This window comes from Geodermatophilus aquaeductus (genome assembly GCF_900182545.1).
In the GTDB taxonomy this organism is placed as follows: Bacteria; Actinomycetota; Actinomycetes; order Mycobacteriales; family Geodermatophilaceae; genus Geodermatophilus; species Geodermatophilus aquaeductus.
The window spans coordinates 1-57,208 of the sequence record NZ_FXTJ01000009.1; the positions used below are offsets into that span (position 1 = coordinate 1).

The 57,208-nt window shown below is 74.3% G+C and carries 51 protein-coding genes and 1 tRNA gene (1 of these 52 cut by a window edge); 26 read left to right on the forward strand and 26 right to left on the reverse strand.

From position 1 onward, the window contains the following. Together FN207_RS19345 and FN207_RS19350 are read right to left on the reverse strand one after the other, a co-directional pair. Positions 1 to 361: helix-turn-helix domain-containing protein (locus FN207_RS19345; RefSeq protein WP_185938432.1), on the reverse strand; the 361-nt coding region annotated here is incomplete at its 3' end. 176 nt (positions 362 to 537) lie between these two features. Further along, positions 538 to 1,758 carry a M23 family metallopeptidase gene (locus tag FN207_RS19350; protein ID WP_246066192.1) on the reverse strand — a complete coding sequence of 407 codons (1,221 nt, stop codon included), beginning with the start codon at positions 1,756 to 1,758 and terminating at the stop codon, positions 538 to 540. Positions 1,759 to 2,207: 449 nt separating this feature from the next. Between FN207_RS19350 and FN207_RS19355 the strand changes: the two genes are divergently transcribed. Then, positions 2,208 to 2,726: a DUF1707 SHOCT-like domain-containing protein gene (locus FN207_RS19355; protein WP_246066213.1), complete on the forward strand. Its 519-nt coding sequence runs from the start codon at positions 2,208 to 2,210 to the stop codon at positions 2,724 to 2,726. A gap of 116 nt (positions 2,727 to 2,842) precedes the next feature. Here the strand turns inward: FN207_RS19355 and FN207_RS19360 are convergent, their stop codons facing one another. Next, a complete protein-coding gene (locus FN207_RS19360) occupies positions 2,843 to 4,480 on the reverse strand; it encodes a hypothetical protein (RefSeq protein WP_142460098.1) in 1,638 nt (545 codons plus the stop codon). Positions 4,481 to 5,234: 754 nt separating this feature from the next. Here FN207_RS19360 and FN207_RS19365 point away from each other — a divergent pair. Beyond that, a tRNA-Ile gene (locus FN207_RS19365) sits at positions 5,235 to 5,308 on the forward strand. Between the two features lie 16 nt (positions 5,309 to 5,324). Here the strand turns inward: FN207_RS19365 and FN207_RS19370 are convergent. Continuing rightward, entirely contained in the window at positions 5,325 to 6,476 is a 1,152-nt protein-coding gene (locus FN207_RS19370; protein ID WP_142460099.1) for a tyrosine-type recombinase/integrase, read from the reverse strand. 270 nt (positions 6,477 to 6,746) lie between these two features. Here FN207_RS19370 and FN207_RS19375 point away from each other — a divergent pair, with 270 nt between their 5' ends. The 4 genes from FN207_RS19375 to FN207_RS19395 all read left to right on the forward strand — a co-directional run bounded on the left by FN207_RS19375 (position 6,747) and on the right by FN207_RS19395 (position 12,280). Next, positions 6,747 to 7,580 carry a hypothetical protein gene (locus FN207_RS19375; RefSeq protein ID WP_142460100.1) on the forward strand — a complete coding sequence of 278 codons (834 nt, stop codon included), beginning with the start codon at positions 6,747 to 6,749 and terminating at the stop codon, positions 7,578 to 7,580. A 176-nt stretch (positions 7,581 to 7,756) separates the two neighbouring features. Further along, positions 7,757 to 8,965, forward strand: a complete 1,209-nt coding sequence (locus FN207_RS19380) for a hypothetical protein (RefSeq protein WP_142460101.1) — start codon at positions 7,757 to 7,759, stop codon at positions 8,963 to 8,965. Positions 8,966 to 9,156: 191 nt separating this feature from the next. Then, positions 9,157 to 10,416, forward strand: a complete 1,260-nt coding sequence (locus FN207_RS19385) for a hypothetical protein (RefSeq protein ID WP_142460102.1) — start codon at positions 9,157 to 9,159, stop codon at positions 10,414 to 10,416. Positions 10,417 to 11,827: 1,411 nt separating this feature from the next. Then, positions 11,828 to 12,280, forward strand: a complete 453-nt coding sequence (locus tag FN207_RS19395) for a DMP19 family protein (protein ID WP_185938433.1) — start codon at positions 11,828 to 11,830, stop codon at positions 12,278 to 12,280. 366 nt (positions 12,281 to 12,646) lie between these two features. Here FN207_RS19395 and FN207_RS19405 read toward each other — a convergent pair whose 3' ends face one another. The 4 genes from FN207_RS19405 to FN207_RS19425 all read right to left on the reverse strand — a co-directional run bounded on the left by FN207_RS19405 (position 12,647) and on the right by FN207_RS19425 (position 19,312). Further along, a complete protein-coding gene (locus FN207_RS19405; RefSeq protein ID WP_142460104.1) occupies positions 12,647 to 14,887 on the reverse strand; it encodes a hypothetical protein in 2,241 nt (746 codons plus the stop codon). A gap of 727 nt (positions 14,888 to 15,614) precedes the next feature. Beyond that, positions 15,615 to 16,367, reverse strand: a complete 753-nt coding sequence (locus FN207_RS19415; protein ID WP_142460105.1) for a ParA family protein — start codon at positions 16,365 to 16,367, stop codon at positions 15,615 to 15,617. Next, positions 16,364 to 17,845: a CHAD domain-containing protein gene (locus tag FN207_RS19420; RefSeq protein ID WP_142460106.1), complete on the reverse strand. Its 1,482-nt coding sequence runs from the start codon at positions 17,843 to 17,845 to the stop codon at positions 16,364 to 16,366. Before FN207_RS19420 ends, FN207_RS19415 begins: the two co-directional genes overlap by 4 nt. A gap of 288 nt (positions 17,846 to 18,133) precedes the next feature. Continuing rightward, positions 18,134 to 19,312 (reverse strand): MBL fold metallo-hydrolase, encoded by a 1,179-nt coding sequence (locus FN207_RS19425; protein ID WP_142460107.1) that lies wholly within the window; start codon positions 19,310 to 19,312, stop codon positions 18,134 to 18,136. A gap of 202 nt (positions 19,313 to 19,514) precedes the next feature. Between FN207_RS19425 and FN207_RS19430 the strand changes: the two genes are divergently transcribed. Next, complete coding sequence (locus tag FN207_RS19430; protein ID WP_142460108.1) at positions 19,515 to 20,417, forward strand: LysR family transcriptional regulator; 903 nt, start codon at positions 19,515 to 19,517, stop codon at positions 20,415 to 20,417. Here the strand turns inward: FN207_RS19430 and helR are convergent. Continuing rightward, on the reverse strand, positions 20,404 to 22,548 hold the full coding sequence (helR, locus tag FN207_RS19435; protein ID WP_142460109.1) for an RNA polymerase recycling motor ATPase HelR: 2,145 nt from the start codon (positions 22,546 to 22,548) through the stop codon (positions 20,404 to 20,406). The two genes, FN207_RS19430 and helR, sit on opposite strands and share 14 nt — an antisense overlap. Positions 22,549 to 22,684: 136 nt before the next feature. Here helR and FN207_RS19440 point away from each other — a divergent pair, with 136 nt between their 5' ends. Further along, positions 22,685 to 23,539, forward strand: coding sequence for an SDR family NAD(P)-dependent oxidoreductase (locus FN207_RS19440; protein ID WP_185938434.1), 855 nt, complete (start codon positions 22,685 to 22,687; stop codon positions 23,537 to 23,539). Positions 23,540 to 23,545: 6 nt separating this feature from the next. Here FN207_RS19440 and FN207_RS19445 read toward each other — a convergent pair whose 3' ends face one another. Continuing rightward, positions 23,546 to 24,451 (reverse strand): LysR family transcriptional regulator, encoded by a 906-nt coding sequence (locus FN207_RS19445; protein WP_142460111.1) that lies wholly within the window; start codon positions 24,449 to 24,451, stop codon positions 23,546 to 23,548. A gap of 72 nt (positions 24,452 to 24,523) precedes the next feature. Between FN207_RS19445 and FN207_RS19450 the strand changes: the two genes are divergently transcribed. Further along, the gene (locus FN207_RS19450) at positions 24,524 to 25,468 is read left to right on the forward strand and encodes an EamA family transporter (protein WP_142460112.1); all 945 of its coding nucleotides are present in this window, start codon (positions 24,524 to 24,526) and stop codon (positions 25,466 to 25,468) included. Here FN207_RS19450 and FN207_RS19455 read toward each other — a convergent pair. Then, on the reverse strand, positions 25,399 to 26,028 hold the full coding sequence (locus FN207_RS19455; RefSeq protein ID WP_185938435.1) for a TetR/AcrR family transcriptional regulator: 630 nt from the start codon (positions 26,026 to 26,028) through the stop codon (positions 25,399 to 25,401). The two genes, FN207_RS19450 and FN207_RS19455, sit on opposite strands and share 70 nt — an antisense overlap. A 103-nt stretch (positions 26,029 to 26,131) precedes the next feature. Between FN207_RS19455 and FN207_RS19460 the strand changes: the two genes are divergently transcribed. The 3 genes from FN207_RS19460 to FN207_RS26425 all read left to right on the forward strand — a co-directional run bounded on the left by FN207_RS19460 (position 26,132) and on the right by FN207_RS26425 (position 29,189). Then, positions 26,132 to 27,145, forward strand: a complete 1,014-nt coding sequence (locus FN207_RS19460) for a hypothetical protein (protein WP_142460114.1) — start codon at positions 26,132 to 26,134, stop codon at positions 27,143 to 27,145. Positions 27,146 to 27,163: 18 nt separating this feature from the next. Further along, the gene (locus tag FN207_RS19465) at positions 27,164 to 27,631 is read left to right on the forward strand and encodes a TspO/MBR family protein (RefSeq protein WP_142460115.1); all 468 of its coding nucleotides are present in this window, start codon (positions 27,164 to 27,166) and stop codon (positions 27,629 to 27,631) included. Positions 27,632 to 27,848: 217 nt separating this feature from the next. Then, positions 27,849 to 29,189 (forward strand): hypothetical protein, encoded by a 1,341-nt coding sequence (locus FN207_RS26425; protein ID WP_185938436.1) that lies wholly within the window; start codon positions 27,849 to 27,851, stop codon positions 29,187 to 29,189. A gap of 209 nt (positions 29,190 to 29,398) precedes the next feature. Here the strand turns inward: FN207_RS26425 and FN207_RS26430 are convergent, their stop codons facing one another. Then, a complete protein-coding gene (locus tag FN207_RS26430) occupies positions 29,399 to 30,121 on the reverse strand; it encodes a hypothetical protein (RefSeq protein ID WP_185938437.1) in 723 nt (240 codons plus the stop codon). 183 nt (positions 30,122 to 30,304) lie between these two features. Between FN207_RS26430 and FN207_RS26435 the strand changes: the two genes are divergently transcribed. Continuing rightward, positions 30,305 to 30,808, forward strand: a complete 504-nt coding sequence (locus FN207_RS26435) for a DUF2505 domain-containing protein (RefSeq protein ID WP_185938438.1) — start codon at positions 30,305 to 30,307, stop codon at positions 30,806 to 30,808. A 2-nt stretch (positions 30,809 to 30,810) separates the two neighbouring features. Here the strand turns inward: FN207_RS26435 and FN207_RS19480 are convergent, their stop codons facing one another. After that, on the reverse strand, positions 30,811 to 31,008 hold the full coding sequence (locus tag FN207_RS19480) for a hypothetical protein (RefSeq protein ID WP_142460117.1): 198 nt from the start codon (positions 31,006 to 31,008) through the stop codon (positions 30,811 to 30,813). A gap of 9 nt (positions 31,009 to 31,017) precedes the next feature. After that, positions 31,018 to 34,173, reverse strand: a complete 3,156-nt coding sequence (locus FN207_RS19485) for an acetyl-CoA carboxylase family protein (RefSeq protein WP_142460118.1) — start codon at positions 34,171 to 34,173, stop codon at positions 31,018 to 31,020. A gap of 167 nt (positions 34,174 to 34,340) precedes the next feature. Here FN207_RS19485 and FN207_RS27355 point away from each other — a divergent pair, with 167 nt between their 5' ends. Next, on the forward strand, positions 34,341 to 34,466 hold the full coding sequence (locus tag FN207_RS27355; RefSeq protein WP_281282150.1) for a hypothetical protein: 126 nt from the start codon (positions 34,341 to 34,343) through the stop codon (positions 34,464 to 34,466). 40 nt (positions 34,467 to 34,506) lie between these two features. Beyond that, complete coding sequence (locus FN207_RS19490; protein ID WP_142460119.1) at positions 34,507 to 35,796, forward strand: serine/threonine-protein kinase; 1,290 nt, start codon at positions 34,507 to 34,509, stop codon at positions 35,794 to 35,796. Here the strand turns inward: FN207_RS19490 and FN207_RS19495 are convergent. Further along, positions 35,767 to 36,816 carry an ion channel gene (locus FN207_RS19495; protein WP_142460120.1) on the reverse strand — a complete coding sequence of 350 codons (1,050 nt, stop codon included), beginning with the start codon at positions 36,814 to 36,816 and terminating at the stop codon, positions 35,767 to 35,769. The two genes, FN207_RS19490 and FN207_RS19495, sit on opposite strands and share 30 nt — an antisense overlap. 95 nt (positions 36,817 to 36,911) lie before the next feature. Here FN207_RS19495 and FN207_RS19500 point away from each other — a divergent pair, with 95 nt between their 5' ends. Next, positions 36,912 to 37,418, forward strand: coding sequence for a mycothiol transferase (locus tag FN207_RS19500; protein ID WP_142460121.1), 507 nt, complete (start codon positions 36,912 to 36,914; stop codon positions 37,416 to 37,418). On the opposite strand, the gene FN207_RS19505 is transcribed toward FN207_RS19500, so the two are convergent. Further along, positions 37,391 to 38,527, reverse strand: coding sequence for a glycerate kinase (locus FN207_RS19505; protein ID WP_142460122.1), 1,137 nt, complete (start codon positions 38,525 to 38,527; stop codon positions 37,391 to 37,393). The genes FN207_RS19500 and FN207_RS19505 overlap by 28 nt on opposite strands. Before the next feature lie 26 nt (positions 38,528 to 38,553). On the opposite strand from FN207_RS19505, the gene FN207_RS19510 reads away from it, so the two are divergent. After that, positions 38,554 to 39,735, forward strand: a complete 1,182-nt coding sequence (locus FN207_RS19510) for an acyl-CoA dehydrogenase family protein (protein ID WP_142460123.1) — start codon at positions 38,554 to 38,556, stop codon at positions 39,733 to 39,735. A 22-nt stretch (positions 39,736 to 39,757) separates the two neighbouring features. Here FN207_RS19510 and FN207_RS19515 read toward each other — a convergent pair whose 3' ends face one another. Next, positions 39,758 to 40,027 (reverse strand): hypothetical protein, encoded by a 270-nt coding sequence (locus FN207_RS19515; RefSeq protein WP_142460124.1) that lies wholly within the window; start codon positions 40,025 to 40,027, stop codon positions 39,758 to 39,760. Between the two features lie 135 nt (positions 40,028 to 40,162). On the opposite strand from FN207_RS19515, the gene FN207_RS19520 reads away from it, so the two are divergent. Continuing rightward, positions 40,163 to 40,468 (forward strand): hypothetical protein, encoded by a 306-nt coding sequence (locus FN207_RS19520; RefSeq protein WP_185938439.1) that lies wholly within the window; start codon positions 40,163 to 40,165, stop codon positions 40,466 to 40,468. A gap of 110 nt (positions 40,469 to 40,578) precedes the next feature. Here FN207_RS19520 and FN207_RS19525 read toward each other — a convergent pair whose 3' ends face one another. Continuing rightward, positions 40,579 to 41,031 carry a MarR family winged helix-turn-helix transcriptional regulator gene (locus tag FN207_RS19525; RefSeq protein WP_185938440.1) on the reverse strand — a complete coding sequence of 151 codons (453 nt, stop codon included), beginning with the start codon at positions 41,029 to 41,031 and terminating at the stop codon, positions 40,579 to 40,581. Between the two features lie 21 nt (positions 41,032 to 41,052). On the opposite strand from FN207_RS19525, the gene FN207_RS19530 reads away from it, so the two are divergent. The 4 genes from FN207_RS19530 (at position 41,053) to FN207_RS19545 (ending at position 45,586) form a co-directional block, all read left to right on the forward strand. Continuing rightward, positions 41,053 to 42,093 carry an ABC transporter substrate-binding protein gene (locus FN207_RS19530; RefSeq protein ID WP_221888291.1) on the forward strand — a complete coding sequence of 347 codons (1,041 nt, stop codon included), beginning with the start codon at positions 41,053 to 41,055 and terminating at the stop codon, positions 42,091 to 42,093. Between the two features lie 78 nt (positions 42,094 to 42,171). After that, positions 42,172 to 43,623, forward strand: a complete 1,452-nt coding sequence (locus FN207_RS19535) for an APC family permease (RefSeq protein WP_142460126.1) — start codon at positions 42,172 to 42,174, stop codon at positions 43,621 to 43,623. After that, the gene (locus FN207_RS19540) at positions 43,620 to 44,645 is read left to right on the forward strand and encodes an acetamidase/formamidase family protein (RefSeq protein WP_142460127.1); all 1,026 of its coding nucleotides are present in this window, start codon (positions 43,620 to 43,622) and stop codon (positions 44,643 to 44,645) included. The genes FN207_RS19535 and FN207_RS19540 overlap by 4 nt, the downstream gene beginning before the upstream one ends. A 104-nt stretch (positions 44,646 to 44,749) precedes the next feature. Beyond that, a complete protein-coding gene (locus tag FN207_RS19545; RefSeq protein ID WP_142460128.1) occupies positions 44,750 to 45,586 on the forward strand; it encodes an esterase/lipase family protein in 837 nt (278 codons plus the stop codon). On the opposite strand, the gene FN207_RS27075 is transcribed toward FN207_RS19545, so the two are convergent. Further along, positions 45,556 to 47,151: a bifunctional NAD(P)/FAD-dependent oxidoreductase/class I SAM-dependent methyltransferase gene (locus FN207_RS27075; RefSeq protein ID WP_142460129.1), complete on the reverse strand. Its 1,596-nt coding sequence runs from the start codon at positions 47,149 to 47,151 to the stop codon at positions 45,556 to 45,558. The two genes, FN207_RS19545 and FN207_RS27075, sit on opposite strands and share 31 nt — an antisense overlap. A gap of 68 nt (positions 47,152 to 47,219) precedes the next feature. Between FN207_RS27075 and FN207_RS19555 the strand changes: the two genes are divergently transcribed. Then, positions 47,220 to 47,804: a helix-turn-helix domain-containing protein gene (locus tag FN207_RS19555; protein WP_142460130.1), complete on the forward strand. Its 585-nt coding sequence runs from the start codon at positions 47,220 to 47,222 to the stop codon at positions 47,802 to 47,804. 144 nt (positions 47,805 to 47,948) lie between these two features. Then, a complete protein-coding gene (locus FN207_RS19560; protein ID WP_221888292.1) occupies positions 47,949 to 48,464 on the forward strand; it encodes a GNAT family N-acetyltransferase in 516 nt (171 codons plus the stop codon). Between the two features lie 66 nt (positions 48,465 to 48,530). Here FN207_RS19560 and FN207_RS19565 read toward each other — a convergent pair whose 3' ends face one another. The 7 genes from FN207_RS19565 to FN207_RS19595 all read right to left on the reverse strand — a co-directional run bounded on the left by FN207_RS19565 (position 48,531) and on the right by FN207_RS19595 (position 55,310). Next, positions 48,531 to 49,511 carry an alpha/beta hydrolase gene (locus FN207_RS19565; protein ID WP_221888293.1) on the reverse strand — a complete coding sequence of 327 codons (981 nt, stop codon included), beginning with the start codon at positions 49,509 to 49,511 and terminating at the stop codon, positions 48,531 to 48,533. 352 nt (positions 49,512 to 49,863) lie between these two features. After that, positions 49,864 to 50,385 carry a hypothetical protein gene (locus tag FN207_RS19570; protein ID WP_142460132.1) on the reverse strand — a complete coding sequence of 174 codons (522 nt, stop codon included), beginning with the start codon at positions 50,383 to 50,385 and terminating at the stop codon, positions 49,864 to 49,866. Between the two features lie 719 nt (positions 50,386 to 51,104). Then, positions 51,105 to 52,079, reverse strand: coding sequence for a quinone oxidoreductase family protein (locus tag FN207_RS19575; RefSeq protein WP_142460133.1), 975 nt, complete (start codon positions 52,077 to 52,079; stop codon positions 51,105 to 51,107). Position 52,080: 1 nt separating this feature from the next. After that, positions 52,081 to 52,440 carry a hypothetical protein gene (locus FN207_RS19580; protein ID WP_142460134.1) on the reverse strand — a complete coding sequence of 120 codons (360 nt, stop codon included), beginning with the start codon at positions 52,438 to 52,440 and terminating at the stop codon, positions 52,081 to 52,083. After that, a complete protein-coding gene (locus tag FN207_RS19585) occupies positions 52,437 to 53,300 on the reverse strand; it encodes a DODA-type extradiol aromatic ring-opening family dioxygenase (protein WP_110908047.1) in 864 nt (287 codons plus the stop codon). The genes FN207_RS19580 and FN207_RS19585 overlap by 4 nt, the downstream gene beginning before the upstream one ends. Then, complete coding sequence (locus tag FN207_RS19590; RefSeq protein ID WP_142460135.1) at positions 53,293 to 54,123, reverse strand: citryl-CoA lyase; 831 nt, start codon at positions 54,121 to 54,123, stop codon at positions 53,293 to 53,295. Before FN207_RS19590 ends, FN207_RS19585 begins: the two co-directional genes overlap by 8 nt. Then, positions 54,120 to 55,310 carry a CaiB/BaiF CoA transferase family protein gene (locus tag FN207_RS19595; protein ID WP_142460136.1) on the reverse strand — a complete coding sequence of 397 codons (1,191 nt, stop codon included), beginning with the start codon at positions 55,308 to 55,310 and terminating at the stop codon, positions 54,120 to 54,122. The genes FN207_RS19590 and FN207_RS19595 overlap by 4 nt, the downstream gene beginning before the upstream one ends. 214 nt (positions 55,311 to 55,524) lie before the next feature. Between FN207_RS19595 and FN207_RS19600 the strand changes: the two genes are divergently transcribed. Both FN207_RS19600 and FN207_RS19605 read left to right on the forward strand, forming a co-directional pair. Then, entirely contained in the window at positions 55,525 to 57,018 is a 1,494-nt protein-coding gene (locus FN207_RS19600; protein WP_142460137.1) for an amidohydrolase family protein, read from the forward strand. A gap of 45 nt (positions 57,019 to 57,063) precedes the next feature. Next, positions 57,064 to 57,208, forward strand: the beginning of a protein-coding gene (locus FN207_RS19605; protein ID WP_142460138.1) for an IclR family transcriptional regulator domain-containing protein. The gene runs 674 nt beyond the window's last position; the window shows 145 of its 819 coding nt (coding positions 1-145); the start codon lies at positions 57,064 to 57,066; the stop codon falls past the right edge of the window.

A 57,208-nucleotide genomic window follows, 5' to 3' on the forward strand; every position in this document is an offset into this window, starting at 1 on the left:
ACTCACCGGGCGCGGCGTGCTCGTAGCGCACCACCCGGTGGTCGCGGCGCTCGAGCTGGGACAGCCGGCTGATCCCGCAGCGGCGCAGCACCGCTCCGGCGGTCGAGGGCGCCACCCCGGTCTCGGCGGCCAGCCGGACCGCGCCCCACCGCTTGCGCAGCCGCAGCGACACGATCCTCTTCGTCGTCGCCGGACCCGTCTTGGCCGGGCTGGAGTGCGGGCGGCTGGAGCGGTCGGCCATACCGGCGCGACCCGCGACCCGGTAGCGCTCGGCCCACCGGTCGGCGGTCTTCCAGCTCACCCCGAAGAACTCCGCGGCCCGGCTCTTGGGCCACCGCTCTTCGACGACCAGACGGCCCAAGCGCAGACGCTGGCGCGGGGTCAAGACGGCATTAGCGTGGAGCACGAGGACCTCCGGGTGCGTGTCGTGGTCGCCTTCAGCAGCTCCACTCCACGCCCGGAGGTCCTCCCGTCACAAGATCGGTCAGTCAGATCCTGTGGTCACACGTCCTCGACCAACGTCTCCGGTCAGTACAGCTAGCAGCCGCCGCCGAGGGAGACGCCGTGCGCCTCGAGCCACGGCATCGGGTTGACGCGGCTGGCGTAGAGGCCGCCCTCGTGCACCTCGAAGTGCAGGTGCGGACCGGTGGACTGGCCCTTGTTGCCGACCTCGGCGATCTGCTGGCCGGCGCTGACCACCTGGCCGGCCGAGACGAAGAACTGGTTCACGTGGCCGTAGAGGGTGATCGAGCCGTCGTCGTGCTGCACGTAGACGGCCTGACCGAAGCCGCTGGCCGGGCCGGCCTGCAGGACGACGCCGCCGGAGGGGGCGAAGATCGGGGTGCCGATCGGCGCGGCGATGTCGACGCCGTAGTGCATCGTGCCCCAGCGGGCGCCGTAGCAGCTGGTCACCCGACCGCTGGTCGGGGCGATGCCCCCGCCGCCGGACGACACGACGTTGACGGCGGCGGCCCGCTCGGCCTCCTGCTGGGCCTGCCAGGCGGCCTCGGCGTCGGCGATGCCGCGCAGGCGCAGCAGCTCGACCTCCGCGGCGCGCAGCTGCTCGTCGAGGCGGGCCTTGTCGGCGGCGAGGGCGTCGTAGTCGGCCTGCGCGTCGGCGAGGCGGGCGTCGGCGGCGGCCTGGGCCTCCGCGGCGGCGGCAGCGGCGGCGTCGCGCTCGGCGACGGCGGCCCGCGCGGCGGCGTCGGCCTCCGCCTCCTGCGTCTCGAGCAGCTCGTACTGCTGGAGGGTCTCGGCGCGCTGGGTGCCGAGCAGGTCGAGGGTGGCGGCGCGCTCGAGCACCTCGCGCGGGCCCTCGCTGTCGAGGAGCACGGCGGCGGTGGTGCCCACGTCCACGCTGGCGCCCATGTAGGCCTCGCGGCCGAGCTCGACGACCTCGTCCTGGGCCGCGGCGACGGCGTCGCGCGCGGCCTGCAGCTCGGCGGCGGCCACGGCGGCGGCCGCCTGCGCGGAGGCCAGCTCGGCCTGGGCGACGAGCGCGGCGTCCGCGGCGGCCTCGGCCTCGACGGTCATGCGCTGCAGCTGCTCCTCGGCGGCGGTGACCTCGCCCTGGATGCGGCCCACCTCGGCCATCAGCTCCTGCTCGGCGGCCTGGGCCGCGGCGACGTCGTCGGCGGGAGTGGCCAGCGCCGGCGCCGGAGCGGCCAGCAGGAGGGCGGCGGCACCCGCGGCGAGCACGGTGCGGCGGAGCCGACGGGAGGAGGCGGGACGGGCGGTCCGGTGGTGCAGGGTCGCCAAGACGGCGGATCTCCGTTTCCTCGCGTCCGCCTGCCGGGTCAGCGCCCGTCCGTCGGGACGGGCACCGTGCCCGCGACGGGACTCCGCGGGCGCGACCGTGCCGGGGACCCCCACGTGCGGTCCCCGTCGCCGGCGCGAGGCCGGTGCGGTCAGGCGGGATCTCGCCGGGGCCCTCGGCGGATCGAGGGGCTGAGGCCCGGCAGGACCGCGGGCGAAACTACTACGGATGTGACGGGTGAGGTCACGGCGAGGTCACGGGAACGGCGCGCCTGCTTGCGCGTTCAACCTCCCGACCTGCGGTCCTCACGGTCCGTAGAAGAAACAGCACTGTCTGCCACTCCCTCGCACGTGGCACGTCGCGTGCGTGTCCGCGCTCACAGGTCCGTCACAGGTAGGGCGGGCACCCTGGCGCGCCGGACCAGTTCGGAGGGAGGGACGACGTGGACGGGATGCCGATGGCAGGACGGACGACGGCGTGGCAGACGAGGGCACCGCAGACGACGGCGCGGCCGGCGGCACCCGCGGTCGCTCCCCCACTCCGCGCCTCCGACGACGACCGGCTGGCCGCCGTGCACCGGCTGCAGGATGCCGTCGGCCGCGGGCTGCTCACGCCCGACGAGTGCAGCGACCGGATGGCGGCCGCGTTCGCCGCGGTGCACGTGCGCGACCTGCCGCCGTTGACCGCCGACCTGCCGCCGGCCGTCGTCGTCGCCGCCGCTCCGGCCCCGCCCGGCTGGCGGCCGCTGGGCACCCTGGCCTGGCAGCAGCTGCGCGCGAGCGTGGCCGCGGCCCGGCACGGCGGTCCGGCGACCTGGCGTCTCGCGCTCGCCGTCCTCATCGCGATGGTCCTGCTGCTCACGGTGCTCTCGCTGGTCGCGCAGGGGCTGTACGACGCCGGCCCCGGCGACTTCGGCGGTCCCGGCTTCGGCGGCCCGGACGGTTTCGACGGGGTCCGCGGCCCAGGCTGAGGTCGGGCGGCCGACGCGACCCACTCCGCGGCGCCGTCGGCCCACGCGACCGGCCCGGCGGACACGCCGGAGGCCCGGCCGCCCCGATGGGGGACGGCCGGGCCTCCGGACCCGGGTCAGCCGACCCGGGTGGGCAGCCCCGTGGCGTGGAACGTCCCCCACGGCGGGGCGTAGCCGTAGCTCGACGCCGACTGCTCGTTGACGTAGGCGTAGCAACCGGAGTTGGCGTACTCGTCCCTGCCGGCACGGCTCGTGGTGACCGCGTACATGAAGGCGGTACCGCGGGTGACGGCCGACTGGTCCGCCCACTGGGCCGCGCAGCCGTAGGGCCCGAAGAAGGCGATCTGCCCGTCGTGGTGCTCGACGAAGCCGCCGTCGGCCAGCGCGTTGCCGTGCTGGCTCGCGTTGGGGTAGCCGCCGCCGTCGTTGGCCGACCAGGTGCCGTTGACGATGACGATCAGCCCGTGCCGGTCGGCCACCCGGCGGAACGTCTGGCTCAGGGCGATCGCCCCGTCCCGGTAGGCCTGCTTGTCCGGGAAGGCACCCCAGTTCAGGTCCGGGAACCACGACCGCGAGCCCAGGTCGTCGGCGAAGAACCCGGCCATGTGCGGGTTCTCCCTGACCATCGTCTCCAGGACGCACTCCAGCTTGCTCTGCAGCACCGAGCCGACCCGGAAGTCGTTGAGGTAGCCCCACTGGTTGGCCTGGTGGTTGCCCGGCCAGCGGGACGTCGCCGCGCCGCACGCCGAGCTGCTGTTGAGCAGCTGGTGGTAGCGGCCCTGCGGGTTGTCGATCACCGCGTCCATGTAGACCAGCACGTGGCCGCCGGCGGCCGACACGTTCTTGAACACCTGGTCCTGGTAGTTGTCCCGGCCCGCGACGACCAGGCCGCCGGGGTGGGCGTACGCGCTGGTCCGGGAGTCAGCGGGGTTGCCGTAGACGATGCTGGCCGGCTGCGCGCCCCGGTTGGTGAGCGCGCCGGAGGTCGCCGGGGCAGTCGTCCCGGCGCTCGCCGTCGTGGTGGCACTCGCCGTGGGAGCCGGCGTCGCGGTCTGGCTCGTCGTCGTGCTCGGCGTCGCGCTGGGGCTCGGCGTCCGGGTCGGGCTGGACGTCGTGCTCGGGCTGGACGTCGCACCCGAGCTCGACGTCGGGGCCGGCGTCGGACTCTGGGTGGACGAGGGGGCCGGCGTCGAGGTCGGGCTGGGTGAGGCGCTCGGGCTCGTCGTCCCGACCGGGGCGCCGGCCGCTGGTGGGCGGACGTCGTGCTGGGTCACGTGGACGGTCGCGTTCGTGGCGGTGGACAGGACGTTGACCACCGTCTGCCCGCGGGCCGCCCCGGCGGGCACGGGCAGCGTCGCCTGGACGCGGGTCCAGTTCGTCGAGCCGACGGGGACCGCGGTGCCGCCGGTCCAGCCCGTGAAGGCGCCCGCGGCGTCGTACCAGGACACCGTCACGTGCGCCCGGGCGCCCGGGGCCGAGGCCTTGACGTCGGCCGCGAAGGTCCAGGCCTGGCCGGGGGTCACGGGCTCGATCGGGGCGCGGACGCGGGTGGTCGACGCGGTGGAGGTGACGCGCAGCGCGTAGCGGGCGGCGACGTGGTCCGTGACGGCGACCCGGGTCATCCCGGTGCCACCCTCCTGGACGGAGTAGCCGGCCGCTCCGGTCGCCAGGACCGGGTTGTCCGAGCGGTTGAGCGTGCTCGACGCCGTGCCCGAGGTGGGCAGCGCCGAGGCGATCGCCGTCGTCCCGAGCACGACCGCGGCGAGTGCGAGGAGTGCGGCGATGCCGGCCCTTCCTCGTGTCGTCGTCCTCAGGACGGCGCGACGACCTCGAGGACGGAGGTGGCGCGCTGCCGACCGGCCGCGGAGCCGGGGGCGCCTACCGCCGTGGCGCCGGCGTTCTGGGCGCCGGGGGTGGTCGGAGGGGATCGCGTGGTCGCGCGTCATCCGTGGTGCTCCTCGTTCGGTGCAGGGCAGAGACCCGGCGGGGGTGTCGCCGGGGACTCGACGGGGAGGTGCGTCCGCGCTGCCGCCAGGGCAGACAGGCCAGACCGGCTGGCCCCGCGATCGGCACCTCGAGGGCCCCGGCGTGAGCGGCCGGGGTGGCTGGGTCCGAGGGTGCGTCCGCACCGCCGTCAGGCAGGCGGGACAGGGTCGGCCTGTCTGGCCGACACCCTGGTTCAGGCGGGCTTCCGCCCGGAGGGCTGGTCGGGGAGGTGCGTCCGCGCTGCCGTCAGGCAGGTGGTCGAGGCCGTGCCCACTGTTCGGCCGGCCGGCACCTCGGGGCGATCAGGTGTGAGGGAACGGTACGTACGCGAGTGTGCACGGACCGCAATGGTCCGTCAAACCGCAGCGTCGACCGTAGGCGACGCGCACGACGCCGTCGTCAGGGGGTGCCCGATCCGATGCGGACGCCGCCGTCGGACCGGGGTGCCGGAGGGCCCGGCCGGATCGGTACGCTCGTTCCCGACCACCCGGACGGCTCGCTGACCAGCGGGTTCGTCCTCGGGGGGCGGTAGCTCAGCCGGTCAGAGCATGGGACTCATAATCCCTGGGTCGTGGGTTCGAGCCCCACCCGCCCCACACACGAAACCGCAGGTCAGCGCGGTGGTCGCGGGTCGTCGAGATCGCGGATCTTGGCCGGCGCCCACACGGCGCCCACAGCACGCTCCGTGACCGCCTGATCGTGGGCGGCGTCCATGCGCTCGGCGAGGGCGCTCAGGTCGTCGTCGAACAGGCCCGAGTAGACGTCGAGCGTCATGGCGGCGGAGGCGTGCCCGAGCATCCGCTGGACCGCCTTCACGTGGGCTCCGGAGGCCACCAGGAGGCTGGCCGCGGTGTGCCGGAGGTCGTGCGGGCTGAGGTTCTCCAGTCCTGCTGCAGTAGCCGCCGGATCGAAGAAGCGGCGCCGGAAGTTGCCCGACCGGAGGACGGCGCCCTCCGGCGACGTGATGACCAGGTCGTCGGGACCCTTGCCCTCGCACCGCCGCGCCAGCGGCTCGGCAAGTGCAACGGGGAACGGGACGGTCCGCTGCTGGTGCGTCTTCGGTGAGCCGAACTCGACGGTCCCGCCAACCTCCGTGGCGCTCTCGGCGATGGTCAGACGGCGGCGGAGGAAGTCGACGCGCCGAACGCGGAGGCCGGCCAGCTCGCCGAAGCGCAGTCCGGTGTAGGCGAGCAGCCGGACGGCGTCGCCGTACTCCCCCGCCGCGTCCGCGAGCCGCTCGACCTGCTCGCGGGTGAGAAATCGCGGCTCGACACGGCGCACCCGAGGGAGCGGTACCCCGACGGCCGGGTTGCGCGGGATGCGGCCGTCGCGGACAGCGAGCGTCAGTACGAGCGCCAGGACGCGGTGAGCCTGGCGGACGGTGGCCGGAGCGAGGCCGCCGGCACTCGTCTTCGCCACCCAGGCGGCCACATCGGCGTGAGTCACGTCAGCCAGCCGGTACCGACCCCAGCGCGGGAGGACCTGCGACCGCAGGAGCGAGCGGTAGCGGTACCGGGTGCTGGGCTTGAGGCCGGTCTGCGCGTCGAGCCACTGCGCCGCCCAGGCCTCGACCGTGACCCGGCCGCGCTCGGGAGCCGTCCAGGTCTGCGTAACGAGCGCCGAGGTCTGCTCGTCGAGCCACCGCTGGGCGTCGACCTTCCGCCGGAAGCGCCGCTCGTGCTGGCGGCCCGCGACGTCTCGGTACCGACCTCGGTAGCGCTTGGTGCCGTCCTCCAGCTCGACCGTGCTGATCGACCCCGCCATGGGCGGACCGTCCCCACGGCGGGTCCCTGCGTCAACGAAACAGGCTGCTCCGCTGTGGACAACGGGCCTTGGGGACAGCTGCTCAGTCGGCGCTCCAGTTTCAGGTCGACCGACATGAGGGGATGGGGCGCCGGCCTGACTCGCTCGAACGCGAGACGCCTGCAGCTGTCCCTGAAGGCGGCTTCAGAGACACACACAAAGCGCCGATGATGCCCATGCCCGTGAAGACCAACGCAACGAAGTAACTGATCGCCGTGGAGGAGACAGCACGTGAGCGTGAGTGGCCCAGCGATCTTTTTGGACGACCTTGCTTGCGATGTTCGAGACAGCTACCGCCATCTGCTGGAGGACCGGGTACCCGACGACGAGGCCACCCGCCGCACGATCGTCGAGTGGCAGGGCCTGGACGCCGAGGAGGAGCCGGTCTTCTGGCTGGCGCTGGCGGCGACCCAGTCCCGCCACGGTCGGCTGACCGACGAGGTTCGCGGGCGAGCACTGGAGGTCATCGATTCCGGCCGGGACCTGATCCGCTGGCAGGCATGGGGCCCAGGACCGGCCGAAGCGCGCAGGGCGGTCCTCGCGTCCCTGCGGACTGAGCTCACGGGGCCCCAGCCGTCCCGCAGGACCGTGCGCCGGCCCTGGCGCTACGTCACGGATCTGCGGCCGGGCGATGTGCTGGCCTGGACGGCGAGCACGGGATTTGTCGTCCTCCTGCGGGTTGTGCAGATCCGGGAGACGCGGGAAGCCGCCACTCCCATTCTTGAGCGGCTGGCCTGGGATGGTCGCCGCGTGCCGCCGGCTGACGTCGTGGCGCAGCTGCCGGGGGCACCGGCGCCTGCACCCGATCCGGGAGGCCTGCATCACCCGGGACCGATCTTCGGCCTGTTCAAGCTCAAACGGCGTGACCCGGATTGGGCTGACGTCGGCCTCACGCGCTGTCACTCCATACCGGCTAGGCCAGGGGACGACGGCGACTTCCTGCTCGGTACCTCGTTCATGGAGTGGGCCGGCCTGCCCACCCACCTCGAACGAGACGCAACCGGTGCGCACGGCCCCTCAGGACCGACAGGAGGACTGCCTGACGACGGGCCAACTGTCCCCTAGTGGGCCGCTCAGGGACACCCGCTGGCTCGTCTGCCGAGAGGCTTCAGGGACACGCTCGCCTGGCTGCACCTCGTTGAGGCGATGCTTGGTGGACGACGGTCGCTCGTGCGCGCCTGGTATCGCATGCTGCCGGTGTCCGGTGTCCGGTGGCGAAAGCGAGGCATGTGGTGATGGCGGTGTCGGTCGACGTCAAGCGCCTCAAGCGGGCGCTGAGGGATGACGATGGGCCGTGGTTGCTAGTCAGCGCCTCATCGCCGGGTGCGCTGGGTGATGTGCTGGCGTCGTGGGCGGCCGAAGCGGAGCCGCGACTGGGTCAGCTTCCGGGCCTGATGGGTGTGCAGCTGCTGGGTCCGCTGGCGCTGCCTGACGGGGTGTTCCTGCTACGCCTGGTCACCTATGCCGAAGCCAAGCGCCTGGTGGCGGTGGTCACCGATCTGTCAGCGACACTGGAGGCTGCCGGGCTCGATGCCCGCATCGACGTGGCGCCGAAGAAGTTCAGCCCGCTGGGAGACATCCCCACGGGCCACCGGCTGACCGCGGTGTCGGTGACGCTGCCGTGGCGGCCCGGCATGCTCGACCGGCGGGAACAGCGCAGGGCCGCCAACCCCCCGGCCACGCTGCGAGCGTGGCACCGCAGCGACCTGCAGGAAGAGGCGTGGGCCGCCGTCGTGGACACCGCGCTGGCGTGGTGTCAGGAACTGCGCAGCAGCGCGACCGGGAACCGGTACGTGGTGCACGGACTGTCCAGTCTGCAAACCGCGCCGGCGCAGTGGGAGGCCACCGCCCGCCTGGCTCTGGGCAGCGCGAGCGTGCCCGTTCGGGCGAGCGTGGAGCAATGGCCGGACGAGGCGCGCGACGTCTGCTTCGAGTTCACGCCCCATCGAGTGCTCTTCCAGCTCGACGAGGAGGCCTTCGGCTCGGCGGAGTCGACCGTCGCCCAGGTCCGCGAGCTGATCGAACGCTTAACGCCACACATCACCTCGGCGTTCGCGATGCGCGCCGCGCACGCCCCAACGATTCAGACTGCGTGGCTGCTGAGGGGATGGGCGAGGACGGCGGCGCCGGCGGCGCCGGTGACACAGATCCATGCGCTGGCGCCGATGGACGACCGGCGGATCATCGACGCCTTCGGTGTCATGTACCTCGGTCCCGGCTTCCGCGGCCTGGCAGCCGATCCGCAGATGTACAGCGTCGAGCAGCTCGGCGCGGGCCGGTTGCTGACCGCGAATGACCCCGACGCCTGGTTCCGGCCCGACGGGCAGACTCCCCAGCCCGAAGTGCTCGAGGCCGCCCGCGCCGATATCGCCGACGCCATCGTCACCTACGACGAGTACTACCGAGCCAAGCGCTCAGACGGGCAAGACATTCCCCCACTTCTCGACTGACCCGTGGTCCTAAGCGCGGTGTCCCATAGTGGGCCGCTTAGGGACACGCGACGGCCGGCTCGCCGTGAGGGCGGCTTCAGGGACACGGTCACCCAAGGGCACCCCGTTCGGAGTACCGACCGGCACGGATGGTGGGCGGTGGGTGGCCGGCACCGCAGGCTGATGGTGGCCGGGTTGCGAGAGGACGTGGTGTGGCGGTCTCGGTTGACGTGAAAGGCATCAGGTCCGCGCTGCGGGACGGCGACGGGCTGTGGTTGGTGATCAGCTCCGCGACGCGGGGTGCGCTGGCCGACGTACTGACCAGGTGGGTGGCGGAGGCCGGGGCGCGCGCGGAGGAGCGTCCAGACCTGCAGCTGGTGCAGGTGCTGGGTCCGCTGCAGCTGCCCGACGGTGTGTGCTTACTCCGGCTGGTCGGCTATGCGGAGCACAAGCACACCGTGGCGGCCGTGACCGAGCTGGCTGCGGCGCTCGAGGTCGCGGGGATCGATGCCCGCATCGATCGGCAGCAGGAGACCCTGAGTCCCCCTCGGATGGCGGCGCCGAGCCACCTGGGTCCTGTGGCGATCCGGCGTGCGCGCACTGCGGTGTCGGTGACCCTGCCGTGGCGGCCCGACGCTCTGCGCCGGCGAGAGCAGCGTCGCGCCGCCGGTGTCCCGACGCTGCTGCGCGGGTGGCACCGCAGCGATCTGCAGGAAGAGGCGTGGGCCGCCGTCGTCGACACGGCGCTGGCGTGGTGCCAGCAGATGAGCAACGGCGCGACCGGGCAGCGCTACGTGGCGCACGGGATGTCGAGCCTGCAGGTGCCAGCGGCGCAGTGGGAGGCCACCGCCCGGCTGGCCCTGGGCAGCCCGAGCCTGGAGGTCTGGGCCAGCGGGATGGACTGGCCGGGCGAAGTGCGTGAAGTCGCCTTTGAGCATCCGCCGGGCCGGGTGCTCTTCCAGCTACTGGAGGATGGCTTCAGCCCACCGGAGTCGACCGTCGCTCGAGCCCGCGAGCTGATCGAACGCCTCCAGCCGCACATCACCTCGGCGTTCGTGCTGCAGACCGCTGCGACTGTCCCCGCCCTCATGACCAGACACCTGCTCAAGCGACAGACGACGAGGGAGGCCTCGCCGACACAGCCGGCGGAGCCGTTGTCGGCGAAGCATCTCGACCACCTCGCGTTGATGGATGACCGGCGACTGATCGACGCCTTCGGCCTGATGTATCTCGGTCCTGGCTTCCGCGGTCTGGCCGTTGACTCACAGCTCTACCGCGTCGAGCCGCTCGGCCCGGGCCGGCTGCTGACCGCAACCGACCTCGACACCTGGTTCCGTGCCGACGGGCAGCCGCCCAGACGCCACGTCCTGGACGCCGCACGCGCCGACATCGCCGACGCCATCGCCACCTATGACGAGTACCGACGCTCACGGCAATCCCAGGAGGCAGACGTACCCCGCATCCTCGACTGAGCCCTGCGGACGTGAGCCGGTGTCCCTTAGTGGGCCGCTTAGGGACACCAGGCCGCCTCCGTGGACGACCTGGCGGACGACACGCCTGACCTTCCTCCCTGGCTACGAGTGAGGTGTCTCGAACACCGCCCTGGTCACGGCAAAGCCATCGGCACGCTGCAACCCGCCCCGAGGGCAGGCGGGAACCCGTACCGGGGGCAGGTGGAAACCCGTACCGGGGGCAGGTGGGACGCCTCCGTCGGGAAGTGAGACGGGCGGCCCCCTCGTGCTCAGGCTCCTCCACGCCCCTCACGTTGCTGACAGCGCGAGACGAGCCCTCGCGCGCGTCAGCGCCACGGCGCGGAGGGCCTGGCGACCGCTTGGCCGTACTGAAGAAGCCGCCGGACCAAGTGGCACACACCTCTTGCACTAGCCGGCTGCCAATTCGTCGGACGAGTTCCAGGAGGTCAGCCCGGACGCTGACTCCATGGCAGCAAGGAGCGCCAGCTACAAGGCGCGCCGGCAGGAGGCCGAGCGGCAGCGTCGGAAGCGCGCCTCGCGCCGAAGGAGCAGCGAGGCATCCCCTGGGTCCGATGCATCGCCGCGCGGGTCCTTCGACGGCAGGGCGCGACGCGCGGCGGCGTCGTCATGCGCCTGGTGCGGCGATGCGATCACGCCACAATCCCGAGGACCGATCCCCAAGTGGTGCTCGGTCGGCTGCCGGCGCTGGGCCTGGGAGCAGAGCCGCGCGGCCGCGTCCGGCCGCTCAGCCATCCAGGTTGTCGAGCGCCGGGTCGAGATTCGGGTGGTGCTTACGCCGACCCGTCGGGACTGGGAGCAAGTCCTCCGCGAGCTCACCACCCAACTCGCAGACGGCCGCCTCTACGACTGTGACCTCGCCTCCCTGGCACAGGCCATGGCCACCACATTCGCAGCCCTCGAGCGCCGGATGTCGCTCCTCCCCTAGCCGGGGCCACTGCAGACATCTCGGGCGCCCGCACGGGGCACAGCTCGTTGAGCACGGTGGGGCCGTAGTCCGCCGCCAGTCCGCAGCTAGTCCGCAGAACGACCGTGCGGACCAGATCAGCGCCAGCCACTACAAACGTTGAACCCCCAGGTCAGAGCGGTGTTAGGGTCCGTCATCGCTGGTCAGGGCGGACATCGGAATCATGTCGGGGATGTCGACCGCCGGCTCAGCGGCCGCTGAGCCGGCGCCGCTGCGCCGCCAGCGCACCTGCGCCTCACTGAGCTTGAGCAAGCGCACCACCCCGCCGATGACGCCCTCGTGGTCCTCCCCCGTTCCGTCATGCGTGTGCCGATCGCTCTGGCTTCGGCCGCTTGCCTCGTCTCGTGCACACCGGCGCCGGCAGAAGGCACCCACTCAGCCTCGGCTCAGGGCACAGCACTGGCGTCAACGATCCCAGCAGGACACATGAGCGGCGGAGATGCGGTCCAGGCGGCACTGGAGCCGTTGTGGCCGGCATTCAACGAAGCCGTCGACGAGACCGGAGACTTCTCTGCCCTGACCGAGGGACAACGCGCTGTCGCCTTCGCCTGGATCCTGTCCGGTCTGATCGGCAATGGGGGCGTTGCCTCCTGGATCGAGTCCGCAGGCCATCGGACGCCTGACGCCAAGGCAGCCCTCGAGCACCTGGGCGCGTCGGAGTACGTCCCGCTACTGGAGGAGGCGACGCGCCTGTACCCGACCTTCGCTGCCGGCGACGCCGACGAACGACTGAGCGCTTCCGACAGTTGGACACAGGAGGACGAGACGCGACTGGAGACCCTCGACGAGTCCTTCTACGCACTGGCCGAGCAACGAGACCTCGTCGAGCACTACGCGGCGTCCTACGTCGCCGCCCATCCCGAGGACTTCACCGACTGACACCAGCACCGGCGTCGGACAGGTCGGCTAGGACCGGTCGGCTGGGACCGGTCACCGGAGACCAGCCGGAGGAGCTCGTGGCCGCCCTGTACAGGGCTACCTGACCGCCCGACGGACCCGCGGCCTGCCCGTCGCCGCCCACATGGCGCCCACACGCCGCCCACAAAAGGCCCGTTTCAGGCCATCGCGGGCACATCACCGCCAACCACATAACCGCAGGTCAGGACGCCAATCGACCGGAGAGTGGCAGGTCGAGAATCGGCACTGAAGGACCTCATAATCCCTGGGTCGTGGGTTCGAGCCCCACCCGCCCCACCGCGTCACTCACTGCGCTGACTCAATCCCGTCCTGCCCGTGGACCGACGCTCAGCGGCACTGCTCCACCCGTTCCCGGGCGCCGGCCACGGCCTGGTCGTACCCGCTGGACGCGGCAGCCCCGCGGTCGAGCGAGGGCTCTCCCTGCACCCTGGCCTGCTGTGGGGTGATCTCCCGGCGGTCGAGCCGCTGCATGACCGCCAGGTGCTCCCGCATGGCCCCGCCCAGATCGCGCGCGTATCTCAACCCGCCGAGCCAGGCGTCGGCGGCCTGGGTGCAGGCCGCCGCCGGAGTCCCCTCCGGCACCTCGGTGCCACTGCAGTCGGCGAGCACGGACTCAGTGGAGTCGACGTACCCGTCCAAACCGTCAGCCGCCGTCACGCCGTCCGCGAGGCTCGGCCCGTCGGGCACGTCGTCGAGACCCCGCATCTCGGCTTCATGTCGGGCGAACGCGCCACGCATGTCGAACGCCCCCTGCGGGTTGTCGACATAGAAGCTCATGAGCACGTCGGCCCACTCGAGCGCGGCTTCACACGTCTCGAACGCCGGGCTGGTGACCGGATGCGCGTAGTCCGCGGCCGGCATCGTGGCCGCGGCGGCCTCGTCCGCGGTCGTCAGTGAGAGGACGTCTGCGGCTGCGGTTTGGATGAGCCCGTAATAGCCCGCCATCTCTTCGCGGTAGTCGACCGTCTCCTGGTAGCGGCGCTCGTAGTCGTTCGCCACGTCTCCGTCCTGGTCCAGGAGGGAGTACCACGTCCCCGGGCACACGGCGGTCGGGTCGCGACGGATCTCCGAGTCGGCGTCCTCGCCTTCCAGCGTGCGGGCGGGACTGATGCAGGTGGCCATGCCAGCGCTCTCGTACTCCATGAGAGCCGACGAACTCGGGTCCGCGAGCACTGCAGCAGGCACCAGCGGGTCGTACGTCCGCATGCTCAGGACCTGTACCGCGTTGACGACCTGGGAGCCCGTGACGAGTCGGTGGACGGTGCTCAGGTCCTCGATCGGCCACTCGACGACGGTGTACCGGTGCGGGTAGAACCGTGGCGTCTGCACCGGCTCGGACACGCCGAACGCGGTCTCGTCCTGCGGCCTGGACACAGCGAGCTCCTGCAGGAGCGCCTCCCGCTCTCCGAGACCCACCTCCTCGGTCTCCTGCACCACCTCATCGGAATCGCGGGCGCTGCCTCTGGCTTCCCTCTCGGGAGCCTGGACGTCCGTCCGCGCTTGCGTGTAGTCGCGGTACTCCTCGTTGCTCATGAGAGCCTGCGGCACCATCTCGGGCGAGTGACTCGGCACCGGTTGGAGGACGAGTCGTGATCCCTGGGCTACGGCCAACCACGCCCACATCTCCAGGGTGTCGAGCTCGAAGGGCCCGCCGGCTACCGCCTGCTCCTCCGGGACGTGGATCAGCACGTTGGTCTGGTACTCCTCCTTGGGTTCGAGCCACGAGCGGTCCCCGAGGATCTGGCCCATCTGGAGCGTCTGCACCGCGGTCGCCCGACCGGTGCGGGAGATCGGCCAGTCGTCCTGCGCCTGCGGGTCGCCTGAACTGAAGCCGCCGAACTCGCGGATGCCGGGCTCGTCGCACTCACGGTCCGTGACCGGCGCGAGCTCCTCGAGGAAGCAGGCGACCGCCTGCCGCTCCGCGTCCACGGCGTTGACACCCGGGATCTCGGGCCGAGCCGTCTGCGTGACCTTCGTGACCTGGTACAGGGAGGCGACGATCTGGACCTTCGTGTCGCTGACGTTCTCGATCCTGATGGTGCCCTCGAACTGATGCGGGTCCGACCTGTCGCCTTCGCTCGATGCCGGCGTCAACTCGGTCGTGACCGTCAGCGCCGCAGCAATCGTGCCCGGCTGGTACTGCTGCGTGTACCACCACTGCACTCCCGCGAAGAGCACCGTGACGGAGAGTCCCCCGGCGGCCAGGCGGGTACCCAGGGCCGTCCACTTCACCTGCGAGTCGACGTACTCCCGGGTGCTCCACCACCCCAGGACGACCCCCGCCACCGACGCGGCCACGATGCCGGCCCACGGCACCCATGCCGGGAGCGGGGGGAGTCGACTCGGAGCGAGGCCCGGAGCCCGGTACTGCATCACCAGCAGGTAGATGCCGACCAGCGCTCCGGCGACGCCTGCAGCGACTGCCGCGATCCGTCCGTGCGTACACCACCACCGCTTCCGCACGAGGACCGCAGTTCCTGTGAACAGGGCCAGCCCGGCCACGACGAACGCGAGCCCGATCAGCTTGTACTGCAGGTCGGCGGCGGACAGGACGTCGAGCAGGCCCACCCAGGAGGCGAACAGCCCGACCGCGCCGAAGAGGATGGCGGCGGCCCACGCGGTCTTCGAGTCGGAGATGCGGCCCGTGAGCCACTGGCGAGGGGTATCAGGAGGCTGCTCATCAGGGGCGCCGGAGGACGGCCCAGCGGGAACAGCCGGGGGCCCGACGGGAGAGCCACCGGGTGCTGATGGAGGAGGACTCGAGGTCACGGGCCATCACCCCTCGGCTTCGGCGCACCGCACGCCCGAGACGGGCCCGCTGCTGGCGACGCTAGGTTTCCGGCATCACCCCTCCGTCACCAAACCATCACCGGACGTCTGCGCCCGTCAGGTCTCCGCCGTCCGTGGCCTCAGGGCCGGGACCGGCACATCCCGCCCCCCCACCGGCCCCACGCGCGGAACCGCAGCTCAGCGTGCGGTTCGCTCGGAGAGTCGAGATCTCCCCGCCCTCCCGATCCGGGCGGTAGGACGCGGAAGTCGAGGTGCTCCCGGTCCCGGACCGCGTGGGCCAGGTGGGCGCGCGGACGTCGAGGCCGTGGAGGCGCTGCTCGCCCGCCTCGGTCACCGGCCGCTCACCCGCGCGCGGAAGCGCCAGGACGTCCCGGCGCTGCGGCTCGACAATCCAGGTCGACGCGTCCGACCTCGCCGCTGCTCGAGCCACGGCCGCCGACACGTGCCCTCCTCGGCATTCGTGACGACGCTCCGAGGAGCGCGGCCCGCCCTGTGCCCGCGGGCGTCAGCCGGTGCCGGTCAGGGACGACCGCACCCGTCCCCACAGTGCCTCGTAGGCAGCTGTCGCCGAGCTGGCCGGCGCGAACGCGGGAACCGGTGCGCGCTCCTCGGCCATCTGCTCGATCACCACCCGGCTGGGGATCGCCTCGGCCACCACGGACGCATGGTCGCTGGGCAGTCGGGCGGCGAGCTCGCGATGGGCCTTCTTGCGGCTGTCGACCATCGACAGGAAACCGAGCACCTGCGGCTTCCGCCCCGGCATCGTGTCGACGAAGTCGATGAGCTGGTCGTACGTGCGCACCGAGAGCATGGCGGGGATCAGGGGGACGAGCAGCACGTCAGTGGCGTGGACGACGTTCTCCGACACCAGGGACACGCTCGGTGGGCAGTCGAGGACGACGAGGTCGTACTCCTTCCGCAGGGGCGCGAGCAGGCGGCGGATCCGATCCGTGGGGCGCTTCGTGCCGTCCAGGTCCAGATCCAGGTTGCGGTAGCTGAAGTCCGCCGGCATCAGGTCGAGCCCGTCGAAGTCGGTTCCCTTGATCCCGTCGCCCAGGGTGCGCTTGCCCCTGACCAGGGCGTCGCCGCCACCCTTCACCTTGGGCTTGACCCTCAACAGGTAGGTGGCCGAACCCTGCGGATCGAGGTCCCAGAGGAGGGTGCGCAGGCCGTCGCGGGCCGCGAAGTACGCGATGTTGACCGCGGCCGACGTCTTCCCGACGCCGCCCTTGATGTTGTACGTGGCCACGACCTTCACCGCGCCACTCCTGCCGTGGCGCGGGCCGTCGGACGCTGCGCCGACCTCCGCGAGAAGCGCTCGAACACCGCAGCGAACTCACCGCGCGACGTGTCCTGGTCCTCCTGCAGCCGGGCCGCGATCTCCCCCATCGCGAAGATCGTCCGGGCGGAGGCGCCGTCACCGGACATCAGCTCGGTGGCGAGGGAGTGGAGCGTATCGCGCTGGGTCTCGCTGTCCTGGAACGTCCCGAGCACGTCCTGCACTGCCTTCAACTCCTTGATGACGACGCGAGCGTCGGCCGGATCGGTCGTCGTGGGGAGCACTTCCAGCAGGTAGCGCAGCTCCTTGGTCCGCTTGCGCAGGTCGTGCAGGTCCTGGGCAGGCGACGCGTCCGTGATCCGCGAACCGCGGCGCAGCACACGACGATGCGCGCGGTCGAGCCGTTCCACAACCACCTCGGCCGCGGTCGGCCCCGCACCGGGTTGCCCGTCCCAGGTCGCCAGCGCCAGCAGCGAGGCGCGCCACCGGGCACGGAAGCGCTCGAACCGTGGCGACCGCAGGCCGGCCGCGAGCCTGCGCTGCTCGTCCGCACGCAGCCCGGCCAGGTGGAGCACCAGCGGCTCCACGTCCTCGCGCCGGTCACCGGTCAGACCAGCCGTCAGGGACGGGAGCTCCTGGAGGAGGACGTCGAGGTCGCGCGCCGGCGTCGTGAGCTCGCCGAGCAGCCTCAGCTGCGGTGCCGCCCACGCGACCAGGCCGGGTGGCAGGACGTCGCCGAGCAGCTTGACCGCCGAGCGACTGCGCCGGACCGCGACCCGCAGGTCGTGGAGGAACTCGATGTCGACGTCGCTGACCGTGCCGTCCACGGCGGCCTCCAGCTGGCCGAGGAAGGACAACAGCACCCGGGCCACCGCCGCCCGGGCGGGGAGGCCTGGCTCCATCACGGCCCGCGAAGACGCGTCCGGATCGATCCCCGCGGCGCGCAGGGCTGCCGGGTAGCGCGACGGCGTGTCCGGGACCAGCCCCGCCCGGTGCGCGATCCGGGCGGCGCGCTCGCCGGCCGCGTCGTACCCCCGCAGGGGGACCAACCCCAGTCCCCCGGGCAACTGCTCCCGGCCGCCCGTGATCGTCGCCGGACGTTCGTGGACCAACCGCACCACGGTCTTGCCCTCGTCGTCCAGCAGCCTGCCGGTGACGGACGTCCCCGATGCCTCGACCATCGGCAGGAGTGCGCGCACGCCGAGGACCGGCTCCAGGTGCGGGCGCAGACCGTCGGGGAGGCGTGCCGGCACGCGCGGCCAGCCGAGCATGTCGGGCCCGGCCCTGACGGTCACACCGTCGGGGCAACTGAGCTCCAGCACGGACCCGTCGCCGTCGGCGCCCTCGACGGCCGTCAGCGCCATCCCGCTGCGGTAGAGCCGCAGGTCGATGCTGTCCAGCCAGGTCCTGCGCCATGCGACCGGGCGGTCCATGGCCACCGCGTGGTCGACCGCCAACGCCGTCAGGGCAGCCGGAACCGCCGAGGGTTCGAGGCCACTCCAGAACTGTCCGCCGTCAACGCCCTTCACCGGCGTTCCTCTCGGGTCACCGACCTCGGTCAGGTGCCGCCGAAGTGTGTCGGTCGCACGTGACCACCGGGGGAAGGCGCGCCCACCAGTCGTCACCACGCATGACCGGCAACCGAGCAGGGAGTCCCAGCGGCTCCGGTCCTGGTCGAGCGGGGTGACGATGGCACCCGCCGGACCGGTGCGCACCGCCGGTCGGCCCGACCCGGCCGGATCGGGTCAGCCGACGGCGAGTTCCAGGAGGTCACGGCCCACGACGAGGCGTCCCGAGTAGCCCCTGGCCGCTTGCCGCCAGCGTCCCTCCGGGTTCTCCGCCGGCACCAGGTGGGTGAGCACCAGGTTGCGGACGCCTGCCGGCTCGGCGACGTCGCGGCCGACCCTGTCGATCGCCGTGTGGGACTCGAGGAGGTGCGCCCGGAGGGGCTCACCGATCGTCGCGGGCAGGGTCGCCACCAGGCGGTCGATCCAGTCCGGGTCGATGACCTCGTGGACGAGGTAGTCGGCGCCCTGCGCCAGCTCGACGAGGTTCTCACTGACCCCGGTGTCCCCCGAGACGACGATCGAGCCGTCCGGGGTGTCGAACCGGAAGCCGAAGGCCGGAGCCGTGGGCCGGTGGTCGACGAGGGTGGCCGTGACCGTGACCTCGCCGTCCTGCCACACCGGGAACGGGCTGATCCGCGGGGGCACTCCCGACGGGGGTGTGGGCACAGGTGCGGGGACGTCGTGGACGGTGAACAGGCTCTGCGGGCCGGGGAAGCCGCTGTCGCGTGCCCGGTCGTTGAAGTCGGCCGCCCACGCCTGCGTCAGGTAGGCCGTCATGGCCGCGGTCCCGGGGGTGGGCTGCGAGAGGTTGTAGACGGCCGGCTCCGTGCCGGGACGGCCGCGGAAGGGAGGCAGGGACCCGCGGTCCCCCGGCCCCCAGACCTGGATGGGCGCGCCCTCCGGTCGGCCCGTGGCGTTCATCGGCCCGGTGGCGTACACGGCGGGCCAGTCGGTGACGTGATCGCTGTGCAGGTGGGTGAAGAAGATCCCGCGGACGCGGCTGAAGGTCGACGCGGTGCCGTCCTGCGGTGTGAGGCTGCTCTGCCGGAGGCGCAGCATCGCGCCGAGGCCCAGGTCGACGACGTACACCCTGTCCCCGTAGGCCACGGCGGTCGAGACACCGGAGCGCTGGCTCTGCGTCAGAGTCGGGCCGCCCGCGGTACCCAGGAGCACCAGGCGCGTCCTGCCGCGGACGCCGCGACCCGACGACGGGGCCCGTTCCGCGCGCGCCGTCCCCATCCCGGCGGCCGCGATCCCGCCTGCAGCCGCGGTGACACCGAGGGCCTTGAGGAAGGCCCGCCTGTTCGCCTCGGGCACCGAGGGGTCACCCGCCACGCGGGACACGACGTCGCACACGACCGCGTTCTCCGTTCCACCGTTGCCGATCCGTCGGCGAGGACCCTCCGGGCCCGGCCGCTCCCACGGCAAGAAGGACCTGCCGAAGTCCTGTTAGGCGGGTCCTGACGACGCAGGTGGGGGCCGTGGCCCGCCGGCTCGCGCCTGCCGGTGCAGACTCGCCGCCGACCGCTTCGGCGAGCCCAGGACACGAGAGGTGCACGTGGACGTCTCCGCACATGCGCTGCGGTACTTCGTCGCCCTCGCCGAGGAGGGCCACATGGGCCGCGCCGCGGAGCGCCTGCACCTCACCGTCCCGTCGCTGAGCGAGCAGACGGCGAGGTTGGAACGGCAACTGCAGACCGCGCTCTTCACCCGTGGTCCCCGCGGGGTCGAGCTCACCGAGGCCGGGGAGGAACTGCTCCCGATGGCGCGGGCAGCAGCCGAGGCACACGACGCGGTCAGGCTCTGGGCCGCGCAGCGCTCGGCGGAGCAGGTCGGCGCCGTCCGGGTGGGCGTCTTCGCCGCCGCCGGCGGTCCGCTGCGCTCGGCCGTCCAGGCGGCGATGGCCGCACGCCATCCACAGGTGGAGGTGGCGACCCGGCGGACCGGGTTCGACGACGCGTTCCCCGCCCTGCGAGGGGGACGACTGGACGCGGCGTACCTGCCGGAGCCGCTCCCCCGTGAGCTGCCCGGGATCCGCTGGGCGACCGTGACCCGCCAGCGCCGTCTGCTCCTCGTCCCGTCCGACCACCGGCTGGCCGGACGGGACGCGGTGAGCATCGAGGAGACCAACGGCGAGACGTTCCTGACCCTGGCCGGCGCTCCCCCGACCGCCGTCGACTGGTGGCTCGTCGACCCGCGGGCCGACGGCTCGCACCCGGTACGAGGACCCGCGGCCGGCGATTTCGAGGACCTGCTCGACCTCTGCGCGGACGGTCGCGGCCTGGGCTTCGCCAGCGACTTCGCCGTGACCAACTACCTGCGTCCCGGGGTCAGCTTCGTCCGGCTGACCGACGTGGAGGACGCCCGGACCGCCCTGTGCTGGCGGGCCGACGAGCGGGATCCGGCAGTCCTCGCCTTCGTGGCCACCGCCCGCGCGGTCGCCGGCGTCAGGAGCTCGTGAGGACGACGAGCTGCGAGGTCGCGCGGGTCATGGCGACGTAGCGGTCGACCGCTCCCTCGACGCCCCCGCCGAAGCGCTCAGGATCGACGAGGACCACCAGGTCGAACTCCAGCCCCTTCGCCAGCACCGGCGTCAGCGACCGCACGCGCGGCGTCGTCCGGAACGTCGGGTCGCCGATGACGCAGGCGACCCCCTCGGCGTGCGCGGCGAGCCAGCCGTCGAGGACCGACTGCAGGTCCCGCGCCCGCCCGTGCACGACGGGCAGCCCGGTGCTGCGGATCGACGTCGGCACGTTGGCGTCGGGCAGCGCGGCCCGGATGACCGGCTCGGCCTCGGCCATGACCTCTTCCGGCGTCCGGTAGTTGATGGTCAGGGAGGCCACGGTGACCCGGCCGAGCCCGATCCGCTCCAGCCGCTCCTGCCACGACTCGGCGAAGCCGTGCCGGGCCTGCGCGCGGTCCCCGACGATGGTGAAGCTGCGCGACGGGCAGCGCAGCAGCAGCATCTGCCACTCCGCGTCGGTCAGCTCCTGCGCCTCGTCCACGACCACGTGCGCGAACGGTCCGGCCAGCACGTCCGGGTCGGCCGTGGGCAGCGCCGCCTGGTCGACCAGCGCGTCGCGGAGGTCCTGGTGGCGCAGCGTCGTCATGAGCAGCAGCTCGGAGTCGTCGGCCGCGATCAGCTCGTCGATGACGCCGGCCATGCGCTCGCGCTCGGCGGCGACGGTCGCTTCTGCCCGCCGCCGGCGCCGGGCCACCTCCGGGTCGCCGACCCGCTGCCGCGCCGCGTCCAGCAGCGGCAGGTCGGAGACCGTCCACGCCCTCGGGTCCGGTCGCTGCAGCCTCCGGACGTCGTCGGCACCCAGCTCCGGGGCGCACCGGCGCAGGTAGGCGGGGACCGACCACAGGTCCGCGACGACGTCGGTCGCCTCGAGCAGCGGCCACGCGCGGGTGAAGGTCGCCCGCAGCTGCCGGTCCTGCTGCAGCGCCTCGCGGACCAGGTCGGGCTCGACGTCGTCGTGCGCGTCGACCAGGATCGTCAGCAGCTGCTCCCAGACCTGCTCCTGCGCCTCGTTGTGCGGCGTGCCGGGCTCGCGCGCCTCGAACGCCTCGGCCCAGTCGTCGGGGCTCAGCCAGACGTCGGTCCACGGCGTCTCGACGGTCGTCCCCGTGGCCGGTGGCTGCTCGTGGAAGGCGACGGCCGCCTCGACGGCCCGCACCAGGTCCGCGGAGGACTTCAGGCGGGCCACCTCCGCGTCGGTCTCGGTCGCCGCCGCGGCGCCCTCGGGCACGAGGTCGCGCAGCGTGCAGGTCCGCACGCCCTCCTCGCCGAGGCTGGGGAGGACGTCGGAGACGTAGGCCAGGTAGGGCTCGTGCGGGCCGACGAACAGCACCCCGCCGCGCCGGTGGCCGAGCCGCGAGTCGGAGTGGAGGAGGTAGGCCGTCCGGTGCAGTGCGACGACGGTCTTCCCGGTCCCCGGCCCGCCGTCGACGACGAGGGCGCCGGCGGACCCCGCGCGGATGATCGCGTCCTGGTCGGCCTGGATGGTGCCGAGGACGTCGCGCATCCGGGCCGAGCGGTCGCCGCCCAGGCTGGCGATGAACGCCGACTGGTCGTCGAGGGCGGCGTGCCCCTTCAGCGCGTCGGGGGTGAACACCTCGTCCCAGTAGTCGGTGACGCGGCCGCGGGTCCAGCGGTAGCGGCGGCGGCTGGCCAGGCCCATCGGGTCGGCGTGGGTGGCCGCGAAGAACGGCTCGGCCGCGGGCGAGCGCCAGTCGACGAGCAGCCGGCGCCCCGCCTCGTCGGTGAGGCCGAAGCGTCCGACGTACACCGGATCGCCGTCGTCGGCGCCGACGATGCGCCCGAGGCACAGGTCCAGGCCGAAGCGGCGCAGCGCGCGCAGCCGCGCCGTCAGCCGGTGCACCTCCAGGTCCCGGTCCAGGGCGGCCTGTCCGGTGCCGCCGGGCGAGCGGCGCTCGGCGTCGAGGCGGTCGGACAGCTCGGCGATCGAGCGCCGGAGGCTCTCGCCCACGGCGGCGAAGTGCCGCTCGTCGCGGGCGACCAGGGCCGGGTCGGCCTTGGCGGCGAGCTCGTCGGGGAGGTCGAACACGCTGGTGCTCAAGGGGCTCACGGCGGGCGAGTCTGGGCCCCGACCGGGGTCTTGCCGCAAGCCCCCGGCTGCGCTATACGTTGAGGTGGCGGGAAGAGGAGATCCCCCCGCCGTCCCCCTCGTCCGTTCCCGCGGCCCGCCTGCCGATGTGGGAGCCGTGGACGACGCGCAGCGGACCGTGCTGATCACCGGGTGTTCCTCGGGCCTCGGCCTGGAGACCGCCGTCGAGCTCGCCGGCCGCAGGTGGCGGGTCGTCGCCTCGATGCGCGAGCCCGGGAAGCGGGCCGCGCTCGACGCGCGCACGCGGGAGGCCGGCCTCGAGCCCCTCGACGTCGTCCCGCTCGACGTCACCGACGCCGGGTCTGCGCAGCGCGGGGTGGCGGCGGCGCTCGAGCTCACCGGCGGCCGGCTGGACGCCCTCGTCAACAACGCCGGCACCGCGAGCGGCGGCGCGTTCGAGGACACCGACGAGGAGGAGTGGCGCCGCGTCCTGGACACCAACCTGTTCGGCGCGATGCGGCTGACCCAGCTCGTCCTCCCGGTGATGCGGCAGCAGCGGTCGGGCCGGCTGGTCCTCGTCTCCAGCGACTCGGCGCGCTACGGCAACCCGGCCCTGTCGCTGTACTGCTCCTCGAAGTGGGCGCTCGAGGGCTGGGCGGAGTCGCTGGCCTACGAGGTCGAGCCCTTCGGCGTCCGGGTGGTGCTGGTGGAGCCGGGCAACTACGACACCGCGATCTGGGCGACGACACCGCGCATCACTCCCCCGGACAGCGCCTACACCGGTCTGCTGCAGACCGTCGAGCGCTTCGTCGAGGAGGAGCACCTCCCCCGCTCGCGCGACCCGCGCGAGGTGGCCCGCGCCGTCGCCCGCGTGCTGACGGCGAGCCGCCCGGCGTTCCGCGTGCAGGTCGGGCCGGACGCCCGCATCGCCGCCGTCCTCAACAAGATCCCCTACCGGGTGTCCTCGGCCGCCGTCCGCCAGCTCACCGGCCTCAACCGCTGGAAGCCCTGACCCCGGTCAGCGCGGCCGTCCCGCGGCCTCGGCGGCGACGGCCACCAGCGCCTCGAGCACCCGGCGGACGACCAGCCGCTCGGCGGTGTCCGGGCGCAGCAGCGCGTCGACGGTGCGCCCGGCCCGCACACCCGCCAGCGGCAGCAGCCGGACGCCGGGGTGGCCGCCCCCGGTGAAGCGCGGCAGCAGCGAGATGCCGTGGCCGGCGGCGACGAGCGCCTCGGCGATGGAGAAGTCGTTGATGCGGTGCACGATCCGCGGCGTGGTCCCGGAGGCCGTCGCCACGGCACCGAGCACGTTGGCCACGGGGAAGCCCTCGCGCACGGCGATCCAGTCCTCGTCGTCGAGGTCGCCGGGCGAGACCCGGTCGCGGCCGGCCAGCGGGTGGTCCCGCGGCACGGCGACGTCGAGCGGCTCGCGCAGCAGCGGGACGACGCGCAGCCCCGCGGCGGGCCACTGCGCACCGTCGGGCCGGTGCGCGACGACGACGTCGACCCGGTCGGTGAGCGCGGGGAAGTCGTCGAGCGCGACGTCCTCGTCGGAGCACTCGACGGTGATGCCGCCGAGCGGAGCGACCCGGGTGAGCAGCGGGGGAAGCAGCAGCCGGGCGCCGCTCTGGAACGCCGAGACGCGCACCGTCCCCTCCGGCCGCTCGAGGAACGCCGCGCAGGCCGCCCGTGCCCGCTCGACGGCGACGGCCACGTCGACGGCGGCGTCGGCCAGCGCGTCACCCGCCGCGGTGAGCCGCAACCCGCGGCCGACCCGCTCGGTGAGCGGCACGCCAACCTCCCGCGACAGCGCCGCGAGCTGCTGGGACACCGCCGAGGGCGTCAGGTGCAGGACGGCCGCGGCGGCGCCGACGCCGCCCTGGCTGCGCACCGTCCGCAGGGTCTCCAGGGCCCGGACATCCATGCAGTGACGCTACATCGTCGGTGCAGATCCATTGGCTGGTGCTGATGCGTGAGGCCGGGGAGGCTCGATGTCGTGCCGACCCGTGACCGCCTGCTCGCCCTGCTCGTGGCCGTCGTCTGGGGACTGAACTTCCTGGCGATCCACCTCTCGCTCGAGCAGTTCCCGCCGTTCTTCCTCGTGGCGCTGCGCTTCGCGGTGATCGCCGTCCCGACGGTCCTGCTCGTGCCGCGCCCGGGCGTCCCGTGGCGGTGGGTGCTCGGCTACGGCGCCGGCTTCGGCGTCCTGCAGTTCGTCTTCCTCTACGTGGCGATGGACACCGGCATGCCGACCGGCCTGGCCTCGCTGGTCCTGCAGTCCTCGGCGCCGTTCACCGTCGTCCTCGCGGGGCTGCTGCTGCGCGAGCGGCTGACCGGACGACAGGCGGCGGGGGTCGGGCTGGCGGTCGTCGGCCTGGCCGGCATCGCCGTCCACCGGGCCGGCCTGGACGGCGGCGCCACGCTGCTGCCGGTGCTGCTGACGCTGTGCGGCGGGCTCGGCTGGGCGCTGGGCAACCTGTGCAACCGACAGGCACGACCGGCCCGACCCTTCCGGCTGATGCTCTGGATGACCGTCGTCCCGCCGCTGCCGATGCTCGCGCTGTCGCTGGCCACCGAGGGCCCCGCCCGCATCGGGACGTCGCTCACCACGCTCGGCACGCAGCGGGGCGTCCTCGCGCTGGCCGGCCTGCTGTTCACCGTCGTCGTCGCCACCCTGCTCGGCTCGGGCATCTGGACGGCGCTGATGAGCCGCCACCCCTCGGGCACCGTGGCGCCGTTCTCGATGCTCGTGCCGGTCGTCGGGATGGGCGCGTCCTGGCTGTTCCTCGGTGAGCGGACGCCCGCGGTCGAGATCGCCTGCGGCGCCCTGGTGGTGGCCGGGGTGCTGTACGGCAGCCGGCCACCGCGGTCCTACCCGGCGGAGCCCGGGGTGGCAGCGCTGGAGGGAGCCACCCAGGGCACCCGCAGCGCGGCGGTGTAGGCGGCCGGGTCGAGGTCGCCCAGCAGCAGCCGCTGGAGGAGGAAGCCGAGGACCGCGGACAGCATCGTGGCCGCGAGGTGCTGCGGGTCGGCGTCGGCCGGGATGGTCCCCGCCTCCTGCCCCCGCCGCACCACCTCGACGAAGAAGCCGCGGATGGCGCGGTAGGTCCGGTCGACGACGGTGTGCACCTCGGGGTTGCGCAGGGCCTCCCCCCACGCCTGGACGGCGACCCGGGTGAGGTCGACCGGCCCGCGCCCGGCCACGTCGGCGACCATCCCGACGGCGGTCGCGACGGCGCCGGCGGGGTCCGGGACCGGGTCCTGCTGCAGCAGCACCTCGAAGCGCGCCGCCGCCTCGCCCACGACCCGCTCGACGATGGCCGCGATCAACTCGTCCTTGCTGCGGAAGTACCGGTAGACGGCGCCGGCCGACAGCCCCGACGCGGCGATGACGTCGGCCATGCCGGTCGCCTGGAAGCCGTTCGCGGCGAAGCGGGCGGTGGCGGCGTCGATGATCTGGTCGCGGCGGGCGGCGAGGTGCGACTCGGGTACGCGGGGCACGCCGTCATAGTAAAGCGAACGATCGTTCTTGACGGTGGGGCGGCTCGTCGCCACACTCGACCGGGTAAGCGAACGGTCCTTCGTTTTGGCTGGAGTGCCTCCCATGTCCGCCTCCCCGCAGCCGGCGGCTCCGCCCGCCCGCGCCGCCCTGGTCGTTCCCGTCGCGGTCGCCGTCCTGCTCACCGTGGTCCTCACCGCCTTCGCCTGGTTCGCCGTCCGCTCGGCACCGCACGACCTCCCGCTCGCCGTCGCCGGACCCGCTCCGGCCGCCGCCCAGGTGACCGCCGCCCTCGACAGCGCCTCCCCCGGCGCCTTCGACGTCCGCCCGGTCGACGACGAGGCGGCGGCCCGGTCGGCGATCGAGGAGCGCGAGGTCTACGGCGCGGTCGTCGTCGACGCCGCCGGCCCGCGGCTGCTCGTCGCCTCCGCCGCCTCCCCCGCCGTCGCCAACTCGCTGCGCCAGGTCGCGGCGGGTCTCGGCGCGGCGACCGGTACGCAGGTGCCGGTCGAGGACGTCGTGCCCGCTCCCGAGGCGGACCCACGCGGCGTCGGCCTCGCTGCCGCCGCCCTGCCCCTCGCACTCGGCGGCATCGTGACGGCCGCGCTCACCTCGCGCCTGGTCCGCGGCCGCGGACGGCGGATCGTCACGGCGCTCGCCGCGGCGGTGGCCGGCGGCATGGTGACCGCGACCGTCCTGGGCACCTGGCTCGGCTCGGTCGAGGGCTCGTGGTGGACGACGTCGGGCGTGGTGGCGCTCGGCATCGCGGCGACCGCGCTCGTGCTGCTCGGCCTGTACGACCTGCTGGGCACGCCCGGGTTGGCGATCGGCGCGGCGACGACGGTGCTGCTGGGCAACCCGCTGTCCGGCCTGGCCGGCGCCCCGGAGCTGCTGCCGGGCGCCTGGGGCGCGGTGGGCCAGTGGCTCCCGCCGGGCGCGACCGGCACGCTGCTGCGCTCCACCTCGTGGTTCGACGGCGCCGGCTCCGGTCCGGCGCTGCTCGTGCTCGCCGTCTGGTGCCTGGCCGGTCTGGCGCTCCTCGGCGTCGGTGCCGCGCGGGCCGGCCACTCCCGTCCCGCGACTCCGGCCCCGGCCGAGCGGGAGGCCGTGCCCGCCTGAGCGGGCCATGCTCGGACCATGAGCCGCCCCGGTCCCCTCGTCACGTCCACCGTGCCCGTCGTGCTCACCGCGCTGGTGGGCACGGCGGGCACCGACGTCGGCTCGGACTGGTACCGGCGGCTGGACAGGCCGCGCTGGCAGCCGCCCGGCCCGTTCTTCGGGATCGCCTGGACGGCGCTGTACGCGCTGCTCGCGACCGCCGGCACGCGGACGCTGCGGCGAGCGGGCGCCGGGCGGCGGAGCTGGTCCCGGGCGTTCGCGGTCAACCTCGTCCTCAACGCCGGTTGGCCGTGGGCGTTCTTCCGCGCCCGCCGGCCCGCGCTCGCCGCGGCGGAGGCGGCGCTGCTCGCCGTCTCGACCGCCGACCTCGTCCGGCGCTCGGCGCGGACCGACCGCACGGCCGGGCTGGCGCTGGTGCCGTACGCGGCGTGGACGGCCTTCGCCGCGGCGCTCAGCACGGAGATCGCGCGGCGCAACCGCCGCTGACGCCGTCCCCTGCGATCCCCGCGAGTTCGTGGTCGGATCGGTTCCGTGCAATCGGTCGGGACGGCGTACCCCGCTCCCGACCGCCTGCCGCGCGCCTCCGGCGAGGCGCACCGGCGACACGCGCGGGAGCGGCAAGGGCCGCACCGGCGGCCGTAGACGTACGGAACCGCCCGGGACACCATGGGCGGGCCTTCCGACGGCTCAGGGGGAAGAGCGCATGGACAGGAAACGACGCGGCATCCGGTCCGCCCGGTTCATCCCGGGTCTCGGCGCGAGCGCCTGCGCGCTCGGGGTCGCGGCCGCGGTGGCCGCCGTCTCCGGCCCACCGGTCGCCGGCGCCTCGGGTTCGGACGCAGCGGCGGCCGCCGGGGAGACGGCGCGCACGGAGGCCCGGGTGGGCGAGGCCGCCGACGAGGCCGGCCCGCTGGTGCTGCCGAGCATCGGCGTCACGGCTCCGGGGTTCGAGGAGGGCTGGGTGCCGGCCTCCGTGTCGCGCCCGGTGCCGGATGCCGGCGACTCCGCCCCCTCGCCGGGCGACCTCCTCGACCAGTTCTCGTTCGGCGACTCCCACCTCGGCGACGCGTTCGGCGCGGGCGCCCTCACCGACGAGCCGCCCGCCCCCGAGGTGCTCCCCCCGGCACCCGTGCCCACCGACCCCGTCCCCGCCGCGCCGGCCCCCGAGGCACCCGCTCCCGAGGCACCCGCTCCCGAGGCACCCGCTCCCGAGGCACCGGCTCCGGCTGCCGAGCCTCCGGCCGAGACGCCTCCTGTCGAGACGCCTCCTGTCGAGACGCCGTCCGCCCCGGCGGACGTGGCGCCCCTCGCGCCGGTCGAGGAGCCACCGGGCGAGCAGCCCCCGGTCGAGGAGCCACCCGCCGAGCAGCCACCCGCCGAGGAGCCGCCCGCCGAGGAGCCGCCCATCGAGGAGCCTCCGGCCGAGGAACCGCCGGCCGAGGAACCGCCGGCCGAACAGCCCCCGACCGCCGAGGAACCGCCGGCCGAGGAGCCCCCGGTCGAACAGCCCCCGACCGAACAGCCCCCGGTCGAACAGCCTCCGACCGAACAGCCTCCGACCGAGGAGCCCCCGGCCGAGGAGCCGCCCGCCGAGGAACCGGCGGTGGAACAGCCTCCGGCCAAGGAGCCCTCCGCCGAGCAGCCGCCCGCTGAGGAGCCTCCTGCCGAGCACCCCGCGGTCGAGCAGCCACCCGTCGAGCAGCCACCCGTCGAGGAACCCCCCGCCGAGGAACCTCCCGCCGACCAGCCCCCGGTGGAGCAGCCACCGGTCGAGCAGCCACCGGCCGAGCAACCGCCCGCCGAGGACCTCCCGGCCGACGAGCCGGTCACCGAGCAGCCGCCGGCTGAGCCGGTCACCGAGCAGACGCCGGCCGACCCGGCGTGCGAGGACCCTGCCGACCCGGCAGCGGTCGACGACACAGCGGTCGACGGCACGGCGGTCGCGGACCCCGCGGTGGTCCCGGCCGACCCCGCGGTGACCGAACACGCCGAGACGCCCGTCCCGGCGTGCACGGCACCCGAGGAGCCCGCGCCGGCGGCCTGATCCGGACGCACGGAGGCCCACCCGGATCCGGGTGGGCCTCCGCCGTCTGCGGGGCGCTCTGGGTCAGCGGCTCCCGAGGTCCAGCTCGTACCAGACCTCGCACAGCCGCCGTCCGGAGCACTCGCGCTCGCGCACCTCGCCCGTCAGCCGGGGACGACGAGAGGCCCGCCACCCGGGCGGGGTGGCGGGCCTCGTCGCTGGAGCGGAGGTCAGCGCTCGGCGGGCTTGGCGAAGCTGCTCACGCACTCACCCTGGTTCCGGAAGACCGGGTCGGTGCTGGTCGCCCAGCCGCCGCCCTTGCACTGCTGCTTGCTCTGCAGCCGGACGTGCTCGGCGAACGTGTAGGTCGTACCGGCGAACGTCATCGACCTGATGACGCCGTCGCCCTTGACGCCCGAACCGAGCGAGAAGCCGAACGCCAGGACGTCGGCCTCGGGGAAGGCACTGCGCCACTGGGTGAGCGTGCCGTGGTTCGCACTGCCGGAGCCGCCCGTGTGCGAGGGGGCGCCGTCCTTGACGAACTTCGCGGCCGCGTTGTTGACCCACCAGTCGTTGCCGTAGACGCCCGGCTCACCGACGAGGATGCCGTCCGGGGAGCCGTTGCCGTCGAAGTCGACGACGAGCTGGAAGCCGGGCACGCCTCCGCCCGACGTGTTCGCGTAGTCGAGGCTCGGCTCGCCAACAGCCGTGAGCGGCGTGTCGGTAGCGACGTACTCGGCGACCTTGTCGTTGCTGGTGGTCCCTGTCGTCGAGATGTGGAGCCCCGTGCCCTGCACCTCGTAGTCACCCGCGGAACGGGTGTCGCTGAGCGCGGGGACGAAGTCGTCCGGGACGTACACGGTGGCGGTCGGAGCGGCCTGGGCGGTCGCGCCCGAGAACAGGATGGTGACGCCGGCGGCCAGGGCCCCGGCGACGGCGGTGCTGCGGCGCACGCGTCGATCTCCTCGAGAAGTGCGCCGGTCCCGATCGGCCGGCGCGGTGCGAGGGACGCTAGGTCGCGTGAGCCGGCCCACCCCGGAGGCCGGCAGTGCGGGTCCGGCGCAGCGGCCCCAGCGCCCTCGCCCGTCCCGGTGACCCCGGTGGGCGGCCGCCGCGGGCCCGCACGAGGATGGGGCGTGCCCATCGACGCCACCACCACCTACGCCGCCGCCCCCGACCGCGTCCTCGCCACCCTCACCGACGAGACCTTCCTGCGCGAGGTCGCCGCGGCTCTGGAGGCGCAGGTTCAGGAGGTGTCCAGCCGCGCCGACGGGGCCGGCGCCACCACGCGGGTGCGGCTGACGGCGGCCACGACGGGCATCCCGCCGGTGTTCGCCCGGTTCGTCGGCAGGACGGTGCCGGTCACCGAGGTCACCACCTGGACCCCCGACGGCGACGGCGGCTACCGCGGCGCGCTCGACCTGCGCGCCGAGATCATGGGCCGCCAGGCCGTCGTCACCTGCGAGCGGCGGCTGACCCCGGCACCCGGCGGCGGCACCCGTGCCACGGTCACCGGCGACGCCAAGGTGGACGCGCCCTTCATCGGCCGGCAGGCCGAGGGCGCCGTCCGCGACCTGGTGACCCAGGTGGTCCTGCGCCACGAGCACGAGGTGCTGCAGCGCCGCCTCGGCGAGGACTGAGCTCAGGGAGCGACCGGGCCCCACCGCGCGACGTCGCCGCCGGCCTCGTCGAGGAGGACGTACTCCGCGGCACCCGGCGGGTCGTCCGCGCGGTGGCGGCTGACGACGTCCACGGCCTCGGACTCCGCGGCGGTCGCGTCGGCGGCGTCCCACTCCTGCAGGACGGCGCCGTCGCCGGTGGTCAGGCGGTAGCTCGGCATGTCCGGACGCTAGGACGGCCCGGCCAGTCCGGCCAGCGCGCGGACCAGCACCTCCCGGGTGTCGGCGGGGTCGACGACGTCGTCGACCTCGAAGGCCGAGGCGACGTTGAGCGCCCTCCCCTGCGCGTAGGACTCCGCCACCAGCTCCGCGTAGCGCCCCTCGCGGGCCTCGGGCGGCAGCGCCTCCAGCTCCCGCCGGTACCCGAGCCGCACCGCCCCCTCCAGGCTCATCGGCCCGAACTCGCCGGTGGGCCAGGCCAGCGTCAACAGCGGGACCTGCAGGTCGCCGCCGAGCATGGCCATCGCCCCCAGCCCGTAGGCCTTGCGCAGCACCACCGCCAGCAGCGGCACCCCCAGCTGCGCGCCGGCCACGTACAGCCCGCCGAAGCGGCGCACGGTGCCGGTCCGCTCGGACTCCGGGCCGACCATGAACCCCGGCGTGTCGACCAGCGAGACCACCGGCAGCCCGGCGGAGGCGCACAGCCGCAGGAACGCCGCGGCCTTGTCGGCCGACTCGCCGTCGATGGCGCCACCGAGGTGCCGCGGGTCGTTGGCCACGATCCCCACCGGCCGCCCGTCGAGCCGGGCCAGCGCGGTGACGATGCCCCGCCCGAACACCGGCCGCAGTTCCAGCACGCTGCCGGCGTCGGCCAGCGTGGTCACCACCGGCCGCACGTCGTAGCTGCGCACCCGGTTGGCCGGCAGCGCCGTCCGCAGCGCCCGCTGGTCGGTGGCCTCTCCCGGCACGACGCGGCCGGTGAGCAGGCCGACCGCCTGCCGGGCGGCGGCCACGGCGGCGGTGTCGTCGGGGACCACGACGTCGACGACGCCGTTGGCGGCCTGCACCGCGGTCGGGCCGACGTCGCCCGGGGCGACGACGCCCAGCCCGCCGGCCTCGATCATCGCCGGGCCGCCCATCCCGATGCTGCTGTCCTCGGTGGCGATGACGACGTCGCAGCAGCCGACCAGCGCGGCGTTGCCGGCGAAGCAGTACCCCGAGACGACGGCGACCGTGGGCACCCGACCGGCCAGGCGGGCCATCGTGGTGAACGTCGGGACGTCGAGGCGGGAGAAGCCGCCGCCGTCGGTGTCGCCGGGCCGCCCGCCGCCGCCCTCGGCCACGAGCACCACGGGCAGCGACCGCTCGGCCGCGACCTCGAGCAGCCGGTCGGTCTTGCGGTGGTTGGTGCGGCCCTGGGTGCCGGCCAGCACGGTGTAGTCGTAGACCAGGACGGCGCACGGCACGCCCCCGACCTCGCCGATGCCGGTGACCATGCCGTCGCCCGGGGTCCGCGCGACCAGCTCCTCCAGCGACCGGCGCGCGCGCTGGGCGGCGATGCCGAGCTGGCCGTACTCGACGAACGTGCCCGGGTCGACCAGCGCGGCCACCGTCTCCCGCGCGGTCAGCCGTCCGGCGTCGTGCCGGCGGGCCACCGCCTCGGGCCGCGCCTCGTCGAGGGTGGCGGCCCGCCGCTCCTGCAGCTCGGCCAGCTCCGGGCGGACGGCGTCCGGGTCGTCGGCCTCCGCACCGGCGGCGGTGTCGCCGACGTCGCCGGGGACGACCCCGCCGAGCACCGACCCCGCGGTGACGACGTCGCCCACGCGCACGGTCAGCCCGGTGAGCACGCCGGCCGCCGGCGCGGGCACGACGTGCTCCATCTTCATCGCCTCGAGCACCAGCAGCGTCGTCCCGGCGGCGACGGCGTCGCCCTCCGCGGCGGTCACCTCCACCACCGCGCCCGACAGGGGCGCGGTCACCGGCTGCGCGCCGTCGGTGCCGGCCACGGTCGCCTGCACGGGCGCGTCCGGCACGAGGTCGGCGAGGCGGTCGTCGACGAGGTCGGTGGTCGCCCCGCCGTCGGCGATCCCGGGCAGGTCGAGCAGCGCGGCCAGCAGGTCGCGGTTGACCGGCACGCCGGCGACGTCGAGCTTGGCCAGCGCGCGGCGGCACCCGGCCAGAGCGCGGGGCAGGTCGCGGTCGGCGACGACGACCTTGGCCAGCAGCGAGTCGTAGCGCGGGCCGACCTCGTCGCCGGCGACCACGCCGGTGTCCACCCGCACGCCGCGGCCCGTGGGCGGGACGAACCGCTCGAGCCGCCCCACGCCGGGGTGCACCGTGCCGTCGGGCAGCAGCGTCTCGGCGTTGACCCGGGCCTGCACGGCCGCGCCCCGCGACGGCGGCGGGGAGGCCAGCCCGAGGTCGGCGAGGGGAACGCCCTCGGCCAGCCGGATGCCGACCTCGACCAGGTCCAGGCCGGTGACCTCCTCGGTCACGGTGTGCTCCACCTGCAGGCGCGGGTTGACCTCGAGGAAGGCCACCTCACCGCCGCGCACGAGGAACTCGACGGTGGCCAGCCCGCGGTAGCCCAGCGAGCCGCACAGCGTGGTGGCGTACGCGGCGAGGCGGGCGCGCAGGTCGTCGTCGAGGCCGGGCGCCGGCGCGATCTCGACCAGCTTCTGCCGGCGCCGCTGCAGCGAGCAGTCGCGGTCGCCGAGGGCCACCACGGCGGCGCCGTCGCCGGCCACCTGCACCTCGACGTGCCGGGCGCCGGTCAGCAACCGCTCGACGTACACCGCGCCGCTGCCGAACGCGGCCGCCGCCTCCGAGCGGGCACGCTCGAGCGCCGCGGGCAGGTCGGCGGGGTCGCGCACCGGGCGCATGCCCCGCCCGCCGCCGCCGGCGACCGCCTTGACCATGACCGCGCCGCCCTCGCCCAGGCCGGTGAGGAACGCGGTGGCAGCGTCGAGGTCGGTGTCGCCGTCGGTGGCGGCCAGCACGGGCAGGCCGAGGCCGGCGGCGCGGGCGCGGGCGGCGGTCTTGTCGCCGAGCAGCGCCAGCGCCCCGGCGTCGGGGCCGACGAAGGCCACACCGGCCTCCGCGCACGCCCGGGCGAGGTCGGGGCTCTCGGCGAGGAAACCCCAGCCGGGGTGCAGGCCGTCGGCACCCGAGCGCACCGCGGCACCGACGACGGCGGCGACGTCGAGGTAGGCCGCGGGGCCGGTGCCGGGCAGGGGCACGACGTCGTCGGCGCGGCGGGCGTGGAGGTTGGCGGCGTCGTCCTCGGCGGCGACCGCGACGGTGGACAGGCCGAGGGCGGCGGCGGTCCGCAGCACGCGGACGGCGACCTCGCCGCGGTTGGCCACCAGCAGGCGGGTGAGCGTCATCGGCCGCGGAGTCTAGGCGGGGGTCGGACCCCCGGCCCGGCCGCGGCGCCGCCCGGCGGTGACCCTGCGTGGGGAACCGGGCGCGGTCCGGCGGTGCCGGTTCGTCCTGCCCTCGGACGGTCCGGCGCCGGGGCGCGGGCGGCAACGGATCGGGGCAGGCTGGGGGCATGACGACGCCCGACCCGGACCTCCCGCAGCCGCGCGACATCGCCCTGGAGATGGAGGACGAGGAGACCGCCGCCCACCTCGAGGCGGAGAGCGACCCCGAGACCCCGACCGGCGGCAGTGACTGAGCCGGGCCGCCGGAGCCCCTCCGGGCGTACCGTCCCGGGCATGACCGCCGACGCGGGTGCACAGCGGCTGGTCGCCGGCCGCTACGCGGTGAACGGGATGCTCGGCCGCGGCGGCATGGGCGTCGTCTGGCGGGCCAACGACCAGGTCCTCGGGCGCCCGGTGGCGCTCAAGGAGGTCACCTTCCCCGCCCACCTCACCGACGACGAGCGCGAGGCGCTGCGCAACCGGACCCTGCGCGAGGCCCGGGCGGCCGCCCGCCTGGTGCATCCGTGCGTGACCACCCTCTACGACGTCGTCGAGGAGGACGGCCGGCCCTGGCTGGTCATGGAGCACGTCGAGTCCCGCAGCCTGCAGGAGATCGTGCAGCGCGAGGGGCCGCTGCCCTGGCGCGCGGTGGCCCGCATCGGCCTGGACGTGCTCGACGCGCTCGAGGCCGCGCACGCCGCCGGGATCGTGCACCGCGACGTCAAGCCGGCCAACGTGCTCGTCGGGCGGGACTGCGCGGCGCACCTCACCGACTTCGGCATCGCGATCGCCACCGGCGGCCCGTCGATCACCACCTCCGGCGCGATCATCGGCTCGCCGTCGTACATGGCGCCCGAGCGGGCCCGCGGCGAGGAGCCGGGACCCGCCGTCGACCTGTGGTCCCTCGGCGCCACGCTCTACACCGCCGTCGAGGGCCGGCTGGCCTTCGACCGGCCCGAGTCGATGGCCACGCTGCTGGCCGTCGTCTCCGAGGACCCCGCCCCCACCGAGCTGGCCGGCCCGCTGGCGCCGGTGCTCGAGGGCCTGCTCACCAAGGACGCCGTCGCGCGCTGGGACGTCCCGCGCACCCGGTCGGCGCTGCGCGCGGCGCTCGAGGGCGCCGGGCCGGGGCCGGAGTGGACGCCGCGCCCGCAGGGGCCCGGCGACGACCGGGACGACGACGCGAACGCCGGCAGCCGCCCCACCCTCGGCGGCCAGGTCGAGCGCTTCGACATCGACGACCTGCGCGCCCTCGCCTCGGTCATCCACAGCGTCGCCCGCGACGCCCGCGACCAGGCGCGCTACCTCGCCGACCGGCGCAAGGAACGGAAGGAGCGCAAGGACCTCCAGGAGAAGTCCGGCAGGCGCTCCTCGCGGCCCACCCCCGCTCCCGCGGCCGCCGCACCGCCGTCGGCCCCGCCCTCGGCACCGCCGTCCCCCGCCCGCGCCGCGGCACCGGTGCAGCGGCGGCGCCGGTTCAAGCGCCGCTGGGTGGTCGTCCCGGTCGTGCTGACCGTGCTGGCCGTCCTGGCCGCCCTCGCCGGGGTGGTGGCGCTACTGGCCGCGGCGTTCGGCGTGTGGTGAGCGGCCCAGCCGCGCCTCGTCCAGCCGCCGCGACGCCACGTAGTACAGCGTCGCGCCCTCCGGCACCGGGGTGTCCCACGCGGGACTGACCAGCAGCTCCTCGCCGGTGCGCATCGCGAGCACCGTGGCGCCGTGGTCGCGGCCGAACGCCGTCTGGCACTCGCCGAAGGTCCGCTGCGGCAGGTCGCGCGGCACCCGCAGCGAGTAGGTGTTGCCGTGCCCGCCGGCGGTCATGAGCTCGTTGTAGACCTGGGTCAGCCCCGGGTCAGCGGCCTCCTCCGACAGCAGGAACGGCATGTGCCACTGCACCACCTGCACGCCGGGGTTGACGTAGCGGAGGCTCTCGCGCCGGCCGAGGTCGCGCACCGCGGCGACCATGTGCACCCGCGGGTTGGCGTGGTCGACGGCGACCGCGATGGCCAGTGTCTCGTTGTCGTCGCGGCCGTCGATGACCGCCGTCCGCGCGCGCTCGACGCAGGCGCGGGTCATGACGTCGGCGTGTGTCAGGTCGCCGCGGACGAAGGACACCCGCGGCTCCTCGGGCATGGGGTTGCCCGCGACGTCGTCGTGGGCGGCGAGCACCACCTGGGTGCCCGGCTCGACGGTGAGCTCGGCGACGATCCGCTCGGTGCGACCCGGCGTGTAGCCCAGCACGACGACGTGGTCCCGGAGGTCCAGGCCGACCACTCCTCTCAGCCGCTTGCCCCGCGCGGTCTGCAGCGCGGTGGCCAGCTCGGTGAACAGCAGGGTCAGGGTGACGATCCCGCCGACGATCACGTAGGCCCCGACCAGGCGCCCGGCGACGGACTCGGGGAAGAAGTCGCCGTAGCCGACGGTGGCGGCCGTGACGACGAAGTACCACCAGTAGGTGTCCGGCCGGACCATCTCGCTGCCCGGCTCGGCCAGCGCCATGAGTCCCCAGCTGGTGAGGAACACCAGCGTGGCCACCGCCAGCGGCAGCTTCCAGCCGGGCAGCCGGATCCGGGCGAAGCGCAGCAGCCGGTGCAGGAGGAACGGCAACGCGGAGCTCCCTCGACGGCGCGGCGGACACCGCAACCTACCGTCGCGCGGCGCCGGCAGGAGTCCCCCGCGAGCGGGACGGGTAGCGGCCGCCCATGCGCACCCGTGAGCTGCTGACCTACGCCTACTCGCAGATCGGCGAGACCCTGCACGCCGCCGTCGAGGGCCTGTCCCCCGACCGGCTCGCCGCCCGCGTCGGCCCCGACGCCAACCCGATCGGCTGGCTGGCCTGGCACCTGCTGCGCGTGCAGGACGACCACCTCGCCGAGGTGGCCGGCACCGAGCAGGTCTACACCGCGCAGGGGTTCGCCGTCCGCTTCGGCCGGCCGGCCGACGACACCGCCACCGGCTACGGGATGAGCAGCCTGGAGGTGGAGTCGCTGCGGGTGCCCTCGGCCGACCTGCTGCTGGAGTACGCCGACGCGGTGGCCGCCCGCAGCGCGGAGTACCTCGGCGGCCTGTCCGACGACGACCTCGACCGCGTCGTCGACGAGCGGTGGGACCCGCCGGTCACCCTCGGCGTCCGGCTGGTCAGCGTGCTCTCCGACGACCTGCAGCACGCGGGCCAGGCGGCCTACGTGCGGGGGTTGCTCGGCGCCTGACCGCGGAGGACGCGGGCGGCGAGCTCCTCGAGGACGGCCGCCGGCTCGGCCAGGCAGCGGGCGAGTCCGGCGACCTCCGTCATCGCGTGCGCGGCGGTGAACCCGGCGGCGGCGAGGGCGTCCGGGTCCAGCCCCACCCGGCCGGCCAGCCCGACGCAGGGCACCCCGGCGGCCCGGGCCCGGGCGGCGACGACGGCGGGCGCCTTGCCGCGCAGCGACTGCGCGTCGAGGCTGCCCTCCCCCGTCACGGCGAGGTCGGTGCCGGCCAGCGCGGCGTCGAGCCCGACGAGGTCGGCCACGAGCTCCGCGCCCGACGCCACCGAGCACGGGAGCACCGCGGCCACGCCGGCCGCGGTGCCGCCGGCCGCGCCCATCGCGGGCCGGCCCTCCAGCTCGGTCCCCAGGTCGCGGCGGACGACGGCGGCGAACCGCTGCAGCGCGGCGTCGAGCGCGGCCACCTGCTCCGGCGTCGCCCCCTTCTGCGGCCCGTAGACCGCGGCGGCGCCGTCGGGGCCGGTGAGCGGGTTGTCGACGTCCGTGGCCACCTCGACCGTGACGTCGCGCAGCCGCGGGTCGCGGGCACGGGCGTCGATCCGGTCGAGGACGGCCAGCCCCGCGCCGCCGGGCGGGACGTCGCGGCCGGCGGCGTCGAGCAGCCGCACGCCCAGGGCCTGCAGCAGGCCCGCGCCGGCGTCGGTGCTGGCGCTGCCGCCCAGGCCCAGCACGATCCGCCGCGCGCCGGCGTCGAGGGCGGCCAGCAGCAGCTCCCCCACCCCGCGGGTGGTCGCGGTCGTCGGCGCGGGTCCGGCGAGCAGCCCGAGGCCGGCCGCGGCGGCGAGCTCCACCACCGCCGTCGACCCGTCGACGGCGAACACGGCGCGCACCGGCCGGCCGTCGGGACCGCTCACCGTCCTCGTCACGGGGCGGGCGCCGGCGCGCACCGCGGCGGCCACCGTGCCCTCCCCGCCGTCGGCCACCGGGCGGGTCAGGACCTCGGCGTCCGGACGTGCCCGGAGGAGGCCGCGGGCGACCGCGTCGGAGGCCTCCGCGGCGGTCAGCGTGCCCTTGAAGGAGTCGGTCGCGACGACGATCCGCACGACCGGCAGCATGCCCTCCCCGCGCGTAGCGTCGGGACGTGACCGAGACCGCGCGCACCGACTTCTACGCCGTCGACGAGCTGCTCACGCCCGAGGAGATCGACGTCCGGGACCGGGTGGCGGACTGGTGCGCGAAGGAGGTCACCCCGCGGATCAACGACTACTGGGAGCGCGCGGAGTTCCCCTTCGAGCTGGTGCCGGCCTTCGCCCAGCTCGGCATCGCCGGGGGCACCATCCAGGGCTACGGCTCGCCCGGGATGAGCGCCGTCGCCGCCGGTCTGGTCGCCGCCGAGCTCGCCCGCGCCGACGGCAGCATCGGCACCTTCAACGGCGTGCACAGCTTCCTGGCGATGCAGTCGATCGCGCTGCTGGGCTCGGAGGAGCAGCGCGAGAGGTTCCTGCCGGAGATGGCGCGGATGGAGAAGATCGGCGCGTTCGGGCTCACCGAGCCGCGGCACGGCTCGGACGCCGTCGCGCTGGAGACCCGTGCCCGCCGCGACGGCGACTCCTTCGTCCTCGACGGGCAGAAGAAGTGGATCGGCAACGGCTCGATCGCCGACTACGTCCTCATCTGGGCGCGCGACGAGGAGGGCCAGGTCGGCGGGTACGTCGTCGAGAAGGGGACGCCCGGGTTCACCGCGCGGGTCATGACCGGCAAGACGGCGCTGCGGGCCGTGTGGCAGGCCGAGATCACCCTCGACGGCGCCCGCGTGCCGGCCGAGAACAAGCTGGCGAACTGCCGGTCGTTCAAGGACGTCTCGACCATCCTCGACCGCACCCGCTACACCGTCGCGTGGCGGGCGCTGGGCGTGGCGATGGCCTCCTACGAGCTGGCGCTGGCGCACTGCCTGAGCCGCGAGCAGTTCGGCCAGCCGATCGCCGGCTACCAGCTCGTGCAGGAGAAGCTCGCGACGATGCTCGCCGAGATCACGAACATGCAGCTCATGTGCTGGCGGCTGTCGAGCCTCGCCGACGCCGGGCGCATGACCGCGGCGATGGCGTCGCTGGCCAAGCGGCACTGCTGCGCCACCGCGCGGCAGATCGTGGCCGACGCCCGCGACCTGTTCGGCGGCGACGGGATCCTGCTCGAGCACCACATCGCCCGCCACCACGCCGACATCGAGGCGATCTACACCTTCGAGGGCACCGACCACGTGCAGGCGCTGATCGTGGGCCGGGAGATCACCGGGCTGTCGGCGATCAGCGGCCGGCGGCGCTGAACCCGCGCTGACCGCGCGGCGCTCAGCCCGCGCGGCTCAGCGTGGCGACCTCCCAGGCCAGCCCGGACAGCCGGCGGCACTCCGGGCAGCCGGTGCGCCCGGCCCCGATGCGGTCCCACTGCTGGCAGCCCCAGATCTGCACGATCGCCCCGCAGAGCGCCAGTTCCACCTCGCCGTCGAGCTCGCCCGCCGGGCGGAGCGCGGAGACGGCGTGCCACGGGGTCCGCGCCGACCCCTGGCCCGTGTGTGACCACCGATCCGGGCGCGCGAACCCGACGGCGTAGGACTCCACGGCCGTGCTGTGCCCCGCGTCACCGGGGGCCAATCCCCTCGTCCGGGGGAACCGGCCGGCGGCCCGGCTGCGGCACCTCCGGGGCGCCCGCGGCGTTACCGTCGGAGGGACGTCCGCGGTGGGAGGAGATCAGCGGTGGAACCGATCAGCCTGGTGGTGGGCGCGGCGCTGCTCGCCATGGGCTTCGTGGCCGGGCGGCTGGGGCGCCGTCGTCCCGCCGGTCCCCCGCCGACGCCGACGCCGGTGTGCGGCTGCGGGCACCCGCTGAGCCAGCACGACACGGAGACCAACACCTGCTACGCCGAGCTGCGCCGCGACACCTTCGACAGGCGCGGCCGGTTCGCCGGTCACACCTGGGTGCCCTGCACCTGCCGCAAGTACGTGGGCCCGCTGCCGATCGACGAGGTGTTCCTCCCCCGCGTCCTGCCGCCGTCCGACTGACGAAGGACCCCGCTGCCCCCCACCCCTCGCACGCTCGGGGCGGGCCCCTGCAGCGGGGCCACGCGCGTCACGTGCACGCAGACGATGATCAGCTGCCAGGGGCCGCGGCCTCAGGCGGGCGTCGGCTCCGCGAGATCGGTCAGGGCGGTGACCAGCGCGGCCACCCGCGCCTGCCCCAGCTCGGTGGTCAGCGCCGCCTCGTGCGCCGACACCAGCGCCTCGAGGCGGTCCAGCCGGGTGCGGCCGCGGGCCGACAGGTGCACCCGCACCCGCCGGCCGTCGTCGGGATCGGGCAGCCGGTAGGCCAGCGCGGCGTCGACCAGCCCGTCGACCAGCCGGGTCGCCGTGGGCGCCGGCACGCACAGGGCGGCGCACAGCTCGCTCATCGACCGGCCCGGCCCCGACGCCAGCGCCCGCATCAGCCGGTAGGTGTCCAGCGTCGCGCCGTCCTCGGCGAGCACCGCCCCGACCCCCCGGGCGACGCGCCGCGACACCACGCTGAGCAGCTCGACGAGGGTGGCAGCAGGCACGACGGTCTGGGTGGCCTGCTGCTCGACCGGCATGGACCGCACCATACTCAAGACGTGCCCGGAGCGACCGTCCCGATGGACGCGTGGGAGGCCGCCGTCGTGGGCCGCTCCCCCGACGTCGTCCGGGTCGGCCTGGCCGTCCCGCTGACCGGCTCGCTGGCCATGACCGCGCCCTCCGCGCTGGACCTCGCGGCGCTGGCCGCCGATGAGCTGACCGAGGCCGGCGGGGTCCGCGGCCGCGCCGTCGAGCTGGTCACCGTCGACGCCGGACGGCGCCCCGCGGAGGTCGCCGCCGAGGTCGCCGCCCTGCACGCCACCGGGGCGGTGGACGTCCTCGTCGGCTTCTCCACCAGCGACGTCTCGCGCGCGGTCGCCGCCGCGCTGGCCGGGCGCGCCGGGTACGTGTTCACCCCGCCGCACGAGGGCGGGCGCGGCACCCGCGGCGCGCTGCGGATCGGGGCCTCTCCGCTGGTGCAGCACGCCGCCGCCCTCGCCTGGCTGGTGCGCCACCGGCGCGCGCGGCGCTGGGTGCTCCTCGGCACCGACTACGTCTGGCCGCAGGCGGTGCACCGCGCGGCACGGACGGTGCTGCGCGACCTCGGCGCCGAGGTCGCCGGCGAGCTGCTCGTCCCGTTCGGCCCGTCGGACCCCGGGCCGGCGCTGGACCTCCTCCGCCGCACCCGCGCCGACGCCGTCCTGCTCAGCCTCGTCGGCCGCGACCTGGTCGCCTTCAACCGCGCCTTCGCCCGCGCCGGCCTCGACCGCCGCGTCGTCCGGCTGTCCGGGGCGCTGGAGGAGAACGGCCTCTACGCGGTCGGCGGCGACGGCTCCGGCGAGCTGTACGCCTGCATGCCCTCCTTCGCCGCGGCCGACGGCGCCGGCGACGAGGGACAGCTGGCGCTGCAGGAGCGGCTCGCGGCGCGGGTCGGTCCGCACGCGCCGGTGGTGTGCGCCTACGCGCGCGGTGTCCACGACGGCGTCCGCACCGCCGCCCGGCTGCTCGAGACCGGCACCCCCGAGCCCGCGCGGATCCCCCGGCCGCGGCTGGCGCGGGCCGACGGGCTGGTGTTCCGCGAGGTCGGTCCGCGCGCCTGACCCCCACTGCTTCCGATCGGAAACACTCGTGGCCTACCCTCCCCGCGTCCGGCTGCGTGCCGGCCGAGAGGAGGAGCCGTGAGCGACCCCCGCACCACCCCGTCCCCCGACCTCACGAAGCCGGGAGCCACCGGCGCCGGAGCGGTCCCCGCCGCCGGCGCGGCCGGCCTCGAGGAGTTCGGCTACCGCCAGGAGCTCAAGCGCTCGCTGACCTTCACCGACCTGCTGGTCTACGGCCTGGTCTTCATGGTCCCGATCGCGCCGTTCGGGATCTTCGGCAGCGTCTTCCAGGCCTCCGGCGGGATGATCGCCCTCGCCTACGCCATTGGTGGCCTGGCGATGGCCTTCACCGCGGCGTCGTACTCGCAGATGTCGCGGGCGTTCCCGATGGCCGGGTCGGTCTACACCTACGCCGGGCGCGGCATCGCCCAGCCGGTCGGGTTCATGGCCGGCTGGATGATCCTGCTCGACTACGTGCTCGTCCCCGGCCTGCTCTACCTCATCGCCGCGGTGGCGATGAACTCCATCTGGGCGTCGGTGCCGGTGTGGGTCTGGCTGGTCGCGTTCGTGGTGCTCAACACCGTCGTCAACTACTTCGGCATCGAGTTCACCGCGCGGGTCAACAAGATCATGCTGGTCGGCGAGCTGATCGTGCTGGCGATCTTCCTGGTCATCGGCGTCATCGCCCTGGCCACCGGCGCGGGCCGCGGCTTCGACTTCACGCCGGTCTACAACAGCGACACCTTCTCGCTGGAGCTGGTGTTCGGCGCGGTCTCGATCGCCGTGCTGAGCTTCCTCGGCTTCGACGGCATCTCCACCCTCGCCGAGGAGAACCGCGACTCCGCCCGCTCGATCGGCAAGGCGATGATCGCCGCGCTGGCGCTGGCCGGGACGCTGTTCATCGTCCAGACCTGGGTCGCCGCGCTGCTCGTCCCCGACCCCGACACCCTCATCGCCGAGGGCGACGCCGCCGGCACCGCCTTCTACGACGCGGCCGAGGTCGCCGGCGGCGCGTGGCTGGGCACCCTCACCGCCGTGGCGACGGCGATCGCGTGGGGCTTCGCGAACTCCCTCGTCGCCCAGGCCGCCACGTCGCGGCTGCTGTTCGCGATGGCCCGCGACCGCCAGCTGCCCGCCTTCCTGCGCCAGGTGCACCCGACCCGCCGCGTGCCGGTCAACGCCACGCTGCTGGTGGCGGCCATCTCCCTCGTGCTGGGCCTCTACATGGAGTCCCGCGAGGACGGGATCACGCTGCTGTCGACGCTGGTCAACTTCGGCGCGCTGTCGGCGTTCCTGCTGCTGCACGTCTCGGTGGTGTGGCACTACATCGGCCGGATGAAGAGCCGGAACTACTGGCTGCACCTCGCGGTGCCCGTCATCGGGTTCGCGATCCTGGCCTACGTCGTCTACAACGCCCAGGTGGCCGCCCAGGAGCTCGGCTTCGTGTGGCTGGTCATCGGCCTGGTGGTCATGGGCGTCCTGATCGCCACGGGCCGCAAGCCCGAGATCCGAGCGGAGGAGAAGCTGTGACGGCGTCCCTGGAGGTCGTGTCGCTGGAGCCGACCCCCGACCAGTACCGCTTCTCCTTCGGCGGCGGCGGCGAGCCGCTGATCACGGTGGCGCCGGGCACGGTGGTCGAGCTGACCACCGAGGACTGCTACGGCGGCAAGGTGCGCGGCGTCGACGACCTGCCGAGCCGGGTGTGCGACTTCCCGTACCTCAACCCGGTCAGCGGCCCGATCGCCGTCGAGGGCGCCGAGCCCGGCGACACCCTGGCGGTGCACCTGGTCGACATCGCGCCGGCCCGCGACTGGGCGGTGTCGAGCACGTTCCCGCACTTCGGCGCGCTCACCACCACCCACTCGACGGCGATGCTGCACGAGCCGCTCGAGGAGCTGGTCTGGCTCTACGAGGTCGACGCCGAGCGGGGCACCTGCCTGTTCCGGCCACGGCGCGGCGGCCCGGAGGTGGAGCTCCCGCTCGACCCGATGCACGGCACGATCGGCGTCGCCCCGGCGGCCGGCGAGGTGTTCGCCAGCATCACGCCCGGCGCGCACGGCGGGAACATGGACACCCCGGAGATGCGGGCGGGCACGACCGTCTACTTCGGCGTCAACGTGCCCGGCGCGATGCTCGCCCTCGGCGACGGGCACTGCCGGCAGGGCGAGGGCGAGGTGTGCGGCACCGCGGTCGAGGCGGCGATGCGCACGGTGGTCGTCGTCGACCTGGTCAAGGGCGGCGGCCCGGCGTGGCCGCGGCTGGAGACCGACGAGTTCCTCATGTCGACCGGTTCGGTCCGGCCGCTGGAGGACGCCTACCGGGTGAGCCAGCACGACCTGGTCACCTGGGCCGCGGAGCTCACCGGGTGGGACCCGCTCGACGCCCTGCAGCTGGTCAGCCAGGCCGGCCTCGCACCCGCGGGCAACGTGGTGGACACCAACTACACGATGGTGGCCAAGCTGGCGAAGCGGTTCGTGCCCGGCGCCGTGGCGCACGACGGCGCGCACGAGCGGCTGCGCGCCACCGCGGCGGCGTACCTGCAGCAGCGCTGAGGACCCGCCGGGCCCCGGGATCCGCCTTTCGCGAACGGAAGGCGAATCCCGGGCGCCCGGCGGGGTAGCGGAACGGGACCGCCACCGCCGTCGGAGGAGCAACCGTGCCCGAGTCCCCGCAGAACCGCCGGTCCGGCGGGCGCACGCCGCCCGGCCGCGCGCCCGGCTTCCTCCAGCCCAACCGCCGGGCCACGCTGCTCGCGGCCACCGAGCCCGTCCGGGCCGCGGCCAGCGCCGGCGCGCTCGCGCTGACCTACCCCCTGCTGCGCGGCGCCCCGCGCGGCGAGCCGCACGGCGTCCTCGTGCTGCCGGGGCTCATGGCCTCCGACGCCTCCACCGTCACCCTGCGCCGCTGGCTGCGCGGGCTGGGCTACCCGGTGGTCGGCTGGGAGCTCGGGCGCAACCGCGGCCCCACCCGCGAGATCACCGAGCAGCTGCCGAAGCTCATCGAGCAGCTCGCCGACCGCCACGGCGGCCCGGTCAGCGTGATCGGGCAGAGCCTCGGCGGCATCTTCGCCCGCCGGCTGGCGCTGCGGGTGCCGCGCCTGGTCCGCCAGGTCGTCAGCCTCGGCTCGCCGTTCGGGCTGGCCGGCCGGCCCGCCGACGGCACGCCCGGCGCCCGGGCCTACGCCCGCTACCGGCACCTGCACGCCGTCCCGACCTCCGGCCGCGGCGACCTGCGCGGCGCCCTGCCGGTCCCGAGCACCGCCGTCTACTCGCGCTGGGACGGCGTCGTGGACTGGCGGGCCTGCCGGCAGCGGCCCGGACCGGGCGCGGAGAACGTCGGCGTGCACGCCAGCCACCTCGGGATGGGCCACGACCCGGCGGTGCTGTGGCTGGTCGCGGACCGCCTCGCCCAGAGCGCCGACGAGTGGCGGCCGTTCAGCCCGCCGGCCCGGCTGCGGCTGCTCTACACCAGCGAGGACGACGTCGAGGGCTGACGCCGCGCGCGCAGGACGGCGTCGGCGGCATGGGCCGACCCGTGCTCGTGCCCGCGGGCCTCCCGCGGCCGCGACTCCGCCACCTGGACCTCCCAGAGCTCGGAGTCGAGGACGGCGGCCATCTGCTGGCCGGTGGCGTACCAGTCGGGCAGTCCCGGCCGCTGGATGCCGTGGGAGAGGTCGCTGCCGTCGTGCATGGTCACCAGCAGCGTGCCGCCGGGGGCGACCGCCGACGCCAGCCGGCGCAGGACGCCGTCGCGGCTGCCGGGCGGGAAGTGCAGGAACGACGCGGTGACCAGGTCCCACCGCTCCTCCCCCGGCTCCCAGGCCGTGACGTCGGTGTGCCGGGTGTCCAGCTCGAGGCCGGCCGCCTCGGCGGCCGCGGCGGCGCGGTCGAGCGCGGTGCGGGACAGGTCGAGCGCGGTGACCGACCAGCCGTGCCGGGCCAGCCAGACAGCGTCGCCGCCCTCGCCGGCGCCGGCGTCCAGCGCGCGCCCGGGCGGGAGGCCGGCGACCTCGGCGGCCAGCACGTCGTTGACCCGGCCGCTCCAGACGCCGTGCCCGTGGGTGCGGTAGCGCTCCTCCCACCACTGCTCGCCGTACTCCGGGTCGCTCATCGCCCGGATCACGTCGACCGCGGCCCGGGTGTCCTCGGCGACCAGGTCGGCGTTGATCCCCGCGCCGGCCAGGAGCCCCGCGGCGGCCGCGCCGATCACCTGCGCGCCGGGATCGGCGACGTTCCCGGCCGCCCAGACGCCGGGCACCGCGGTGGCGCCGCGCGGGTCCACCGGCACGTGCGACCCGACGACGGCCTCGCCCATCCGGAACGGCTCGGCCTCCAGGCCCAGCCCGGTCAGCACGGCCGATCGGGCGGTGAACCGGGGGGCGACGACGACGGCCGCGCGGGGCACGACCTGCCCGTCGGCGAGCCGGACGCCGGACAGGCGCCCGCCCTGGGTCTCCAGCGCGGCCACCTCGCCACGCACGACGCGGACGCCGCGGGCGGCGAGCGCCTCGGCGGTGGCGTCGTCGGGCTCCGGAGCCGTGTGCAGGAAGAACACGACGTCGGCGCTCCACTGCCGCCACAGCTGGGCCTGGTGCAGCGACATGGGGCCGCTGGCGACCACCCCGACCGGCTGGTCGCGCACCTCCCACCCGTGGCAGTACGGGCAGTGCAGGACGTCGGTGCCCCACAGCTCGCGGACGCCCGGGATCTCCGGCAGCTCGTCGGTGAGGCCCGTGGTCACCAGCAGCCGGCGCGCCTGCAGCACCCGCCCGCCGGCCAGCTCCACGGTGAATGCGCCGGCGGAGCCGCCGGTGGCGGTCACCGTGTCCTGCACGAGCGTTCCGCCGTACCCGGCGACCTCGGCCCGCCCGGCGGCGAGCAGGTCCCCGGGCGGCGTGCCGTCACGGCCCAGGTAGTTGTGCATCTCGCGCGCCGGCGCGTTGCGCGGCGTCCCCTCGTCGACGACGGCGACCGAGCGCCGCGCCCGTCCCAGCGCCAGTGCCCCCGACAGGCCCGCCGCTCCCCCACCGATGACCACCACGTCGTACGTCTCGTCCATGCCGACGACGGTGCACCCACCAGTGCTGCCTTGACAAACTCCGTTGCAGGAACGGCAAACTGGACGGCGTGACCGACCTCGACTCCGTCCTCGACGCCGTGGGTCCGCGGCTGCGCGAGCTGCGCCGGCAGCGCGGTGCCACGCTCGCCTCGCTGTCGGAGGACACCGGCATCTCGGTGTCCACGCTGTCCCGGCTGGAGTCGGGGCAGCGCCGGCCCACGCTGGAGCTGCTGCTGCCCCTGGCGCGGGCCCACCAGGTGCCGCTCGACGAGCTGGTCGACGCCCCCGAGACCGGCGATCCGCGGGTGCGGCTCAAGCCGGTCACCCGGCACGGCGCCACGTTCATCCCGCTGACCCGCCGCCCCGGGGGGCTGCAGGCCTACAAGCAGGTGCTGCCGCCGCACTGGGGCGGTGAGCCGGGCGAGCAGCGCTCACACGAGGGCTGGGAGTGGCTCTACGTGCTGAGCGGGCGGCTGCGGCTGCTGCTCGGCGACACCGACGTCGTCCTCACCCCCGGCGAGGTGGCCGAGTTCGACACCCGCACGCCGCACTGGCTCGGCAACCCCGACGACCGGCCGGCCGAGCTGCTGGCGCTCTACGGCCCGCAGGGCGAGCGCATCCACGTCCGCGCCGCCCCCCGCGCCCGCGACTAGGCCCGTCCTGCGGATCTCGTGCGGCACGACTGCTGCCGGTGCCGCTGAGCGGCCCACTGCGGGACACCGCCCTGCGTGGGCGGGAGCGTCAGGACGCGTGGATGGTCTCGTCCCGCGATGCCGTGGCGTGCCACAGTGAGGCCCGTGCTCCGCCTCGTCCCCGTCACCATGGACCTGCTCGATGCCGCGATCGCCGGCGACGACGCTCTGGCGCGTGCGCTCGGCCACGACGTCACCCCCGGCTGGATGACCTTCCGGGAAGCCCTCCACGCCACCCGGAACGCGCTCGCCGCCTCACCGGGGAGCTCGACGTGGGGTACGCGCCTGTTCGTCTCGGGTGAGCCACCGGAGCTGATCGGTTGGGGCGGCTTCAAGGGTGCGCCCGAAGGGGGCGTCGTCGAGATCGGTTACGAGATCGCCGAGAGCCGGCGTGGGCGAGGACTGGCCACCGCAGCGGCACGGGCGATGGTCGCCGAGGCCTGTGCCGACGAGCAGGTCACGAGGGTGATCGCCCACACGCTGCCGGAACGAAACGCCTCAAACCGCGTCCTCGAGAAGGTCGGCTTCAGTGACGACGGAGACCACCGTGAGGACGGCGAACTCGTCTGGCGCTACGTGCTCGTCCGCCCGCCGGCCCAGGAGGAACGGTCCACGGGATGAGTCGCCGTGGCCATGGGCCGCGTAGGGGGTCACGTGGCGGGTCAGCCGGTGGTCGAGCCAGGCCCGTCACGTCACGGGGAGCGGCACCGAGGTCGTGCCGCGGCTGCTCGCGAAGCCGAACTGCAGGGCGGCGTCACGGTCGGCGATGAAGCGCTGAGACACCTTGGCCTGCGGGACCATGCGGTCGAACCCGTGGTGAGCGGCGCGGTAGACGTGCAGCTCGGTGGGGACGCCCGCCCGCATGAGGCGCTGGGCGTAGTCGATGTCCTCGTCGACGAACAGGTCGAGCTCTCCGGTCAGCACGGTCGCCGGGGGAAGTCCGGCCAGGTCCTCCATGCGGGTCGGCGCGGCATACGGAGAGACGTCGTCCGTGCCGTACGTGTCGCCGAGGTAGCCGCGCCAGCCGATCTCGTTGCTCGTGCGGTTCCACACCTGGGGGTCGGTGACCAGGTGGCTGAACGGCGTGGAGTTGGTGTCGTCGAGCATCGGGTAGACGAGCAGCTGGTGGGCGACGGTGAACTCGCCACGATCGCGGACGAGCAGCGCGAGCCCGGCGGTGGAGCCCCCACCGGAGCTGTGACCGCCGATCACGATCCGGCTCGGGTCGATCCCCAGCTCGTCGGCGTTCGAGACGACCCAGGCCAGGCCCGCGTAGCAGTCCTCGGCGGGTGCGGGGAACGGGTGCTCGGGCGCCCTCCGCCAGTCGACCGAGACGACGACGCACTCGTGGGTGTCGACGATCTCCTGGCAGAACTGGTCGTCCATGTCCGGAGCCGTCAGCACGTAGCCGCCGCCCTGTGTCCAGTAGAGGCACGGCAACGGACCCGAGGAGGCCGCGACGGGACGGAAGACGCGGACCATGACGTCGGGGTTGCCCTCGCGGCCGGGCGCCATGTGGTCCGAGTGGCTGACGCGGGGGTTGGGACCGCCGGTGTTGATCTGCGCGTAGAGCTCCGCGAGCGAGGCTCGGGCGGCCGGGATGTCGGTGAGGTCGAGCGCGGGGATCTGCTCGACGACGACCCGCAGCTCCGGGTCGAGACGGTCCATGATCGGCACGCTGGCCTCCCGGTCGTCATCGGGTCACCTCGAGGGGTGGGGGACGCTACTCGCGGTCGGCATCGCCCGGAAGCCGCCGGTACGGCGATCTCGTCCCGCACGTCCGAGAGGTGCCGCGCAGGCACATCACGGCGCCACGAACTGCCCCTGAGGCCGCCTTCGCGGCGAGCCGGCGGGTGTCCTCAAGCGGCCCACTGAGAGACACGTAGGCCCGGCAGTCGAGATGGTCGCCCCTCGCTGGCGCGCTCTGGCGAGGTGACTGCGGGCGGTCTGGCAGGACCGTTCGGCGTGAGGCAGTGTCCGGCCTCCGCCCGACTCGCACGGCGAGGTTCAGCGGGCCATCTCAGCCGACCGCCACGATGTGCGTCCAGTTCGAAGCTGAGCCGCTGCTGTGCGTTTCCACGAGATGCCCGGAACTGTCGATGTGCCCGACGGAGAACTTTCCGTCGTCGCTGCGGTAGAGCAGGACGTTGTAGCCGACCGCCCTGATGTGCGTCCAGTTCGGAGCAACCCTGTTGCTGTGCGTTTCGACCAGATGCCCGGAACTGTCGATGTGCCCGACGGAGAACTCTCCGTCGTCGCTGCGGTAGAACAGGACGTTGGAGCCAATCGTCACGATGTGCGTCCAATCCTGAACCGTGCTGCCGCTCTGGCTCCCGATGAGGTGCCCGGAACTGTCGATGCGCCCGACGAAGAAGGTGCCGTCGTCGCTTCGGTAGAACAGGACGTCGGGACCGATCGTCACGATGTGCGTCCGGTTGGGAGCCGCGCCGCCCTGGTTCTCGAAGGTGAGCACCGAACCGTCGATGTGCCCGACGGACAACGCTCCGTCGTCACTGCGGTAGAACGTCACGTTCGGAGCCATCTCGATTCTCCTCACACCGTCTGGCTGGCGATGCCACGCCCCGGAAGGCGTGGCGCAATGGCAGATCCGTAAACCCTCATCGCCCTTAGTCTCGTGATCGGCGCGACGTCAGCCCTTCGGCCGTCACCAAGTTCTCACGCCAGGGAGATCAGCATCTCCAGGGAACTAGGACTGTCCCGGCAGCCGCCTCGTGTCCCTGGGCGGCCCACTAGGGGGCACATGGTCGGGAGGCGTACACAGACGCACGACCCTGCTGCAGGGGACCCCGCCCTAGTTCGAGAAGCCTGTACTCCGCGAGTTCCCCGTCGGTCGAACGTCACAACTGTGAACTCGTCCGCCAGGGCCTCCGCAACCCCTCTGAAGTGTCCGGCGTCGCCGGTGGCACCCGCGATGAACAGGACCGACGGTCCCTCACCGCGACGCTCGTAGTACAACGTCGTCCCGTTGACATCGATCGTGGTCATGACCACTCGATCCCGAGCTGTGGGGACTGAAGCGAAACGGTTCATGGTAGGGCTCGTCCTGCGGCGCTGACCGGAGTCGAGGCGTGCCGTGCGGTGGATGCGGTGGGCCGCCCCGGCTGGGTGTCGTCCCCCACTGGCGCCTGCTCCTCGATGGATCGCGCCGTCTGCCGGTTCGGAGCCCGACGCACGCCCGGGTGTCCCGTAGGCCGCCTCCAGGGACGGGGATGGCGACGCACGAGAGCCGCAGCACAGGCCCTAGTCAGGGACGACGACGAGCCGCACGCCGGCGTCCCCCGCGGCCTGCCGGGCCCACGCCACCGCGACGTCGGCCAGCGGCACCGTCTCGTGCGCCACGGACACCCGGCCGGTGGCCGCCACCGCGAGGACGGCGTCGAGGGCGTCACGGCGCTGCGCGGGGGTGAGCGCGTTGTTGGTGTAGCCGAGCACCTCCGCCGACCGGCCGCGCAGCACCGCCGAGGAGAACACCGCCTCGTCGCCGGACGCGCCGCCGAGGTTGACCAGCCGCCCGCCGGGCGCCAGCACCCGCGAGGCGGCGGTGGCCGCGGTACCGAACACCGGGTCGACGACGACGTCCGCACCGCCGTCGCACGCCTCCGCCAGCGCGGCCGCGAGCGCGTCGACGTCTCCGGTCGCCGGCACCACGACGTCGGCACCGGCGGCCCGGGCCCGCTCCTGCGCGGCGGCGGAGCGGCAGACGGCGACCACCCGCCCGGCACCCAGCACCCGCGCGGCGCCGACCGCCACCTGGCCGACCGCGCCGCCCGCGCCGAGGACCAGCACCCGCTCGCCGGGCTGCAGCCGCCCGCGCCAGGTCAGCGCCATCCACGCGGCGACCGCCGAGAGCCCGAGGGCGGCGACCGCGGCGTCGGGCACGTCGGCGGTCAGCGGCACGAGGTCGTCGTCGGCGACGGCGCAGCGCTGCGCCAGGCCGCCGTCGCCGGGTGCCATGCCGGCCGACGTCGCGAACCAGACCCGGGTGCCGGCCGGCAGCCGGCCGGACCCCTCCACGACGCCGACGCCCTGCACGCCCGGGACGTAGGGCACCGCCGGCGCACCGAAGTAGCTCGTGCCGGAGGCGCAGAGCAGGTCCAGCGGCACGATCGGCGCGGCGGTGACGCGCACCAGGCTGCGCCCCGGCCCGGCCACCGGGTCGGGGTGCTCGGCGTGCTCGGGCGGGGTCCCGGGCGCCCGGACGACGGCGGCGCGCACGTCAGGTGCTGATGTCGGGATAGGGCAGCGAGAGGTGCTCCATCGCCTTCCCGTAGGCCTTCTGGTACTCCAGCGGGCCGTGGTCGCGCTCGAACATCGCGATGAAGAGCGTGAGCGTGAGGAAGGGGTGCGCGCCCATCCGGAACAGCGTCACGTGGTCGTGCTCGCGCAGCGCGCGCCGCTCGTCGTCGGTGAACGCCAGCCAGGTGGTGCGCTCGTCGTCGGTGCAGTTGAGCAGCCTGTTGGCCATCTCGGCCTCCCACCACTCCACCGTGCCGGCGGGGTCCTCGCGGTAGCGCTCGACGAGCGCCGGGTCGCGGTCGACGGTGTAGAGGAACTTGTCCAGCAGGTACCTGCTCATGCCGGCGCCCCGTTCGGGTACCAGGTGAAGTAGGCCTCCATGGTGTGGAACAGGTCGAGGGTGTCGACGTGGTCGGCCTTCTGCCCCTCGCCGGCCACGCCCATCATCAGCATGAAGTCCATGAACCCGTGGGTGGCGTTGCCCGGGGCGTGCAGGGAGTCCAGCGACACCTCGGCCAGGCAGCCCTCGATGTCCCCGGAGGCGATCCACTCCACGGCCTTGCGGTCGAACTCCGGGTCGGGGCCGTGCTCGCCGAACTGGCGCGGCCCGCCGAGCTCCAGCGACAGGTGGCCGGTGCCGATGACGGCGACCCGCTTGTCGGACTCCCAGGACTCGACCATCTCCCGGATCGCCCGGCCCAGCTGCACGAACCGCCTGGGCTGCGGCAGCGGCGGCGCGAAGATGTTGGTGTAGACCGGCACGATCGGCAGGTCGGCCTGCGGGCGCAACGTGATGATCGGGCACGTGATGCTGTGGTCGATCCGCAGCTCGTTGGAGAACGCCAGGTCGAAGTCGCGGTCGAGGCCGTCGCGCAGCAGGTGCGCGGCCAGGTCCTCCTCGCCGCGCAGCGTCATCCGCGGCAGGCCGAACTCGCGCTCCTCGTTGTAGAAGTTGGCGTCGAAGAACGGCGCCTTGCCCACGAGGAACTGCGGCATGTTGTCGAGCCACAACTGGTGGAAGTGGTCGCTGCCGACCATCACCAGCACGTCGGGCTCCGCCCTCGTCAGCGTCTCCCGGAACCGCTCGATCTTGGCCACCCACTCGTCGGCGAACGGCGGCCGGTCCGCGCCGGTCGAGGTGCTCGCGCGGTAGTAGAAGGGGTGGTGGGTGGACGCGATGACCGCGGCCAGTTCAGCCATGCCGACCTCCCGTGTCGGTCGAGGGCAGAGTGTCGGGCTCGTAGGGGTCAGGGGCGACGGAGCGGTTGTTCAGGTCGACGGACAGGAAGACGTCGTTGGCCACCGGGTGCCGGATCTCCTCGGCGAGCTGGCCGATCAGCCCGGCGGTGCGGGCCAGCAACGCGAACCCGCGCAGCAGCTGCAGCGGCAGGCCGAGGTCGGCCAGCGCGGCCCCGCAGACGCCGGCGCCGTTGAGCGGCAGCGTCCGCCCGAGCACCTGCGGGTGCACCCGGCCGATCGCGGCGAACAGCGCCAGGTGCGGGCCGACCAGCCCCTCCTCGGTGGCGATCTCGAACAGCCGCGGGGTGCGCGGGTCGCCGTCCTTGTGCACGTGGTGACCCAGCCCCGGCACGAACCGGCCGGCCGCCCGCTGCGCGGTCACCGTCTGCAGGGCGAGCGCGTCCCAGCCGGCGTCGTCGGTGGGCAGCTCGTCGACTCCGGTCAGCACGTCGTGCAGGAAGCGGCCGCAGTCCTCGGTGACGCCGAGGAAGCGCGAGCCGCCGCCGAGCAACCCGGCCGCGAGCGCGCCCTGCACCGAGTCCGGCGCCGAGAGATAGGTCAGCCGGGTGACGATCGCCGTCGGGGTGAAGCCGTGGTCGGCCAGCGCCGCCAGCACCGCCTCGAACACCCGGGTCTCCCCGGGCGTGGGCCGGCGCTGGGTGGCCAGCCAGAAGGCCAGCTCGCCGAAGCCGACCGAGCCCATGACGTCGCGGGCGAGGTCGGTGCCGAGCAGGGTGATCGACTCCCGGCTCGAGGCGCCCAGCGCGGTGGGGTACTCGGTCACGGCGTCTCCCCGCCCTCGGTCAGCCAGCGGCGGATCTCCTCGCCGTGCTCGTCCAGGGTGGGCGGTGGCAGCCGGTACTCCGCGGCGGTCTGCGAGAAGCGGATCGGGTTGCGGATGGAGGGGACGGCGGCGTCGCCCTCCCCCGCCGTCACCACGGGCTCCAGGCCGACCTCCTCGGCGAAGGCGACGCCCTGGTCGATCGTGTTGATCGGCCCGCACGGGACGCCGGCGGCGATGATGTCGCGGAACCACTCCATCTTGGTGCGGGTGGCCAGCCGCTCGATCAGCAGCGGGCGCAGCTGCTCGCGGTTGGCGGTGCGGTCCTCGTTGTGCAGGAACCGCGGGTCGGCGGCCAGCTCCGGGACGCCGAGCACCTCGCACAGCTTGCCGAACTGGCCGTCGTTCCCGGCGGTGACGATGAGGTCGCCGTCGGCGCAGGGCAGCGGCTCGTAGGGGAACAGGCTCGGGTGGCTGTTGCCCATCCGGAACGGGACGACGTCGCCGGCCACGTACGCCGAGCTCTGGTTGACCAGTCCCGACAGGGCGCTGGCGAGCAGGTTGACCTCCACGTGCTGCCCGCGGCCGGTGGCGTGCCGGTGGTTGAGGGCCGAGAGCACGCCGATGGTGGCGTGCAGCCCGGCCATGACGTCGAAGACGGCGACGCCGGCGCGGTAGGGATCGCCGTCGGGGGCGCCGGTGAGGCTCATCAGCCCGGAGATGGCCTGCACGATGAGGTCGTAGCCGGGCAGCGACCGCCCGCCGGGCCCGCTGCCGAAGCCGCTGATCGAGGCGTAGACGACCGCCGGGTTGGTCGCCGCGACCGACTCGTAGTCGAGGCCGAAGCGGGCCAGGCCGCCGGGCTTGAAGTTCTCGACCAGCACGTCGGCGCGGCGGGCCAGCTCGCGGGCGGCGGCGAGGTCGCCGGCGTCGCCGAGGTCCAGCGCGACCGAGCGCTTGTTGCGGTTGACGCCCAGGTAGTAGGTGGACACGCCCTCCCGCACCGGCGGCTGCCAGGTGCGGGTGTCGTCGCCGCGCGGGCCCTCGACCTTGACCACCTCGGCGCCGAGGTCGGCCATCAGCATCGTGGCGTAGGGGCCGGCGAGGATCCGGGAGAAGTCGGCCACGAGCAGGCCCGCGAGAGGGCCGGTGGAGGGCGGCGTGCCGGCTCCGGCGGGTCCTGCCGTCATCGTCGCCTCGAGCTCCTCACCGCGGTGCCGGACAGTTCCCGGACAGTCGTCCGTCGTCGCCGCTGATCCTGGGGAGGCCGACCGCACGCTGTCAACCGCACGGTCGTCGGCTTGACAGGTGGCGCAGGTCACGGCCAGGGTGGCGCCGTCCGACGCCGGTGTCCGTACAGCGGACGGGCGTCCGTCCCCTGTCGAGGTGTCCGAGGAGTCCCCCATGACCGAGCACTCGTCCCCGGCGCCGCAGGCCGGCCGCCCCGTCGTCCTGCGCGGCGGCACCGTGCTGACGATGGACGACGCCGGGACGGTGCTGCGCGACGCCGACGTCCTCGTCGTCGGCGACCGGATCGCGGCCGTGGGCCCGGCGCTGGAGGTCCCCGAGGGGACGCAGGAGGTCGACGCGACCGACGGCATCGTGATGCCCGGGATGATCGACACCCACCGGCACATGTGGCAGACGGCGATGCGCGGCTACGGCGCCGACTGGTCCCTCACCCAGTACTTCGTCTGGTACTACCTCGAGCACGGCCGGCGCTTCCGGCCCGAGGACGTCGCGGCGGGCAACCGGCTGGCCGCCGCCGAGGCGCTCGACGCCGGCGTCACCACCGTCGTCGACTGGTCGCACGGGCTGCAGACGGTCGACCACGCCGAGGCCGCGGTCGACGCGCTGCAGTCGGTGCCCGGCCGCTACGTGCTCGCCTACGGCAACATCCAGGCCGCGCCGTGGGAGTGGACCGCCGACCCGGCCGTGCAGGCCTTCCTCGAGCGCCGCCGCACCGGCGCCGGCGACCTGCTCGACCTCCAGCTCGCCTTCGACGTCACCGGTGACCCGGCCTTCCCGGAGAAGGCGGCCTTCGAGGTGGCCCGCGAGCTCGGCCTGCCGGTGACCACGCACGCCGGCGTCTGGGGTGCCACCAACGACGACGGCGTCCGGCTGATGCACGAGCACGGCTTCGCGACGCCGGAGACGGTCTACGTGCACGCCGCCTCCCTCTCCCCCGACAGCTACCACCGCATCGCCGCCACCGGCGGGTCGATCTCGGTGTCCACGGAGTCCGAGCAGAGCGCCGGGCAGGGCTACCCGCCCACCTGGCAGGTGCGCGCGCACGGCATCCCGGTGTCGCTGTCGATGGACACCAGCGTGTGGTGGAGCGGCGACCTGTTCACCGCGATGCGCACGACACTCGGCGCCGACCGCTCCCGCGAGCACTTCGAGGCCCACCTCAAGGGCGAGACGGTGACCCAGCTGGCGCTGCGCGCGCAGCACGTCGTGCAGTGGGCCACCCGCGGCGGGGCCACCGCGCTCGGCCGCGACGACCTCGGCCGGCTCACCCCGGGGGCGAAGGCCGACGTCGTCCTGCTCAAGAACGACGCCTCGCCGGTCTCCTTCCCCCTCCTCAACCCGTACGGCCACGTGGCGTTCCAGGCGCAGCGCGGCGACGTGCACACCGTGCTGGTCGACGGGCGGGTCGTGAAGTCGGAGCACCGGCTGGTCGGCGTCGACCTGCGCGCCGTGCGCCGGGAGGTCGAGGCCACCGTCGAGCACCTGCGCGCCGACATGGGCGAGGACGTCTGGCAGTCCGGCATGGACCCGGAGCTGCCCTCCGGCGAGGTGCTGGACAACCCGTACCAGTACACCGACTACCGCTCGGACGCGACGCACGCCGCCCGCGAGGAGGCCTTCGAGCGGCACCTCGCCGGAGAGCGGTGAGCCCGGCACGGCGGTGCGCGACACTCGTTCCGAGGGGGTGTGCTCGTGGCCGGACGCGGTGAGGGGCCGGACTTCGTCGAGGCGCTGGCGCGGGGGCTGGACGTGCTCACCTGCTTCGACGCCGACCGGCCCGCCATGACCCTGAGCGAGGTGGCGGCCGCCGCGGGGCTCGCCCGCCCCACGGCTCGGC

Bases quoted from the DNA above. Each gene is read 5' to 3' on its own strand.
- FN207_RS19355 (WP_246066213.1), top strand. From the start codon at position 2,208: ATGCCGATGGCAGGACGGACGACGGCGTGGCAGACGAGGGCACCGCAG.
- FN207_RS19370 (WP_142460099.1), bottom strand. From the start codon at position 6,476: ATGGCGGGGTCGATCAGCACGGTCGAGCTGGAGGACGGCACCAAGCGC.
- FN207_RS19395 (WP_185938433.1), top strand. From the start codon at position 11,828: ATGAGCGGCGGAGATGCGGTCCAGGCGGCACTGGAGCCGTTGTGGCCG.
- FN207_RS19445 (WP_142460111.1), bottom strand. From the start codon at position 24,451: ATGGATGTCCGGGCCCTGGAGACCCTGCGGACGGTGCGCAGCCAGGGC.
- FN207_RS19460 (WP_142460114.1), top strand. From the start codon at position 26,132: ATGTCCGCCTCCCCGCAGCCGGCGGCTCCGCCCGCCCGCGCCGCCCTG.
- FN207_RS19465 (WP_142460115.1), top strand. From the start codon at position 27,164: ATGAGCCGCCCCGGTCCCCTCGTCACGTCCACCGTGCCCGTCGTGCTC.
- FN207_RS26425 (WP_185938436.1), top strand. From the start codon at position 27,849: ATGGACAGGAAACGACGCGGCATCCGGTCCGCCCGGTTCATCCCGGGT.
- FN207_RS19480 (WP_142460117.1), bottom strand. From the start codon at position 31,008: ATGCCGAGCTACCGCCTGACCACCGGCGACGGCGCCGTCCTGCAGGAG.
- FN207_RS19485 (WP_142460118.1), bottom strand. From the start codon at position 34,173: ATGACGCTCACCCGCCTGCTGGTGGCCAACCGCGGCGAGGTCGCCGTC.
- FN207_RS27355 (WP_281282150.1), top strand. From the start codon at position 34,341: ATGACGACGCCCGACCCGGACCTCCCGCAGCCGCGCGACATCGCCCTG.
- FN207_RS19490 (WP_142460119.1), top strand. From the start codon at position 34,507: ATGACCGCCGACGCGGGTGCACAGCGGCTGGTCGCCGGCCGCTACGCG.
- FN207_RS19500 (WP_142460121.1), top strand. From the start codon at position 36,912: ATGCGCACCCGTGAGCTGCTGACCTACGCCTACTCGCAGATCGGCGAG.
- FN207_RS19505 (WP_142460122.1), bottom strand. From the start codon at position 38,527: ATGCTGCCGGTCGTGCGGATCGTCGTCGCGACCGACTCCTTCAAGGGC.
- FN207_RS19525 (WP_185938440.1), bottom strand. From the start codon at position 41,031: ATGCCGGTCGAGCAGCAGGCCACCCAGACCGTCGTGCCTGCTGCCACC.
- FN207_RS27075 (WP_142460129.1), bottom strand. From the start codon at position 47,151: ATGGACGAGACGTACGACGTGGTGGTCATCGGTGGGGGAGCGGCGGGC.
- FN207_RS19565 (WP_221888293.1), bottom strand. From the start codon at position 49,511: ATGGACCGTCTCGACCCGGAGCTGCGGGTCGTCGTCGAGCAGATCCCC.
- FN207_RS19570 (WP_142460132.1), bottom strand. From the start codon at position 50,385: ATGGCTCCGAACGTGACGTTCTACCGCAGTGACGACGGAGCGTTGTCC.
- FN207_RS19580 (WP_142460134.1), bottom strand. From the start codon at position 52,440: ATGAGCAGGTACCTGCTGGACAAGTTCCTCTACACCGTCGACCGCGAC.
- FN207_RS19585 (WP_110908047.1), bottom strand. From the start codon at position 53,300: ATGGCTGAACTGGCCGCGGTCATCGCGTCCACCCACCACCCCTTCTAC.
- FN207_RS19595 (WP_142460136.1), bottom strand. From the start codon at position 55,310: ATGACGGCAGGACCCGCCGGAGCCGGCACGCCGCCCTCCACCGGCCCT.
- FN207_RS19600 (WP_142460137.1), top strand. From the start codon at position 55,525: ATGACCGAGCACTCGTCCCCGGCGCCGCAGGCCGGCCGCCCCGTCGTC.